Origin of the sequence: Micromonospora sp. NPDC048839 (genome assembly GCF_040649915.1) — a bacterium.
In the GTDB taxonomy this organism is placed as follows: Bacteria; Actinomycetota; Actinomycetes; order Mycobacteriales; family Micromonosporaceae; genus Micromonospora.
Genome location: NZ_JBEZGL010000026.1, coordinates 1 through 54,857, shown reverse-complemented (window position 1 = coordinate 54,857; position 54,857 = coordinate 1). Strand labels below are relative to the sequence as shown.

At 71.5% G+C, this 54,857-nt stretch carries 63 protein-coding genes and 1 riboswitch (1 of these 64 running past the window's edge); of the genes, 39 read left to right on the top strand and 24 right to left on the bottom strand.

The window, feature by feature from the left end:
- The 3 genes from AB0C25_RS32840 to AB0C25_RS32830 all read left to right on the top strand — a co-directional run.
- Positions 1–124, top strand: the final stretch of a protein-coding gene (locus tag AB0C25_RS32840; RefSeq protein ID WP_357378555.1) for a ComEC/Rec2 family competence protein. The gene continues 2,252 nt to the left of window position 1, outside the view; only the last 124 of its 2,376 coding nucleotides appear in the window; the start codon falls outside the window, past its left edge; its stop codon occupies positions 122–124.
- A gap of 237 nt (positions 125–361) precedes the next feature.
- Entirely contained in the window at positions 362–1,342 is a 981-nt protein-coding gene (gene holA / locus AB0C25_RS32835; protein WP_357378553.1) for a DNA polymerase III subunit delta, read from the top strand.
- A 5-nt stretch (positions 1,343–1,347) separates the two neighbouring features.
- Positions 1,348–1,779: a hypothetical protein gene (locus AB0C25_RS32830; RefSeq protein WP_357378479.1), complete on the top strand. Its 432-nt coding sequence runs from the start codon at positions 1,348–1,350 to the stop codon at positions 1,777–1,779.
- Positions 1,780–1,908: 129 nt separating this feature from the next.
- Here AB0C25_RS32830 and rpsT read toward each other — a convergent pair whose 3' ends face one another.
- Positions 1,909–2,175 (bottom strand): 30S ribosomal protein S20, encoded by a 267-nt coding sequence (rpsT, locus tag AB0C25_RS32825; RefSeq protein WP_357244411.1) that lies wholly within the window; start codon positions 2,173–2,175, stop codon positions 1,909–1,911.
- 182 nt (positions 2,176–2,357) lie between these two features.
- The gene (locus AB0C25_RS32820) at positions 2,358–3,344 is read right to left on the bottom strand and encodes a phosphotransferase (RefSeq protein WP_357378477.1); all 987 of its coding nucleotides are present in this window, start codon (positions 3,342–3,344) and stop codon (positions 2,358–2,360) included.
- 60 nt (positions 3,345–3,404) lie between these two features.
- On the opposite strand from AB0C25_RS32820, the gene AB0C25_RS32815 reads away from it, so the two are divergent.
- The 7 genes from AB0C25_RS32815 to AB0C25_RS32785 all read left to right on the top strand — a co-directional run bounded on the left by AB0C25_RS32815 (position 3,405) and on the right by AB0C25_RS32785 (position 10,953).
- Complete coding sequence (locus AB0C25_RS32815) at positions 3,405–3,941, top strand: DUF4240 domain-containing protein (protein WP_357378475.1); 537 nt, start codon at positions 3,405–3,407, stop codon at positions 3,939–3,941.
- 114 nt (positions 3,942–4,055) lie between these two features.
- Positions 4,056–5,933 (top strand): translation elongation factor 4, encoded by a 1,878-nt coding sequence (lepA, locus tag AB0C25_RS32810; RefSeq protein ID WP_357378473.1) that lies wholly within the window; start codon positions 4,056–4,058, stop codon positions 5,931–5,933.
- A 422-nt stretch (positions 5,934–6,355) separates the two neighbouring features.
- Positions 6,356–6,640, top strand: a complete 285-nt coding sequence (locus tag AB0C25_RS32805; protein ID WP_099857898.1) for a GlsB/YeaQ/YmgE family stress response membrane protein — start codon at positions 6,356–6,358, stop codon at positions 6,638–6,640.
- A 683-nt stretch (positions 6,641–7,323) separates the two neighbouring features.
- The gene (locus AB0C25_RS32800) at positions 7,324–7,608 is read left to right on the top strand and encodes a GlsB/YeaQ/YmgE family stress response membrane protein (RefSeq protein ID WP_091410004.1); all 285 of its coding nucleotides are present in this window, start codon (positions 7,324–7,326) and stop codon (positions 7,606–7,608) included.
- 248 nt (positions 7,609–7,856) lie between these two features.
- The gene (locus AB0C25_RS32795; RefSeq protein ID WP_357378470.1) at positions 7,857–9,143 is read left to right on the top strand and encodes a sugar ABC transporter substrate-binding protein; all 1,287 of its coding nucleotides are present in this window, start codon (positions 7,857–7,859) and stop codon (positions 9,141–9,143) included.
- Positions 9,140–10,126, top strand: coding sequence for a sugar ABC transporter permease (locus AB0C25_RS32790; protein WP_357378468.1), 987 nt, complete (start codon positions 9,140–9,142; stop codon positions 10,124–10,126). The genes AB0C25_RS32795 and AB0C25_RS32790 overlap by 4 nt, the downstream gene beginning before the upstream one ends.
- Positions 10,123–10,953 carry a carbohydrate ABC transporter permease gene (locus AB0C25_RS32785; RefSeq protein ID WP_357244429.1) on the top strand — a complete coding sequence of 277 codons (831 nt, stop codon included), beginning with the start codon at positions 10,123–10,125 and terminating at the stop codon, positions 10,951–10,953. Before AB0C25_RS32790 ends, AB0C25_RS32785 begins: the two co-directional genes overlap by 4 nt.
- Before the next feature lie 31 nt (positions 10,954–10,984).
- Here AB0C25_RS32785 and AB0C25_RS32780 read toward each other — a convergent pair whose 3' ends face one another.
- Together AB0C25_RS32780 and AB0C25_RS32775 are read right to left on the bottom strand one after the other, a co-directional pair.
- The gene (locus tag AB0C25_RS32780) at positions 10,985–11,299 is read right to left on the bottom strand and encodes a transcriptional regulator (protein ID WP_357378466.1); all 315 of its coding nucleotides are present in this window, start codon (positions 11,297–11,299) and stop codon (positions 10,985–10,987) included.
- Positions 11,296–11,775 (bottom strand): hypothetical protein, encoded by a 480-nt coding sequence (locus tag AB0C25_RS32775; RefSeq protein WP_357378464.1) that lies wholly within the window; start codon positions 11,773–11,775, stop codon positions 11,296–11,298. The genes AB0C25_RS32780 and AB0C25_RS32775 overlap by 4 nt, the downstream gene beginning before the upstream one ends.
- A 156-nt stretch (positions 11,776–11,931) precedes the next feature.
- Here AB0C25_RS32775 and AB0C25_RS32770 point away from each other — a divergent pair, with 156 nt between their 5' ends.
- Positions 11,932–12,552 carry an MOSC domain-containing protein gene (locus tag AB0C25_RS32770; protein ID WP_357378551.1) on the top strand — a complete coding sequence of 207 codons (621 nt, stop codon included), beginning with the start codon at positions 11,932–11,934 and terminating at the stop codon, positions 12,550–12,552.
- Between the two features lie 97 nt (positions 12,553–12,649).
- Here the strand turns inward: AB0C25_RS32770 and AB0C25_RS32765 are convergent, their stop codons facing one another.
- Together AB0C25_RS32765 and AB0C25_RS32760 are read right to left on the bottom strand one after the other, a co-directional pair.
- Positions 12,650–13,552 (bottom strand): phytanoyl-CoA dioxygenase family protein, encoded by a 903-nt coding sequence (locus tag AB0C25_RS32765; protein ID WP_354979729.1) that lies wholly within the window; start codon positions 13,550–13,552, stop codon positions 12,650–12,652.
- A 223-nt stretch (positions 13,553–13,775) separates the two neighbouring features.
- Positions 13,776–14,636 carry a hypothetical protein gene (locus AB0C25_RS32760; RefSeq protein WP_357378462.1) on the bottom strand — a complete coding sequence of 287 codons (861 nt, stop codon included), beginning with the start codon at positions 14,634–14,636 and terminating at the stop codon, positions 13,776–13,778.
- A 407-nt stretch (positions 14,637–15,043) separates the two neighbouring features.
- Between AB0C25_RS32760 and AB0C25_RS32755 the strand changes: the two genes are divergently transcribed.
- Entirely contained in the window at positions 15,044–15,808 is a 765-nt protein-coding gene (locus tag AB0C25_RS32755; RefSeq protein ID WP_357378460.1) for an SDR family NAD(P)-dependent oxidoreductase, read from the top strand.
- Positions 15,809–15,993: 185 nt separating this feature from the next.
- Here AB0C25_RS32755 and AB0C25_RS32750 read toward each other — a convergent pair whose 3' ends face one another.
- A complete protein-coding gene (locus tag AB0C25_RS32750) occupies positions 15,994–16,803 on the bottom strand; it encodes an enoyl-CoA hydratase-related protein (protein WP_357378549.1) in 810 nt (269 codons plus the stop codon).
- A 19-nt stretch (positions 16,804–16,822) separates the two neighbouring features.
- Here AB0C25_RS32750 and hemW point away from each other — a divergent pair, with 19 nt between their 5' ends.
- The gene (hemW, locus tag AB0C25_RS32745; protein WP_357378458.1) at positions 16,823–18,046 is read left to right on the top strand and encodes a radical SAM family heme chaperone HemW; all 1,224 of its coding nucleotides are present in this window, start codon (positions 16,823–16,825) and stop codon (positions 18,044–18,046) included.
- A gap of 66 nt (positions 18,047–18,112) precedes the next feature.
- On the opposite strand, the gene AB0C25_RS32740 is transcribed toward hemW, so the two are convergent.
- Positions 18,113–18,757 carry a DUF4870 domain-containing protein gene (locus AB0C25_RS32740; protein ID WP_357378456.1) on the bottom strand — a complete coding sequence of 215 codons (645 nt, stop codon included), beginning with the start codon at positions 18,755–18,757 and terminating at the stop codon, positions 18,113–18,115.
- Between the two features lie 166 nt (positions 18,758–18,923).
- Here AB0C25_RS32740 and hrcA point away from each other — a divergent pair, with 166 nt between their 5' ends.
- From hrcA to AB0C25_RS32725, 3 genes are all read left to right on the top strand, one after another.
- Positions 18,924–19,946, top strand: coding sequence for a heat-inducible transcriptional repressor HrcA (gene hrcA, locus AB0C25_RS32735; RefSeq protein WP_357378454.1), 1,023 nt, complete (start codon positions 18,924–18,926; stop codon positions 19,944–19,946).
- 75 nt (positions 19,947–20,021) lie between these two features.
- Positions 20,022–21,167, top strand: a complete 1,146-nt coding sequence (gene dnaJ / locus AB0C25_RS32730; RefSeq protein ID WP_357378547.1) for a molecular chaperone DnaJ — start codon at positions 20,022–20,024, stop codon at positions 21,165–21,167.
- A gap of 1 nt (position 21,168) precedes the next feature.
- Positions 21,169–21,903: a 16S rRNA (uracil(1498)-N(3))-methyltransferase gene (locus AB0C25_RS32725; protein ID WP_357378452.1), complete on the top strand. Its 735-nt coding sequence runs from the start codon at positions 21,169–21,171 to the stop codon at positions 21,901–21,903.
- 266 nt (positions 21,904–22,169) lie between these two features.
- Here the strand turns inward: AB0C25_RS32725 and ppk2 are convergent, their stop codons facing one another.
- Both ppk2 and AB0C25_RS32715 read right to left on the bottom strand, forming a co-directional pair.
- Positions 22,170–23,081 carry a polyphosphate kinase 2 gene (ppk2, locus tag AB0C25_RS32720; RefSeq protein WP_357378450.1) on the bottom strand — a complete coding sequence of 304 codons (912 nt, stop codon included), beginning with the start codon at positions 23,079–23,081 and terminating at the stop codon, positions 22,170–22,172.
- A gap of 57 nt (positions 23,082–23,138) precedes the next feature.
- On the bottom strand, positions 23,139–23,900 hold the full coding sequence (locus tag AB0C25_RS32715) for an SDR family oxidoreductase (RefSeq protein WP_357378448.1): 762 nt from the start codon (positions 23,898–23,900) through the stop codon (positions 23,139–23,141).
- Between the two features lie 80 nt (positions 23,901–23,980).
- Here AB0C25_RS32715 and AB0C25_RS32710 point away from each other — a divergent pair, with 80 nt between their 5' ends.
- From AB0C25_RS32710 to era, 7 genes are all read left to right on the top strand, one after another.
- Complete coding sequence (locus AB0C25_RS32710) at positions 23,981–24,340, top strand: histidine triad nucleotide-binding protein (RefSeq protein WP_238678505.1); 360 nt, start codon at positions 23,981–23,983, stop codon at positions 24,338–24,340.
- Complete coding sequence (locus AB0C25_RS32705; protein WP_357378446.1) at positions 24,337–25,731, top strand: serine hydrolase domain-containing protein; 1,395 nt, start codon at positions 24,337–24,339, stop codon at positions 25,729–25,731. The genes AB0C25_RS32710 and AB0C25_RS32705 overlap by 4 nt, the downstream gene beginning before the upstream one ends.
- A 131-nt stretch (positions 25,732–25,862) precedes the next feature.
- On the top strand, positions 25,863–26,921 hold the full coding sequence (locus tag AB0C25_RS32700; RefSeq protein WP_357378444.1) for a PhoH family protein: 1,059 nt from the start codon (positions 25,863–25,865) through the stop codon (positions 26,919–26,921).
- A 15-nt stretch (positions 26,922–26,936) separates the two neighbouring features.
- Positions 26,937–27,410, top strand: coding sequence for an rRNA maturation RNase YbeY (ybeY, locus tag AB0C25_RS32695; protein WP_272613012.1), 474 nt, complete (start codon positions 26,937–26,939; stop codon positions 27,408–27,410).
- On the top strand, positions 27,386–28,810 hold the full coding sequence (locus AB0C25_RS32690) for a hemolysin family protein (RefSeq protein WP_357378545.1): 1,425 nt from the start codon (positions 27,386–27,388) through the stop codon (positions 28,808–28,810). Before ybeY ends, AB0C25_RS32690 begins: the two co-directional genes overlap by 25 nt.
- Positions 28,803–29,189 (top strand): cytidine deaminase, encoded by a 387-nt coding sequence (locus tag AB0C25_RS32685; RefSeq protein WP_357378442.1) that lies wholly within the window; start codon positions 28,803–28,805, stop codon positions 29,187–29,189. Before AB0C25_RS32690 ends, AB0C25_RS32685 begins: the two co-directional genes overlap by 8 nt.
- Positions 29,186–30,091 (top strand): GTPase Era, encoded by a 906-nt coding sequence (gene era / locus AB0C25_RS32680; protein ID WP_357244499.1) that lies wholly within the window; start codon positions 29,186–29,188, stop codon positions 30,089–30,091. Before AB0C25_RS32685 ends, era begins: the two co-directional genes overlap by 4 nt.
- Positions 30,092–30,132: 41 nt before the next feature.
- Here the strand turns inward: era and AB0C25_RS32675 are convergent, their stop codons facing one another.
- Complete coding sequence (locus tag AB0C25_RS32675) at positions 30,133–30,936, bottom strand: DUF4097 family beta strand repeat-containing protein (RefSeq protein WP_357378440.1); 804 nt, start codon at positions 30,934–30,936, stop codon at positions 30,133–30,135.
- 102 nt (positions 30,937–31,038) lie between these two features.
- Here AB0C25_RS32675 and recO point away from each other — a divergent pair, with 102 nt between their 5' ends.
- From recO to AB0C25_RS32650, 5 genes are all read left to right on the top strand, one after another.
- Positions 31,039–31,905, top strand: a complete 867-nt coding sequence (gene recO, locus AB0C25_RS32670) for a DNA repair protein RecO (RefSeq protein WP_357378438.1) — start codon at positions 31,039–31,041, stop codon at positions 31,903–31,905.
- Between the two features lie 4 nt (positions 31,906–31,909).
- Entirely contained in the window at positions 31,910–32,722 is an 813-nt protein-coding gene (locus AB0C25_RS32665) for an isoprenyl transferase (protein WP_357378436.1), read from the top strand.
- Between the two features lie 71 nt (positions 32,723–32,793).
- Complete coding sequence (locus AB0C25_RS32660; protein ID WP_357378434.1) at positions 32,794–32,979, top strand: hypothetical protein; 186 nt, start codon at positions 32,794–32,796, stop codon at positions 32,977–32,979.
- Positions 32,980–33,156: 177 nt separating this feature from the next.
- The gene (locus AB0C25_RS32655) at positions 33,157–33,357 is read left to right on the top strand and encodes a thioredoxin reductase (RefSeq protein WP_357378432.1); all 201 of its coding nucleotides are present in this window, start codon (positions 33,157–33,159) and stop codon (positions 33,355–33,357) included.
- On the top strand, positions 33,354–34,115 hold the full coding sequence (locus AB0C25_RS32650) for a pirin family protein (protein ID WP_357378430.1): 762 nt from the start codon (positions 33,354–33,356) through the stop codon (positions 34,113–34,115). Before AB0C25_RS32655 ends, AB0C25_RS32650 begins: the two co-directional genes overlap by 4 nt.
- Positions 34,116–34,268: 153 nt before the next feature.
- Here the strand turns inward: AB0C25_RS32650 and gndA are convergent, their stop codons facing one another.
- Complete coding sequence (gndA, locus tag AB0C25_RS32645; protein WP_357378428.1) at positions 34,269–35,711, bottom strand: NADP-dependent phosphogluconate dehydrogenase; 1,443 nt, start codon at positions 35,709–35,711, stop codon at positions 34,269–34,271.
- Positions 35,712–35,815: 104 nt separating this feature from the next.
- Positions 35,816–36,115, bottom strand: a complete 300-nt coding sequence (locus AB0C25_RS32640) for an MTH1187 family thiamine-binding protein (protein WP_357378426.1) — start codon at positions 36,113–36,115, stop codon at positions 35,816–35,818.
- 288 nt (positions 36,116–36,403) lie between these two features.
- Here AB0C25_RS32640 and AB0C25_RS32635 point away from each other — a divergent pair, with 288 nt between their 5' ends.
- Positions 36,404–36,916 carry a hypothetical protein gene (locus tag AB0C25_RS32635; RefSeq protein ID WP_357378424.1) on the top strand — a complete coding sequence of 171 codons (513 nt, stop codon included), beginning with the start codon at positions 36,404–36,406 and terminating at the stop codon, positions 36,914–36,916.
- 209 nt (positions 36,917–37,125) lie between these two features.
- Here AB0C25_RS32635 and AB0C25_RS32630 read toward each other — a convergent pair whose 3' ends face one another.
- From AB0C25_RS32630 to AB0C25_RS32620, 3 genes are all read right to left on the bottom strand, one after another.
- Positions 37,126–37,926, bottom strand: a complete 801-nt coding sequence (locus tag AB0C25_RS32630) for an energy-coupling factor transporter transmembrane component T (protein ID WP_357378422.1) — start codon at positions 37,924–37,926, stop codon at positions 37,126–37,128.
- Entirely contained in the window at positions 37,923–39,353 is a 1,431-nt protein-coding gene (locus tag AB0C25_RS32625; protein ID WP_357378420.1) for an ABC transporter ATP-binding protein, read from the bottom strand. The genes AB0C25_RS32630 and AB0C25_RS32625 overlap by 4 nt, the downstream gene beginning before the upstream one ends.
- Positions 39,354–39,476: 123 nt before the next feature.
- Positions 39,477–40,070, bottom strand: coding sequence for an ECF transporter S component (locus AB0C25_RS32620; RefSeq protein ID WP_357378418.1), 594 nt, complete (start codon positions 40,068–40,070; stop codon positions 39,477–39,479).
- Between the two features lie 75 nt (positions 40,071–40,145).
- Positions 40,146–40,250: riboswitch (TPP riboswitch) on the bottom strand.
- Positions 40,251–40,356: 106 nt separating this feature from the next.
- Here AB0C25_RS32620 and AB0C25_RS32615 point away from each other — a divergent pair.
- The 5 genes from AB0C25_RS32615 (at position 40,357) to AB0C25_RS32595 (ending at position 45,521) form a co-directional block, all read left to right on the top strand.
- Complete coding sequence (locus AB0C25_RS32615) at positions 40,357–41,187, top strand: alpha/beta fold hydrolase (protein WP_357378416.1); 831 nt, start codon at positions 40,357–40,359, stop codon at positions 41,185–41,187.
- A gap of 29 nt (positions 41,188–41,216) precedes the next feature.
- A complete protein-coding gene (locus AB0C25_RS32610) occupies positions 41,217–42,023 on the top strand; it encodes an AAC(3) family N-acetyltransferase (RefSeq protein WP_357378414.1) in 807 nt (268 codons plus the stop codon).
- The gene (locus tag AB0C25_RS32605) at positions 42,020–42,769 is read left to right on the top strand and encodes an SIS domain-containing protein (RefSeq protein ID WP_357378412.1); all 750 of its coding nucleotides are present in this window, start codon (positions 42,020–42,022) and stop codon (positions 42,767–42,769) included. Before AB0C25_RS32610 ends, AB0C25_RS32605 begins: the two co-directional genes overlap by 4 nt.
- A 139-nt stretch (positions 42,770–42,908) precedes the next feature.
- Complete coding sequence (locus AB0C25_RS32600; RefSeq protein ID WP_357378410.1) at positions 42,909–43,412, top strand: DUF6328 family protein; 504 nt, start codon at positions 42,909–42,911, stop codon at positions 43,410–43,412.
- 102 nt (positions 43,413–43,514) lie between these two features.
- Entirely contained in the window at positions 43,515–45,521 is a 2,007-nt protein-coding gene (locus AB0C25_RS32595; protein ID WP_357378408.1) for an acyl-CoA dehydrogenase family protein, read from the top strand.
- A 111-nt stretch (positions 45,522–45,632) separates the two neighbouring features.
- Here the strand turns inward: AB0C25_RS32595 and AB0C25_RS32590 are convergent, their stop codons facing one another.
- From AB0C25_RS32590 to AB0C25_RS32555, 8 genes are all read right to left on the bottom strand, one after another.
- Positions 45,633–45,800: a hypothetical protein gene (locus AB0C25_RS32590; protein ID WP_357244553.1), complete on the bottom strand. Its 168-nt coding sequence runs from the start codon at positions 45,798–45,800 to the stop codon at positions 45,633–45,635.
- Between the two features lie 71 nt (positions 45,801–45,871).
- Positions 45,872–46,480 (bottom strand): hypothetical protein, encoded by a 609-nt coding sequence (locus tag AB0C25_RS32585; protein WP_357378406.1) that lies wholly within the window; start codon positions 46,478–46,480, stop codon positions 45,872–45,874.
- Positions 46,481–46,631: 151 nt separating this feature from the next.
- Positions 46,632–47,030, bottom strand: a complete 399-nt coding sequence (locus tag AB0C25_RS32580) for a Fur family transcriptional regulator (protein ID WP_357378404.1) — start codon at positions 47,028–47,030, stop codon at positions 46,632–46,634.
- A complete protein-coding gene (locus AB0C25_RS32575; RefSeq protein WP_355030824.1) occupies positions 47,027–47,326 on the bottom strand; it encodes a metalloregulator ArsR/SmtB family transcription factor in 300 nt (99 codons plus the stop codon). The genes AB0C25_RS32580 and AB0C25_RS32575 overlap by 4 nt, the downstream gene beginning before the upstream one ends.
- Before the next feature lie 37 nt (positions 47,327–47,363).
- A complete protein-coding gene (locus AB0C25_RS32570; RefSeq protein ID WP_357378402.1) occupies positions 47,364–48,236 on the bottom strand; it encodes a metal ABC transporter permease in 873 nt (290 codons plus the stop codon).
- Between the two features lie 3 nt (positions 48,237–48,239).
- The gene (locus AB0C25_RS32565) at positions 48,240–49,001 is read right to left on the bottom strand and encodes a metal ABC transporter ATP-binding protein (protein ID WP_357378400.1); all 762 of its coding nucleotides are present in this window, start codon (positions 48,999–49,001) and stop codon (positions 48,240–48,242) included.
- Positions 48,998–49,939, bottom strand: coding sequence for a metal ABC transporter substrate-binding protein (locus AB0C25_RS32560; protein WP_357378398.1), 942 nt, complete (start codon positions 49,937–49,939; stop codon positions 48,998–49,000). The genes AB0C25_RS32565 and AB0C25_RS32560 overlap by 4 nt, the downstream gene beginning before the upstream one ends.
- A 53-nt stretch (positions 49,940–49,992) precedes the next feature.
- Positions 49,993–50,250, bottom strand: coding sequence for a hypothetical protein (locus AB0C25_RS32555; RefSeq protein ID WP_110566727.1), 258 nt, complete (start codon positions 50,248–50,250; stop codon positions 49,993–49,995).
- Positions 50,251–50,279: 29 nt separating this feature from the next.
- Here AB0C25_RS32555 and AB0C25_RS32550 point away from each other — a divergent pair, with 29 nt between their 5' ends.
- The 5 genes from AB0C25_RS32550 to dusB all read left to right on the top strand — a co-directional run bounded on the left by AB0C25_RS32550 (position 50,280) and on the right by dusB (position 54,635).
- Positions 50,280–50,621 carry an antibiotic biosynthesis monooxygenase gene (locus AB0C25_RS32550; RefSeq protein WP_110566725.1) on the top strand — a complete coding sequence of 114 codons (342 nt, stop codon included), beginning with the start codon at positions 50,280–50,282 and terminating at the stop codon, positions 50,619–50,621.
- A 24-nt stretch (positions 50,622–50,645) separates the two neighbouring features.
- Positions 50,646–51,125, top strand: a complete 480-nt coding sequence (locus AB0C25_RS32545; RefSeq protein ID WP_357378396.1) for a hypothetical protein — start codon at positions 50,646–50,648, stop codon at positions 51,123–51,125.
- Positions 51,126–51,239: 114 nt separating this feature from the next.
- Positions 51,240–52,619, top strand: a complete 1,380-nt coding sequence (locus tag AB0C25_RS32540; RefSeq protein WP_357378394.1) for a glycine--tRNA ligase — start codon at positions 51,240–51,242, stop codon at positions 52,617–52,619.
- 164 nt (positions 52,620–52,783) lie between these two features.
- Positions 52,784–53,377: a hypothetical protein gene (locus tag AB0C25_RS32535; protein ID WP_357378392.1), complete on the top strand. Its 594-nt coding sequence runs from the start codon at positions 52,784–52,786 to the stop codon at positions 53,375–53,377.
- Between the two features lie 85 nt (positions 53,378–53,462).
- A complete protein-coding gene (dusB, locus tag AB0C25_RS32530; RefSeq protein ID WP_357378390.1) occupies positions 53,463–54,635 on the top strand; it encodes a tRNA dihydrouridine synthase DusB in 1,173 nt (390 codons plus the stop codon).
- Positions 54,636–54,857: the final 222 nt, after the last annotated feature.

Here is a 54,857-nt window from a genome sequence, read left to right as displayed (position 1 = left end):
CCGGCTGAGCAGGAGCGGCACCCGGGTGCTGCGCACCGACACGGACGGCGATGTGGCCGCGGTCCGTACGGGCGAGGGTCTGGCGGTAGCCCGGCGAGGCGTGCCCGCCGGCAGGGGGCAGTGAACCGCGCTGACCGTCCACTCGCTGATCGACTCGGGATCGCTGACCTCGGGGTATCAGCGGCGGTCCGACACCCCGGCTTCCTTGACGCCCCGTGGATCACGAACGAGTCTCCGATTAGTCGGGCGACTTGCGGCCAAAAGGGAAAATTGACTTGGATGTCTGGATTTGCGCTGAGTGCGGGCTGCGCCGACCAAGCAGCGAATGAGCAGGCATGATCCCGACGCCGGCCGTGCGAATATGGGCGGCGTGACCGCCGCCGACCTCGCCCCCATTCTGCTCGTCCTCGGTGACGAGGAGTTACTCGCCACGCGCGCGGTCACCGAAGCTGTCGCGAAGGTTCGCGGCGTCGACCCCGAGGTGGACGTGCGCGAATACCAGGCGAGCGCGCTCACCGTCGGCGAGATCGCCGAGATGCTCAGCCCTTCGCTGTTCGGCGGGCGGCGGCTGTTGGTCCTGCGCTCCGGCCAGGACGCCCGCAAGGACCTGGTCGCCGCGCTCCTGGCGTACGCGAAGAATCCCGACCCGGACGTCCAACTCCTGGTGCTGCATCTGGGCGGCGCCAAGGGCAAGGCGTTCGCCGACGGGCTGCGTGCGGCCGGCGCCACGGTGATCCCGGCGACCAAACTCAAGGGGCACCGCGACCGGGTGGCCTTCGTCCGGGACGAGATCCGCCGAGCTGGCGGGAAGTGCACCGACGACGCCGCCGAGGCGCTCATCGCCGCGATCGGCAACGACCTGCGCGAGCTGGCCGCCGCCTGCTCCCAACTGGTCGCCGACACCGACGGACGGATCAGCGCCGACGCGGTCGCCCGTTACTACCGAGGTCGGGTCGAGGTGACCGGCTTCACCGTGGCGGACGCCACCATGGTCGGTGACGTGCCGGGGGCACTGGAGGCGCTGCGCTGGGCCCTGCATGTCGGGGTCGACCCGGTACCCATCGCCGACGCCCTGGCCGACGGGGTACGCACGGTCGCCCGGGTGGCGTCGGCCGGGCGGGGTAACGCGTACCAGCTCGCCAGCAGCCTCGGAATGCCCGCCTGGAAGATCGAGCGCGCGCAGCGGCAGGGGCGGGGCTGGACACCGGAGGGCCTGGTCCGGGCCATGCAGGTCGCCGCCGAGTGCAACGCGGCAGTCAAGGGGGGCTCCGACGACCGGGCGTACGCCCTGGAACGCGCTGTCTTCTCGGTCGCGGCGGCCCGGCAGGGCAGCACCAGGTGACGGGTGTGAACCGCCCAGCGTGGGCCACCATCGGAGTGGGTGAGGAGCGGTACCGGCCGCTCTACGCCCGACTCCTCGGCCTGCGGTTCGTCAATCCCGGCGGAGTGCTGTGCTTCCTCTTCTTCGAGGGCGCCATCGCCCTGGCGGTGCTGCTCGCCCTCGCCGAACTGGTCAGCTGGTGGGCGGTGCTGGTGCTGCCCGCCGTGGTGGCGGCCATGGTCAAGCTCAACGACATGGTGGCCGCGGTCGTGGTCCGGTCGGCCGCGCTCGTGCCGGAGCAGGAACGGGACCGGTTTCGCCGGCAGATGGAACCCGCGGTCGGGCGAGCCCAGGTGGAGTGGATCTCGCACAGCGTGACCGGGGTCGTCGTGGCAATGGACGCGTCCACTCCTCCGCGCACCGATGCGCCGAAGCGCCCACCAGCTCAGACGCAGTAGATCTTGGAGCGAAACGGCCCCTCCAGGGGCACTTTCCTTCCAAGATCTCAATCCGGCCAGCTGGTATGGACACACGGAAGCCCCGGGCTGATGCCCGGGGCTTTCCGAATCAGTCTGACGGTGAAGTCGTCAGGCGGAGAGCGACACCACGCGCTTTGCGATCGCGGACTTGCGGTTCGCGGCCTGGTTGGAGTGGATCACGCCCTTGCTGACGGCCTTGTCCAGCTTGCGAGAGGCGTCCAGCATCAGCGCGGTGGCCTTCTCGACGTCACCGGCCTCGGCAGCCTCGTTGAACTTCCGGACGGCGGTCTTCAGCGACGACTTGACCGACTTGTTGCGCAGCCGGGCCTTCTCGTTCTGCCGGTTGCGCTTGATCTGGGACTTGATGTTCGCCACGCGACAGCCTCGTCTTGATAGCTCGGGTTGGTCAGCTTATGCGCGTGATGACGAACATGCGTCATCGCTGCGCGAAGAACCAGGTTACCAGGTCGCCCGGGGACGAGCCAAAACGGCCCGGTCCTCGTGCGGACGGACCTGGCCCGTCGGGAACCAGCCTACGCCCCAGCCGTCGCGACGGCTCACCGCCAGCCCTGACGGTGAGCCAGCCAGTCGAGCGACTGCTCACCGCTCCACCGCTGGTGGGCGGGCAGGTGCGGCGAGGCGGTCGGGGGTGCCGCCGCGGCGCCGGTGAGGTAGTAGCCGGCCAGTGCGGCCAGGGTGGCGTCCAGCGCGTCCGGGGGTGCGCCCGCCGCCGCCGGGTGCGCGGCGAAGAGCCGGTCCGCGTCCAGTCCGCTGGCGTACGCGGTGAGCAGCAGGCCGGCCAGGTCGAACCAGGCAGGCCCGGAGCAGACCCAGGTCCAGTCGCAGAACCAGGCTCGACCGTCCGCGCCGATCAGCACGTTGTCGACCCGCAGGTCGCCGTGGATCAGGCCGGTCGTGCCGGCGGCGTACCGGGGGAGGAGGGATTCCAACTCCACCAGCTCGGGTAGTCGGCCCCGCATCGGGGCGGGCAGTGGTGGGATCGGTTCGCGGCCGGCGGCGACCTCCTCCCACCAGAGGATGTCCGAGCGGGCCAGGTCGGCCAGGTGCGGCAGGCCGAGCGCGGTCAGCTCGGCCGGCGGGTCGGCCAGGGCGGCGGCGACCCGCGCGTACCCGGCGAGGGTGGCGTCCAACTCGGCGGGCACCCAGGGCAGGCGCGGGGTGTGCCCGTCGACGGCGTCGGTGCACAGCACGAACCAGCCGGCCGCGGAGAGGGTCCACCGGGGGCGGGGCGCCGGCAGGGCGGCCGGCAGCCGGTCGAGGATCGCGGCCTCTCGGGCGTACCAGTCGACCAGATGCGGTTGCTCGGCGGCGGGTGCCGCCTTCACGAAGGCCCGGCCACCGTCGGCGGTGTCGAGCACGGCGGCGAAGCCGCGGGTGAAGCCCGCGCCCGCGACCCGGGCGGTGACGACCGGCGCGCCGAGGCGGTCGCTGACCGCGGCCCGCAGCGCCGCCGGCAACGCCGGCCAGGACGGACGCAGCGCGCTCGCGTGGTACGGCACCGGCGGCAGCGGGGGAGGGGACACCACACCATGCTGCCCGGGGTACGAGCGCGACGCACGGCGACACTGCGAGACTGCCAAGCCATGAGGACCGAGGACTTCTGGCAGTTGATCGACGAGGCCCGGGCCGGCGGTGGGGGAGAGCCCGGGCCGGTCGCCGCGCGGGCCGTCGCGCTGCTCGCCGCGCGCGATCCGGAGGACATCGTCGGGTACGCCCGGCACCAGACGCGGGTGCTGGCCGCCTCGCACAAGGCGGACCTGTGGGGCGCGGCGTACCTGATCAACGGTGGTGCCTCGGCCGACGGCTTCGAGCATTTCCGGGGCTGGCTGATGACCCAGGGACGGGCGGTCTTCGCCCGGGCGGTCACCGAACCGGACTCCCTTGCCGAATTGCCCCAGGTGCGGGCGGCCTCGCTCAGCGGCGAGGAGTTCTCCGCCGAGCAGATGCTGTCGGTGCCGTGGGACGCGTACCGGAAGGCCACCGCGGCCGAGTTGCCGGCGGACCGCGACCCGGTGCGGACGCCGGACCTCAACGACTTCTGGGACTTCGACGACGAGGAGGAGGCGCGTCGTCGGTTGCCGCGACTCGCCGCGCTCTTCGTCGAGCCGCCGCTGGAGTGAGGGCCGCGGGCCGATCCGTCGCCCGCGCAGCGGGCGCACCCCGGCGGCGTGGGAACATAGAGGGGGTCGGCGGCGCGCCGGCCTGTTCACGTCAGCCGACCAGAACGGACCGCTGTGCCACCGAAGCTCGATCCCGGCGCGAATGCTCCTGGTTCCACCGACCCCGGTCGCATCCGGAACTTCGGCATCATCGCCCACATCGACCACGGAAAGTCGACCCTGGCCGACCGGATGCTGCAGCTCACCGGTGTGGTCGACCCCCGGCAGATGCGCGCCCAGTACCTGGACCGGATGGACATCGAGCGCGAGCGCGGCATCACCATCAAGAGCCAGGCCGTCCGCATGCCGTGGACCATCCGCGAGGGTGAGCGGGCCGGCGAGCACGCGGTGCTCAACATGATCGACACCCCGGGGCACGTCGACTTCACCTACGAGGTGTCCCGGTCGCTGGCCGCCTGCGAGGGTGCCGTGCTGCTTGTCGACGCGGCGCAGGGTATCGAGGCGCAGACCCTGGCCAACCTCTACCTGGCGCTGGAAAACGACCTGCGCATCATCCCGGTGCTCAACAAGATCGACCTGCCGGCCGCCCAGCCGGAGAAGTACGCCGAGGAACTGGCCCACCTGATCGGCGGCGACCCCGCCGACTGCATCCGGGTCTCCGGCAAGACCGGCGAGGGCGTCCCGTACCTGCTCGACGAGATCGTCCGGCAGTTCATCCCGCCGGTCGGCGACGCAGTGGCGCCCGCCCGGGCGATGATCTTCGATTCGGTGTACGACGTCTACCGCGGTGTCGTCACGTACGTCCGGGTCATCGACGGCCGGATCAGCGCCCGGGACCGGATCAAGATGATGTCCACCGGCGCGGTGCACGAGCTGCTGGAGATCGGCGTCATCTCGCCCGAGATGGTCAAGGCCGAGGCGCTCGGCGTCGGCGAGGTCGGCTACCTGATCACCGGTGTGAAGGACGTCCGGCAGTCCCGGGTCGGTGACACGGTCACCATCAACAGCCGGCCGGCGGCCGAGGCACTGGGTGGCTACAAGGACCCGAAGCCGATGGTCTACTCCGGGCTCTACCCGATCGACGGGTCCGACTACCCCAACCTGCGTGAGGCGCTGGACAAGCTCAAGCTCAACGACGCCGCCCTGGACTACGAGCCGGAGACCTCCGGTGCGCTCGGGTTCGGCTTCCGCTGCGGCTTCCTCGGCCTGCTCCACCTGGAGATCATCCGGGAGCGGCTGGAGCGCGAGTACAACCTCGACCTGATCTCCACCGCGCCCAACGTGGTGTACCGGGCGATCACCGACGACGGCGCCGAGATCGTGGTCACCAACCCCAGCGAGTACCCCAGCGGCAAGATCGCCGAGGTGTACGAGCCGGTCGTGCGGGCCACCGTGCTGACGCCCAACGACTACGTGGGTGCGGTGATGGAGCTCTGCCAGGGCCGCCGCGGCACCCTGCTGGGCATGGACTACCTGTCCGCCGACCGGGTCGAGCTGCGCTACACGCTGCCTCTCGCGGAGATCATCTACGACTTCTTCGACCAGTTGAAGAGCCGAACCAAGGGTTATGCCTCGCTCGACTACGAGCCCTCCGGCGAGCAGGCGTCCGACCTGGTGAAGGTGGACATCCTGCTGCACGGCGAGCCGGTGGACGCGTTCAGCGCCATCGTGCACAAGGACAAGGCGTACAACTACGGCGTCAGCATCGCCGCCAAGCTTCGTACGCTGATCCCGCGCCAGCAGTTCGAGGTGCCGATCCAGGCGGCCATCGGCAGCCGGGTCATCGCCCGGGAGACCATTCGGGCGATCCGCAAGGACGTGCTCGCCAAGTGCTACGGCGGTGACATCAGCCGTAAGCGCAAGCTGCTGGAGAAGCAGAAGGAAGGCAAGAAGCGGATGAAGATGGTCGGCCGCGTCGAGGTGCCGCAGGAGGCCTTCATCGCCGCCCTCTCCTCCGACTCCGGCGACGGCAAGGCCGCCGGAAAGAAGTAGGTAGCGCTTCGTACGCGCCCGGGTGCCCTGTGCGCCCGGGCGCGTTCGTGTTCGGTGGTGTCCTCCGCTGTGGGTGTGGGGCCTGTCTCGTCTCTCCTGTCTCGTCTTCCCCGCCTCGGCGGGTGTGCCGTTCCGGTTGCCTCCTCGGGGATCTGGTGGTCGCCCGTTGGTGTACCGGGTGCGGTGCGGTGACCGCCGGGACGGAAATTTTTCTGGCCGTCGTCGTGGGGTGCTCGGGTCGGCGAAACGGGCCCCCACCTGTGTGGACGCGGCTCCGCGCCAACCGACGCAACTCCCAGACATAGACGATTGGCGCTGTCTCTTGAGGTGAGTCGGTTTGGGCTTTCGACGGGTCGGGCAATTAGTGGTCACGACAGGAAGCGCACCTTGTGTGTCGAACATTCTTTTGAAGGAGGGTGGCCGTGGAGCTCACCGTGTGGGGCATCATCACTGCGATCGTTGTTGGTCTCATCGTCGGCGCGCTCGGCCGCCTGGTTGTTCCGGGCCGGCAGAACATGCCGATCTGGCTGCACCTGCTGATTGGTGTCGGTGCGGCTCTGCTGGGCACCGTGCTGGCGCGGGCCATCGGTATCGCGACCGAGACGAGCGGTATCGACTGGGCCGAGTTGCTGGTGCAGGTCGTGGTGGCCGCGATCGCGGTCGCGCTGGTGGCCGGTGTGGGTGGCCGCCGCCGCGTAACCCGGTAACACCAGCACCAACCCCCGCAATACGCAGCATCTTCGACGGGCGCCCGGCCAACAGGCTGGGCGCCCGTCGGCGTCTGCCGTTGCGGTGGTCGTTCGTCTGTATCGCGTGAGGGTGTCGCGGCGCCTGGCGGCGGCGGAGATCCACTCGGTTTCCTTGATGTCGCGGTGTCCCGGCGGGTGTGATGCCGCGGCATCAAGGAAACCGAGTGGATCATGCGGCCTCGCGACGCCAGGCGCTATGCGGCCGGCAGTTGCGGGGTCCGGACTGGCCGCCCATGTCCGGGCGGCAGGGGCCTGGCGGCCCTCCGGGCCTGGCGGCCGGCGGCCTGGCGGCGTTGCGGGCTTGTCAGCTTGGTGGCCGGTGGCGCTGCGGCCCGGCCTGCGGGGGAGCCTGGTGGCGTTGCGGGCTTGCCAGCTTGGTGGCCGGTGGCGCTGCGGCCCGGCCTGCGGGGGAGCCTGGTGGCGTTGCGGGCTTGGCGGCTTGGCGGCTTGGTGGCCGGCGGCCGCGTGGCCCCGGCGCGTGGGTGGGCTGGCGGGGTGCGCGGGTAGAACGTGTGCCTGACAACCAAGTCGTGATCGTCTGGTGGGCGAAGTCGGTTTGGAATTTCGTTGGGTCGGGCAATCAGTGGTCACGACAGGAAGCGCACCTTGTGTGTCGAACATTCTTTTGAAGGAGGGTGGCCGTGGAGCTCACCGTGTGGGGCATCATCACTGCGATCGTTGTTGGTCTCATCGTCGGCGCGCTCGGCCGCCTGGTTGTTCCGGGCCGGCAGAACATGCCGATCTGGCTGCACCTGCTGATTGGTGTCGGTGCGGCTCTGCTGGGCACCGTTCTGGCGCGGGCCATCGGTATCGCGACCGAGACGAGCGGTATCGACTGGGCCGAGTTGCTGGTGCAGGTCGTGGTGGCCGCGATCGCGGTCGCGCTGGTGGCCGGTGTGGGTCGCCGCCGCAGCGTCACCCGATAACGACCTGGCAACACCTGGCGCCACTGCGCCACCGTAGGACAGCGCGACTGAAGGAGCGCCCGGCCGAGAGCCGGGCGCTTTTTCGTGCGATGTGCCCGACTTCAGCCCGATGTCAGCGCATCGGTCGTCGGGCCGTTGCGATACCGTCGCCTCGCTTCGATCGGTTCTGCCCACTGTCGTAAAGGAATTCTTCGTACTAGGGTGCGGCGGAGAAGGTTAGTTCCAGGCGGCGTGAGGGGAGAAGTGGCGTGAACAGGTGGAAGCGGTTGGCCCCGGTCACCGCCATGGTGGCCTCGGCCGCGATGGTGCTGACCGGCTGCGGCGGTTCCGGTGAGGACGCGGCCGACGACAGCAAGCTCACGGTCTGGATGATGGGCGAGGGCGGCGACGCGCAGAACGCCTTCCTCGATTCCGTCGAGACCGAGTTCCGCCAGAAGCACCCCGACACCGACGTGGTGGTGCAGTACATTCCCTGGCTCGAAGCGCCCAAGAAGTTCCAGGCCGCGCTCGCCGGTGGCGAGGGACCGGACATCACCGAGCTGGGCAACACCGAGACTCAGGGGTGGGCTGCCCAGGAGGCGCTCGCCGACGTCAGCGGTCGGATGGGCGGCTGGGCCGACGGCAAGGACCTGCTGCCCGACCTGGTGCGCAACGCCCAACTCGACGGCAAGCAGTACGGCGTGCCCTGGTACGCGGGTGTGCGTGCGATCTACTACCGCACCGACTGGTTCGCCGAGGCCGGCGTGCAGCCCCCGAAGACCTGGGACGACCTGGTCACCGTGGCCAAGGCCGTGCAGGCGAAGAAGAAGGGCACCTACGGCATCGCCCTGCCGGGCAACTCCGAGCTGCCGTTCTACTCCTTCCTCTGGGGAGCCGGCGGCGAGATCGCCAGCAACCAGGGCGGCACCTGGAAGTCCGGCTACACCACGCCGGAGGCGCAGCGGGCGGTCAAGTTCTGGACCGACCTGGTGACCGTGCACAAGGTGGCCCCGCCGGCGGCGGCGGGCTGGAACGAGATCGACGCGCGCACGCAGTTCGCCACCGGCAAGGCCGCGATGGCGTTCGCCGGCAGCTGGCAGCAGGGCGCCATCAAGAAGGACAACCCCGAGATCGAGAAGGTCTGGGGTACGTTCCCGATCCCCGGCCCGGACGGCAAGGCGGCGCCCGGGTTCGCCGGTGGCTCGGACGTGGCGATCTGGAAGGACAGCGAGCGGCAGGACCTGGCCTGGGACTACCTGACCGTGCTGCTGAACAAGAAGAACTCGCAGAGCTTCGCGAGCAGCCTCGGCTTCTTCCCGGTCTACAAGGATCTGGTCGCCAGTGACACGTACGCCAACGACAAGGTGATGGCGGCGTTCGCCACCACCATGCAGAACACCAAGCTCACGCCGCTCACCCCGAAGTGGGTCGAGGTCAGCCGTACCAAGACGGTGACCCAGGCGATGAACAGCTCGGTCATGAAGGGTCAGAAGACGGTCGAGAAGGCTACCGCCGACGCGGCCGGTGAGATGGAAGGCATTTTGAACAGCAAGTGAGCGCACAGACAAAACCCCCGGAGACGGCCGCCGCGCGGGAGACCCCAGCGCGGCGGCGTCGCCGGGTGGACCGCCTGCCCTACCTGCTGCTCCTGCCCGCCCTGCTGATCATCGGGGTGCTGCTGCTCTGGCCGCTCGGCCAGGTCGTGGTGATGTCCTTCTACCGCCTGAACAGCGTCCGGCAGTTGCGCGGCGACCGGGAATGGCCGTGGGTGGGGCTGGGCAACTACGCCGACATCCTCTCCGATCCGTTCTTCCTGACCGTGCTGCGCAACACGGTCCTGTTCGCCGCGGCGAACGTGCTGCTCACCATGGTCCTCGGCACGCTTGTCGGGCTGCTGCTCAACCGGCTCGGCCGCAAGATGGCGACCTTTGTGGCCAGTTGCGTGATGCTCGCCTGGGCCACGCCGGCGCTGACCGGCACCATCGTGTGGAAGTGGATCTTCGACGACACGAGCGGCCTGGTCACGTGGTTGTTCAACGCGTTGCCCGACGGGCTCTCCGACAGCCTGTTCGGGCGCAGTGACTGGACCGGCTACGGCTGGTTCAACTCGCCGCTGCTGTTCTTTGCCATCCTCACCCTGGTGGTGGTCTGGCACTCGTTCCCGTTCATCGCGGTGAGTGTGCTCGCCGGTCTGAAGAGCGTGCCGAGTGAGCTGCACGAGGCGGCCCGGGTGGACGGCGCCAGCCCGTGGCGGGTCTTCTGGAAGATCACCTTCCCGCTGCTGCGGCCGGTCTTCGGGATCCTGATCGTGCTCTCCACCATCTGGGACTTCAAGGTTTTCACCCAGCAGTTCGTCCTGGCCGGCGGCACCCAGGACCGGCCGACGTTCATGCTCGCCATCTACTCGTACGCCGAAGCCTTCTCCCCGCCGCCGAAGTACGGACTCGGCGCGGCCGTCGCGGTGATCCTCACGCTGATCCTGCTCGTGGTGACCGGCTTCTACGTACGGATGGTGCTCAGGCAGGAGGACGAGTCGTGAAGAAGGTGGCCCTCAACGCCGCCGGGCTGCTGGTCGCGCTCTTCGCGGCGTTCCCGGTCTACTGGATGATCTCGACCTCGCTGAAGCCCAGCAACGAGATCTTCTCGGCCACCCCGCAGCCGGTGCCGACCCACCCGACGCTGGCGCACTACCGGGAGATCCTGACCGGCAACCTGATCCCCGGCGTGAGCTTCTTCGACTTCTTCCTCAACAGCGCGCTGGTCGCGGTCTCCACGGTGGTGCTCAGTGGCCTGGTCGCGTTGCTGGCCGCGACCGCGGTGGCGCGGTTCCGCTTCAAGCTGCGGACCAGCTTCCTGATCATGCTGCTGGTGGTGCAGATGATCCCGCTGGAGGCGCTGGTCATCCCGCTGTTCCTGATGATCCAACGGCTGGGGCTCTACAACACCCTGCCCAGCCTGATCCTCACGTACCTCGGTTTCTCGCTGCCGTTCGCGGTCTGGATGCTGCGCGGCTTCGTCGCCGCGGTGCCCAAGGAACTGGAGGAGGCGGCGGCCATCGACGGGGCGAGCCGGGCCCAGATGTTCCGGCGGATCCTCTTCCCGCTTGTCGCGCCCGGACTGGTTGCCACCAGCATCTTCTCCTTCATCACCGCGTGGAACGAGCTGATCTTCGCGTTGACGTTCATCAACGACCAGGGGAGCTACACGCTGCCGGTGGCGATGACGTTCTTCTTCGGCCGCGACGACACCAACTGGGGTCCGGTGATGGCCGCGTCCACCCTGTTCACCCTGCCGGTCATCATCTTCTTCCTGCTGGTGCAGCGTCGGATGGTCTCCGGCCTGGTGGCCGGCGCCGTCAAGGGCTGACCGGCCCGGCGGGCGACCGCCGGGCCGGTGGTCAGCCGCCAGGCAGGACGGTGAGCCCCGATCGGGCGACGATGTCCTGTAACGCCGCCACGTGCCCGTCGAACGCCGCCCGTCCGGCCCTGCTCAGGGTCACCGAGGTGCGCGGTCGCTTGCCCACGAAGCTTTTGTGGATTTCCACGTATCCGGCCTGCTCCAGCGTGCTGAGCTGCTTGGACAGCGCCGAGTCGGAGAGCTCGAGTTGCTCGCGCAGGTAGCGGAACTCCGCCCACTCGGTGGCCGCGAGCAGGCTCACCAGGGACAGCCGGGTCGGCGCGTGGATCAGCTCGTCGAACCGGGGCGCGCTCACCGGCTGCCGCCAAGCGGTCGGGTGATCATCACCCGGCGAAGGTAACGCATCAGCGGCGGCCCGGTGGCGGTCATCGCCCCGGCGGTGGTGATCGCGCCGATCGTCGACGGCCAGGCCAGGCCGGCTGCCTCGGCGGCGAAGCCGGTGCCGAGGCCGAGCGCGACCAGAATGAGCACGTACCCGACGATGGTGATCGCGCCGTGCGCACCGATGAGGCTGGTGCGGACCTGGGCCCGGTGCCGCAGCACGACTCGGCCCACGGCGGCGGCCAGGCCGATCACGTACGCCACCGATCCGACCGCGACCACCCACGGCCGGCGGGTCTCCACGGCGGCGGTGAAGGCGACGATGAGCCCACCCACCGCAGGCCAGTACCAGTGGGGAACGAGGGTGGCGGTGACCACCTGGTTGCGGCGGGCGTGGATCTCGACGAGCGCGTCGGCGGCGGATGCGGGAGTGGCGCCAGAGTCGGTCATGGCTGCTCCTTGAGAATAAGGCAAGAACTTTCCTGTTAGGCAAGTAAAGCATCCTGCTGCGCAATAGGAAAGTACTTTCCTCATCGGGAGTGCGGTGGTGCCTCCGGACATCGACGCGTCGATAAGCTGACGGTCATGACGGGCAGAGTGGCGGCGATGAACCTGGGCATCGTGACCGAGGCGCAGTGGGCCGGCGACGCGAGCGGTCGCAGCGGCATCGACAAGCGGCCGGTGGACGGCCCGGTGCTGATCCGCGCCGACGGGGTGGTCGGTGACTTCATCGGCGAGCGAGCCCATCACGGTGGTCCGGACCAGGCGGTCTACGCCTACGCGGAGGAGGACGCCGCCTGGTGGGCGGCCGAGTTGGGCCGCGACATACGGCCCGGTGGTTTCGGGGAGAACCTGTCCACCTACGCGGTCGACGTGACCGGCGCGGTGATCGGCGAGCAGTGGCAGGTCGGTTCCGCCCTGCTCCAGGTCACCAAGCCGCGGACGCCCTGCACGACGTTCGCGGGGTTCTGGGGCGTACCGGATCTGATCAAGCGGTTCACCGCGCGGGCGATGCCCGGCGCCTACCTACGGGTGCTGCGCGAGGGCGAGGTCGGCCCGGGTGACCCGGTCGAGGTGGTGGAGCGGCCCGCGCACGGTGTGACGATCGGCGAGGTGTTCCGGGCCACCAGCTTGGAGCCGGAGCTGCTGCCCCGGCTGCTCGAAGCGGAGGACCTGCCGGAACCGATCCGGGAGAAGGCCCGCCGCCGCCTAGCCTCCCGCGGCTGAGCGCGGTGCCGCGACGACCGGGCCCGGAGCGTCGGGTCCCCGCAGACACGGAACGGCCCCCTGCCGCGTGGCAGAGGGCCGTTCTACGAGCAGCGGATCAGCGGAGCCAGGGGATGTTGCGGTCGAGCAGACCGCGCTCCTTGAGCTCCTTGCGCAGCGGGATCTCGTCGTCGACGTACCCGTCCCAGTTGATGCCCCAGTAGTTGGCGGTGTGGGTGCCCTCACCGATCAGCTGGCGCTGCACGGGGGTGCGGTTGCGGTACCACTCGCCGTTCACGTCGGGGTGCAGCTCGTCCAGCGGACGGATCCACCGGTAGGTGTAGCCGACGAAGAGCATCTTGCGGGTGATGGTCGACAGGTTCGTCGAGCGCGAGTGCCACTGCCGGCGGTCGAAGATGAAGGCGTCGCCCGGGTTGGCGGTGATCTCCACCGTGCCCTCCGGGTCGGGGTTCTGGACGGTGAGGTCCGCCGGCCGGGGCAGCGAATTCTTCAGGTGGCTGCCCGGGATGACCTTGGTGGCGCCGCGGCCGGTCTCGGAGAGGTCCGACAGCACGTACGCGACCTTCAGCGAGAACATCGGCCGGGGCAGGTTCGGGTCCATCGTCTCCGGGTCGGAGTTCTGCCGGTACCCGTCCTGGTGCCAACCCCAGTACGGCTTCTCCGGCTCGGCGGCCGGCGGGGTGACGTCCAGGTGGTTGTGGTGGGTGTAGATGTTCCAGCCGGCCAGCCCCCACATGTACGGGAAGGCGACCGGGTGGGTGAGCAGCTCGCCGAAGAGCTCGTCGCGCTCCAGGAACCCCAGCAGGTGCAGGGTGCCGTCCTTCTTGGTGGTGCCCTTGGCCTGCTCCTCCGCGTAGACGCGGTCGACAGCCGCCTCCAGCGCCGCCCGGTGGTCCTCCGTCAGGACGTTGCGCAGCAGGAGGAAGCCCTGCTCGTGGAACTCCTTGCGGTCAGTGTCGCTGATCGGTTCGTAACCGGTCCGGTCGCCGTAATCGAACACCGCGTCGTACCCCTCCCCATGAGGTGAAACCTTTTCTGGCACAGGCCGCCGATCGTAACGCGGTGGCCAAGGCCTCGGGGAGGGCGTGTTGCGTGTGGGGGACCCAACCGGAACCCCTAGCAGCGGGAGGGCTGCGTACAGTGAGATCTTCGTGGTCGGGAGAGGTTCTTATAGGTTTTTGTCCGATTGTGCGGTGACTGCCGGTTAAGAGATCCGGGGCCGGTCAGCCCTCGTCGAACACCTCGGCCACCACCTGGCCGGCGGAGTTCTGCTGACCGTCCACCCGACCCCAGGTGCCGCCCCGGGCGGTCCACTCCAGGTCGCCGAAGCGGACCCGCTTCACCCCGTGGTCCTGGGCGTGCGAGACCAGCCAGTGTGCATACCGCCAGCCATCGCGCTGATCACCCGCAGTCACCGTCAGGCCGGTCGGGTCGTTCGGGTCGAGACCCTTCAACCCCCAGTCCAGCACGAGGTTGCGGGTGAGCTGGGTGGCCGCCGCCGCCCCGTGCATCACCGGGGTACGCCCCACCGTGCAGGCGACCGCGCCGGTGGCGTCGCCCATCAGTGCCCGGCTGAGCACCTCGGAGTCGTCGGCCCACTTCTGGTAGGCCTCCGGGAAGGCCGAGCGCTGCACCCGCTGGGCGGCGTCGGTGACCCGCATCTTCTCCCAGCCGCGGACCTTCTTGAGCGCCGCGTAGAACCGGTTGGCCGCGTAGCGCGGGTCGCGGATCTGCGCCGGGGTGCCCCAGCCCTGACTCGGTCGCTGCTGGAAGAGGCCGACCGAGTCGCGGTCGCCGTCAGCGAGGTTGCGCAGCCCGGACTCCTGGTACGCCGTGGCCAGCGCGACCACGACGGCCCGCTCGGGCATGCCGCGCTGGGCGCCGATCGCCGCGATGGTGGCCGCGTTGGCCATCTGGTCGGCGTCCAGGGCGACGCGGCCGTCGGCCTGCACGGTGCACTTTCGTGCCGACAGCGGCAGCTGCAGACCGCCCCCGACCTGCCGTACGACGAGCCAGATCGCGATCACGGCGACGAGGATGAGGACCACTCCACCCGCAACGGCTGCCCGAGTTCGCACCCACACCCCCAGATCGACAAGTCTGCCAAGCGTACGTCCCCGTAGCGCCGAACGGACCGTCCGAGCGGGTTCGAGGCCGGCTCGACGGCTCCGTCCCGGTTCGGGGTCGGCTCCGCCGACGCGTTCCGATCGAGCACATTCCCGCTGCGGGCGCGGTCTCACCTGCCCGGATGGCTCTCCCGCCCACCCTGGCTCAACGACAATCCAAGCGTGTGGTGTGCCGGTTGTCGCTGGCCAGGTGGCGGGTGCCCGGCGCCTCGGTCGCCGGCCTGTCGTGCGCGTCACCGCGTAGACCGAGTGGGGAAGTGGTTGACCGGTCAAGGAGTTACGACGACTGACATGTCAATTGCTGGCCCGTCCGGTGGTGGTGCGCGATGCCGACCGAGCCGGGTCACGGAGCAAGGAGGAGTTCCATGGGAACGCTCGACGGCAAGGTTGTGCTCGTCACCGGCACCGGCGGCGGTCTGGGACGCGTCGCCGCGCAGATCTTCGCGCGGGAAGGCGCGAAGGTCGTCGGGGCCGACATCCAGGTCGCCGGCAACGACGGGACGGTCGAACTCGTCCGTGCCGCTGGCGGTGAGATGACCGGCATCGCGCCGGTCGACCTCAGCGATCCGGAGCAGGTGCGAACGTTCGTCGAGGATGCCGCTGCGGCCTACGGCGGGCTGGACGTGGTCTACAACAATGCGGCAGCGCTCCGCTTCGGCCCGATGCCGGACTTCTCCGTCGAGGACTGGCGGTACACCATCACCGGCGAACTCGACATTCCGTACTTCGTGTCGAAGTTCGCCTGGCCGCACCTGGTCCAGCGGGGCGGCGGCGTCATCATCAACGCCGCCTCCATGGCCGGCATGATCGCGGGTCACGTCCCGCCGATGGTGGGTCACACCGCCGCCAACGCCGGCGTCATCGGCCTGACCCGACAGCTCGCGCTCGAAGGCGCGCCGCACGGGATCCGTGCGGTGGCGGTCAGCCCGGGGCCGATCGTCAGCCCGGCGAGTGAGCGCGACCTGGGTGACAACCAGGCGGCGCGGGACGCGATCACCGGCAAGACGCTGCTCAAGCGGTTCGCCCAACCCGAGGAGGTCGCCGAACTTGTGGTGTTCCTGGCCTCCGACCGGGCGTCGTACATCACCGGGGCGAACTACCCGGTCGACGGCGGCGCGACCGCCTGGTGACGCGACCGGGACGCCGGGACGCCGCATCCCACCGGGGGCGTCCCGGTTATCCAGGCCCTTTGCTCTGCTTCAACGGACGCAACACTCAGACGCCGTAAGTGGTGCGCCGGTTGAAGCAGAGCAAAGGGCGCGCGGACAACCAGGCCTACCCGGCGTGCTCCCAGCGCCCCCGGTCCGACCAGGTCCTACCCGGCATGATCACCGGAACCACCGTCCAGAGCGGCCACCCATCGAGCCGATCGTTTCTCCCGGAAGGCCGTGACCCCCTCGCGTCCCTCGTCGGACAGGAAGTACCCGGTCGACAGTGCGGACAGCCGGGCCAGCTCGGCACGCAGCTCGGCGGTGCTCGGCCGGCGCAGCAACTCCTTCGCGCCGGCCAACGCACCGGGCGCGCCGCGCACCAGCGAGTCGCAGTAACGCCGCACCGCGTCGTCCAGCCCGTCCGCCGGCACGCTGGCCGTGACCAGGCCGATCTCGGCGGCCCGTCGACCGTCGAAGGTGTCGCCGGTCAGGTACAGCTCGGCGGCGGCGCGCGGGTGCAGCCGGGGCAGCACGGTCGCCGAGATCACCGCCGGGATCACCCCGATCCGTACCTCGGTGAACGCGAACGTCGCCTCGTCGGCGCAGACCGCCAGGTCGGCGGCGGCGATCAGGCCCAGCCCACCGGCCCGCGCCGGCCCGCCCACCCGGGCCAGCACCGGCTTCGGGCACTCCCAGAGCGCCGCCAGCACGTCACCCAGCATCCCGGCGGGCACCGTGCCGCTGGCGTACGCCGCGGCGGTCTCCTTCAGGTCCGCGCCCGAGCAGAAGACCGGGCCGGTGTGGTCCAGCACGATCACCCGGACCGTCTCGTCGGCGACCGCGTCGCCCAGCCCGGCCAGCAGCTGGGTCATCAGGCCGGTGGAGAGCGCGTTGCGGTTGTGCGGGCTGTCCAGGGTGAGGGTGGTCACCCCACGGGCCGTGGCGACCCGCACGAGGACGTCGGGAGAGGTCATGCCGGGCACACTAGTGGCCATGCCCGGCCTCCTTCCAGATGGTGAGACCGTCCCCGTCGACGGATCGCTGCCCGCCACCGCCACCACCGCGGTCGGCGCGCGCGGCTTCGGCGTGTACGTGCACGTGCCGTTCTGTGCCAGCCGCTGCGGCTACTGCGACTTCAACACCTACACGGCGTCCGAGCTGGGCGGCGGTGCCAGCCGCGAGGGGTACGCCGACACCGTGCTGGCCGAGCTGGCGCTCGCCGCCCGGGTGCTCGGCGACAACCCGCCGCCCCGGGTCGACACCGTCTTCGTGGGCGGCGGCACGCCCACCCTGCTTCCCGCCGACGACCTGGCCCGCATCCTCGACGGCATCGACCGCACCTGGGGGCTGGCCGCCGACGTCGAGGTGACCACCGAGGCCAACCCGGAGTCGGTGACCCCGGAGTCGTTGAAGCTGCTGCGGTCCGCCGGCTACACCCGGATCTCGCTGGGCATGCAGTCCGCCTCCCCGGGGGTGCTGGCGATCCTGGACCGCAAACACAGCGCCGGCCGGGCCACCGCCGCCGCCCTGGAGGCCCGCGACGCCGGGTTCGAGCACGTCAACCTGGACCTGATCTACGGGACCCCGGGGGAGCGGCCCGAGGACTTCGCCGCCTCGCTGGAGCAGGTCGTGGCCGCCGGGGTGGACCACGTCAGCGCGTACGCCCTGATCGTCGAGGACGGCACCCGGCTCGCCGCCCGGATGCGGCGCGGCGAGCTGGCGTACCCCAGTGACGACGTGGCCGCGGACCGCTACCTGGCTGCGGAGGCCGCGCTCGACGCGGCCGGGCTCTCCTGGTACGAGGTCTCCAACTGGGCGCGCACCGACGACGCCCGGTGCCGGCACAACCTGCTCTACTGGACCGGCGCGGACTGGTGGGGGCTGGGGCCGGGGGCGCACAGCCACGTCGGCGGGGTGCGCTGGTGGAACGTCAAACACCCCACGGCGTACGCCCAGCGGCTGGCCGCGGGCGCGTCTCCCGGCCTGGCCCGGGAGGTGCTCACGGCCGACGAGGCGCACATGGAGGACGTGATGCTCCGGCTGCGGCTCGCCAGCGGCCTGCCGCTGGCGGTGCTCGACGCCACCGGGCGGGCCGGCGCCGAGCGGGCGCTGGCCGGCGGCCTGCTGGCCGCCGACGAGTACGCGGCCGGCCGGGCGGTGCTCACCCTGCGCGGGCGGCTGCTCGCCGACGCGGTCGTACGCGACCTGCTGCCCTGAGCCAGCCCCGCCGCCCCGGACCGGGGCAGCGGGGCACCGACCGGCCGGGGGAGCGGCCGGAGCGGGTCACTTGATGAAGCTGGCCGAGAGCGGGTAGCGGTAGAGCTGGCCCTCGTTGGCCTTGATGCCAGCGATGATGCCGAACACGGCGCCGAGGATGATGGCCGCCCCGACCCCGATGAAGCCGATCAGGATGCAGGACAGCACCCAGCCGATCAGGCCGACGACCGACCAGATGAGCTGGAAGTTGAGCGCCGCCGCGGCGTGCGCCCGCACCGTCGGGGACTGGTTGCCGCGGGCCAGCAGCGCCACCAGCGGGCCGATCCAGCCCAGCACCCCGCCGCTGAGGATCATCCCGGCGGCACCGCCGAAGTGCGCGACGAGCGCCCAGGTCTTGTCCTCGTTACTGGCGAAACCGCCACCGGGGCCGCCGTAGGCGCCGCCGGTCGGATATCCGCCAGCGGGGTAGCCACCGGGCGGCGGGTAGCCACCGGCCGGCGGATAGCCCCCCGCCGGAGGGTAGCCGCCCGACGGCGGTTGGTCACCGGTGGGCGGCGGATAGCCACCGGCCGGGGGATAGCCGCCCGGGCCAGGCGCCCCGGACAGTGGTGCGGTGGGTGGCTCGGCCGACGGGTACGAGCTGGGAGAGGTCGGCTCCGGCGGGTAGTTGCCGGGGTCACCCGCGCCGGGAGGGCGAGGAGGTTCAGTCATGGGTGTCACGGTAGGGGTCCGTGGCAACGCCGCACCAGTGGGCGGCCGTTGATCATCGCGCTGGCGGGTACGCCGACGTAGACTGGCACTCGTTACAGTCGAGTGCCAGGGCGGCCCGACCGGGGCCACGGTGCTGGCGGCCGACGTGCGACAGGAGGTGCGGAGGATGGGTCTCGACGACCGGAAACTCGCTGTGCTCCGCGCGATCGTCGAGGACTACGTCTCCACCCAGGAGCCCGTCGGCAGCAAGGCGCTGGTCGAGCGGCACCAGCTCGGGGTCTCCCCGGCCACAGTCCGCAACGACATGGCCGTGCTGGAGGAGGAGGGCTACATCCGGCAGCCGCACACAAGTGCCGGTCGGGTGCCCACCGACCGCGGCTACCGACTCTTCGTCGACAGGTTGTCCCGGGTCAAGCCGCTCAGCCCGGCCGAACGTCGGGCCATCGAACGCTTCCTGGTCGGCGCGGTCGACCTCGACGACGTGGTGCACCGCACAGTGCGGCTGCTCGCCCAGCTGACCCGGCAGGTGGCCGTCGTGCAGTACCCGAGCCTGGCCCGCTCCTCGGTGCGGCACCTGGAGCTGGTGCCGATCTCCACCACCCGGCTGATGCTCGTCATGATCGCCGACACCGGGCGCGTGGAGCAGCGGCTGGTGGAGCTGCCCGGGCCGGTCCCCGCCGACACCGTCACCGATCTGCGCCGGCTGGTCAACGAGAAGCTCGCCGGCGCGCGGCTGTCCGACACGCCGCCGTTGGTGCAGGCGCTCGTCGAGGAGGTGCCGTCCGAGCTGCGTCCGGCGATGACCACGCTCTCCACGGTGCTCCTGGAGACGCTCGTCGAGCGGCACGAGGAACGCATCGCGCTGGCCGGCACCGCCAACCTCACCCGGGGCGGCCTGCTCGACTTCCAGGGTTCGCTACGGCCGATCCTGGAGGCGCTGGAGGAGGAGGTCGTGCTCCTCAAGCTCATCGGTGAGACCGAGCCGAGCACGACCCGGGTGCTGATCGGCGACGAGAACGAGTTCGACAACCTGCGGGCCGCCTCGGTGGTCAGCACCGGGTACGGCCCGGGCGCCACGATCGTCGGCGGTCTGGGGGTGCTGGGTCCCACCCGGATGGACTACCCCGGCAATATCGCCACGGTGCGCGCCGTGGCACGCTACGTGGGCGAGTTGCTGGCCCAGAACTGATTGGTCAGGGCCGATGCGGCCGGCTGCGGCCGCCGACCGGCACAACGCGAGACGAACATGAGGACACGGAACGCAGTGGCCAGGGACTACTACGGCATTCTCGGTGTGAGCCGGGAAGCCTCCGATGACGAGATCAAGCGCGCCTACCGCAAGTTGGCGCGCCAGTTCCACCCGGACGTCAATCCGGACCCGGAGGCTCAGGAGAAGTTCAAGGACATCAACGCCGCGTACGAGGTCCTCTCGGACGACCGGAAGCGGCAGATCGTCGACCTGGGTGGCGACCCCCTCGCACCGGGCGGCGGTGGCGCCGGCGGCCCGGGTGGCCCCGGTGGTGCCGGTCCGTTCGTCGGTTTCCAGGACATCATGGATGCGTTCTTCGGTGGCGCGGCCGGTGGGGCGCGTGGCCCCCGTCCGCGGACCCGGCCGGGCGCCGACGCGATCCTGCGCCTCGAACTGGACCTGCACGAGACGGCGTTCGGCGTCGAGGCCCCGATCACCGTCGACACCGCCGTGCTCTGCACCACCTGCTCCGGCGCCGGCACGGCCGCCGGCACGCACCTGGCGACCTGCGAGGCGTGCGCCGGCCGGGGCGAGGTGCAGTCGGTGCAGCGCACCTTCCTCGGCCAGGTGGTCTCCGCCCGGCCGTGCACGGTGTGCCAGGGCTACGGCACCACCATCCCGCACCCCTGCCCGACCTGCGCCGGCGACGGCCGGGTGCGCACCCGCCGTTCGCTGACCGTCAAGATCCCGGCCGGTGTCGAGGACGGCATGCGGATTCGGCTGGCCCAGCAGGGCGAGGTTGGCCCGGGCGGCGGCACCGCCGGTGACCTCTACGTGGAGATCCACGAGCGGCCGCACGACGTCTACTCCCGCAAGGGCGACGACCTGCACTGCCGGGTCACCGTGCCGATGACCGCCGCGGCGCTCGGCACCCGCCTGACCATCAAGACCCTGGACAGCGAGGAGACGGTCGACGTCAAGGCCGGCACCCAACCGGCCAGCACGCTGCGACTGCGCGACCGGGGCGTGCCACACCTGCGCGGCACCGGGCGAGGCGACCTCTACGTACACCTCGACGTGCGGACCCCGACCAAGCTCGACCCCGACCAGGAGAAGATGCTGCGCGACTTCGCCAAGACCCGTGGTGAGGAGGTCGCCGAGTTATCCAAGCAGGGCGGCTTCTTCTCCCGGATGCGCGACGCGTTCAACGGGCACGCCTGAGGTGTCCGCGCCGCTGTTCCTGGTCGAGGCGCTGCCCACCGGTGACGCGTTGACCCTGGACGGCCCGGAGGGGCACCACGCCGCCACCGTGCAGCGGCTGCGGGTCGGCGAGGAGTTGCTGCTCGCCGACGGTCGGGGTGGCACGGCCGCCGCCGTGGTCACCGCCGTCGGCCGGGGCAGCCTGGAGGTCGCCATCACCTCCCGGGGGTACGCGGACGCGCCGGTCCCCCGGATCGTGGTGGTGCAGGGCATCGCCAAGGGCGACCGGGGTGAGCTGGCGGTGCAGGCGATGACCGAGGTCGGGGTGGACGAGATCGTGCCCTGGGCGGCGTCGCGCTCGGTCACCCAGTGGCGTGGCGACCGGGGCGTACGGGCGCGGGAGAAGTGGGTGGCCACCGCTCGGGAGGCCGCCAAGCAGGCCCGCCGGCCGTGGCTGCCCGTGGTGGCCGGCGCGCCCGACGAGTCCACCGCCACCGTCGCCCGCCGGATCGCCGGTGCGGCCGCCGGGTTCGTGCTGCACGAGGAGGCCGAGGAGCGGCTCAGCATCGCCGAACTGCCGCCCAGCGGTGAGATCGTCCTGGTCGTCGGCCCCGAGGGTGGCATCGCTCCGGCCGAGCTGACGGCGTTTCGGGAGGCCGGCGGCCGGCCGGTCCGGCTCGGGCCGGCGGTCCTGCGGACCTCGACCGCAGGCGTGGCGGCGCTCAGCGTGCTCGCCACCCGCCTCGGCCGCTGGTAACCATCGCCGCCCGGATCTTCACCGAGATCTTGGAAGGAAACGGCCCCTCCAGGGGCGCTTATCTTCCAAGATCTTGTCGGGCTGCGGCAGCGGACGTGGCCGCCGCTGGACACTGGGCCAGCGCCCGTACCCGTCGCTTGGAGCCGGCGCGCGCCGTTCGGCGCAGCGCCAGCGTCGCCGGAGTGCGCACGGATAAACGGCTGTACGTCCGCTCAGCCCGTGGCCGGCCCCACGCCTCGGCCGCTGGTGATCGGCCGGCGGCTCCCTCAGGGCCGGGGGAACACCGGCACCACCTCTTCCTCCGGCCCCAGGTCCAGCCCCGCCGGGCCGATGATCTGCGGGTCCGGCGTGCCGACCACCTCGGGGTCCTTGCCGGCGTAGTCGAAGCGGTGCAGCACGTGCCGCATCGCCTCCAGCCGGGCGCGCTTCTTGTCGTTGCTCTTCACCACCGTCCACGGCGCGTCGGCCGTGTCGGTCCAGAAGAACATCGCCTCCTTGGCCTCGGTGTACTCGTCCCAGCGGTCCAGTGACGCGATGTCCATCGGGGACAGCTTCCACTGGCGTACCGGGTCGACCTGGCGGATCGCGAACCGGGTGCGCTGCTCGTTCTGGGACACGGAGAACCAGAACTTGACCAACCGGATGCCCGAGCGCACCAGCATCCGCTCCAGCTCCGGGGCCTGCCGCAGGAACTCCAGGTACTCCTTGCGGGAGCAGAAGCCCATCACCCGCTCGACGCCGGCCCGGTTGTACCAGGATCGGTCGAACAACACGATCTCGCCGGCCGCCGGCAGATGTGCCAGCCACCGCTGGAAGTACCACTGGGCGGCTTCCCGCTCGTCCGGCTTGGCCAGTGCCACGACCGACGCGCCTCGCGGGTTGAGGTGCTCCATGAAGCGTTTGATGGTGCCGCCCTTGCCGGCCGCGTCCCGGCCCTCGAAGAGGATCACCAGACGCTCACCGGACTCCTTGATCCAGTCCTGGAGCTTGAGCAGCTCGATCTGGAGCAGCCGCTTGTCGCGGTCGTACTCGTCGCGGTCCAACCGCTGGTCGTACGGATAGTCCTCGCGCCAGGTCTCGACGGGGGTGCCGTCGGGGCGGAGCAGGACAGGGTCGTCGTCGTGGCCATCGGCCACCCGGTAGTCGGCGGTGAGGTCCAGCAGCGCGGTGTCGGCCATGTGGGTGGGACTTACCCGCCCACATACCGTCAGCCACCTGCCCGGGCCGGGAAATCGTCAGCTACGCAGGTAGGAGGCGCCGTTGAGGTCGACGATCGTGCCGGAGGCCCACTCGGCCTGCGGCGAGGCGAGCCAGTGCACGGCGGCGGCGATCTCCTCCGGCTGGGCCACCCGGTCGAACGGGCTCTGCGCCCGGATGGCGTCGCCCTGCTCGCCGCGCAGGTGCTCGGTGGTCATGTCGGTCGCCACGAAGCCCGGCGCGACCGTGGCGACCGTGATGCCGTACGGCGCGAGCGCCACCGCGAGGGACTGGCCCAGCGCGTTCAGCCCCGCCTTGCTGGCGCCGTACGCCGGCTGGTCCGGCTCGCCCCGGAACGCGCCCCGGGACGAGACGTTGACGATCCGACCGCCGCGCTCCCGCATGTGCTGGGCGGCGCACCAGGTGACGTTGCCCGCACCGGTCAGGTTGGTCGCGAGCACCCGCTGCCAGCGCTGCTGCCACTGCTCGTAGGAGGCGCCGAAGATCGGGTGCGGATCGTCCCGATCGCCGTACGTCCCGGCGTTGTTGACAAGAACGTCCAGCCCGCCGAGCAGCTCGGCGGCCCGGTCGACCATGGCCCGGACCGCGTCCGGGTCGGTGAGGTCGGCGCGGACCACCACGTGCCCGGCGCCCGGCAGGTGCGCGCGCAGCTCCTCGGCCGCGTCGGCGGAGTCGCGGTGGTGGATGGCCACCCGGTCGCCGCTGGCCGCGAACGCCGTCGCCACCGCCCGGCCGATTCCGCGCGAGGCCCCGGTCACGAGTACCGCTCGATCCGTCATGGCGGCCATCCTGCCTCAGCCGGAGGATCGCTGCGAACAGGCCGGCGCGCCCCCGGCCCGTTCGTCTCTACACTGCCCCGATGGGATCCGACTGCCTGTTCTGCCGCATCGTCGCCGGGGAGATCCCGGCCACCGTGGTCCGGGAGACCGAGACCACGCTCGCCTTCCGGGACATCGACCCGAAGGCGCCGGTGCACGTGCTGGTCATTCCGAAGGAGCACTACGCCGACGTCGCCACGCTCGCCCAGGGCGACCCGGCGCTGGCCGCCGACGTGCTGGCGACGTCCGCCGCGGTGGCCGAGGACGAGGGCCTGCTCGGCGACGGGTTCCGGCTGATGTTCAACACCGGCGCGTACGGCGGGCAGGAGGTGTTCCACGTGCACGCGCACCTGCTCGGTGGTGCGCCGCTCGGCCCGATGCTCGCCCGGAACCTGGCGTGAGCGCAGGACCGACGCCGGACAGCCGGCTGGACGAGCGCCTGGGTCGGCTGGTCCGCAGGGTGCAGGCCGACGCTCGGGTGCCGGCGGTGTCGGCGGCGCTGCACCGGGCCGACCGACCGCTCTGGAGCTGCACCGTCGGCGCGTCCGGCACCGACAGCCCGTTGGGGACGGGCACCCAGTTCCGGATCGGCTCGGTCACCAAGACGTTCACCGCGGTGCTGGTCCTGCAGTGCCGCGACGACGGGCTGCTGGACCTGGACGATCCGGTGGGCCGGCACCTGGACCTCCCCGCCCACGGCGAGCTGACCGTGCGCCGGTTGCTGTCGCACACCGCCGGCCTGCAACGCGAGCCGTTCGGCGATGTGTGGGACAGCCTGCGCGCGCCGGACGCCGACCAGTTGGTCGCGGAGTTGGACCGGGCCGAGCGGGTGCTGCCGACCGGCCGTCGGTTCCACTACTCCAACCTGGGCCTGGCCGTCCTCGGCCAGCTCGTCGCCCGGCTCCGGGGCGAGAGCTGGGCGCAGGCGCTCACCGAGCGGATCGTGACGCCGCTGGGGCTGGCCGACACCACGGTGACCCCACGGCCGACGGCGGCGACCGGGTTCCTGGTCGACGCGTACTCCGACGAGGCGTACCCGGAACCGCCCACCGATTTCGGCGCGGTCGGCCCGGCCGCCCAGCTCTGGAGCACCGCGACCGACATGGCCCGGTGGGCGGCGTTCCTGGCCGACCCGGCGGCGCTGGATCCGGCCGGCGCGGTCCTCGCCCCGGCCACCCTGGACGAGATGCGCTGGCCGGTGACCACCACCGACGAGACGCTCTGGGGCGTGGGCTTCGGGCTCGGGCTGATCCTGATCCCGCAGGGGGAGCGGGTGGTGCACGTGGGGCACATCGGGGCGATGCCCGGTTTCCTCGCCGCCGTGTACGGCCGCCGCGGAGGCGACGGCACGGCCGGCGCGATGGGTGCCGCGGTGCTCGGCTCGTCCGGCACGGCGACCGAGGTGTTCGACCTGCCGCACCTGCTGCTCGAGGCGGCGGTCGAGCACGACCCGGCCGAGATCGAGCCCTGGCGACCCGGCGCACCCGCGCCAGCGGCCCTGCGGGGAGCGCTCGGCCGCTGGTGGGGCGAGGGTTACGAGTACGTCTTCTCCTGGCACGACGGCACCCTGCGGGCGCGCGGGGTCGGTGACCCGGCCGGACCACCGGCGATCTTCACCCCGCTGCCGGACCAGCCGGACGTGTTCCGCACGGTCTCCGGTCGGGAGGCCGGCGAGCTGCTGCGGCTGACCCGGGACGGGGCCGGCGCGGTGGTCCGGATGCACTGGGCGACGTACCGGTTCACCCGTCACCAGGAGACCTTCGACAGGTACGACTTCCGGGCCGGGAGTTGATCGCGGCCAGCGGAAATGGGCGCGATGCGCCCCACGTTGAACAGATACGATGGGCGTAACGTCCGCACGCCGTGCCAGCAGGGCCGGCGCCGAGATCGAGAGCAGGTGCGCAGGGCCCTTCGGCCCAACCTATGACCGGCACCCCACCTCCCGGCCCGCCCCGGGTGCAGACCAAGATCACCGTGCCCAACTCGAAGATCATGGTCGATCTGCTCGGCGCAGGCGACGAGATCCTCCGACTCGTCGAACGCTCGGTCACCAGTGACGTGCACGTTCGCGGCAACGAGATCACCATCACCGGTGACCCCGCGGACAACGCCCTTGCCGAGCGGGTCTTCAGTGAGCTGCTCGAACTCATCGAGAAAGGCGAGACCCTGACCACTGACGCCGTCCGGCGTACCGTCGGCATGCTCGAGGAGGGCAGTGCCGAGCGGCCCGCCGAGGTCCTGACGCTCAACATCCTCTCCCGTCGCGGGCGCACCATCCGTCCCAAGACGCTCGGTCAGAAGCGGTACGTCGACGCGATCGACTCGAACACCATCGTCTTCGGCATCGGCCCGGCCGGCACCGGCAAGACCTACCTGGCGATGGCCAAGGCCGTCCAGGCGTTGCAGGCCAAGCAGGTCAACCGGATCATCCTGACCCGGCCGGCGGTGGAGGCGGGTGAGCGACTGGGCTTCCTGCCCGGCACGCTCAACGACAAGATCGACCCGTACCTGCGCCCGCTCTACGACGCGCTGCACGAGATGCTCGACCCGGAGACGATCCCGAAGCTGATGGCCCAGGGGACGATCGAGGTGGCCCCGCTGGCCTACATGCGGGGCAGGACGCTCTCCGACGCGTTCATCATCCTGGACGAGGCCCAGAACACGACGCCCGAGCAGATGAAGATGTTCCTCACCCGGCTCGGCTTCAACTCCAAGATCGTCGTGACGGGTGACATCACCCAGGTGGACCTTCCCGGCGGGACCAGCAGCGGCCTGCGGGTCGTCCGGGAGATCCTGGAAAACGTCGACGACGTGCACTTCTCCCAGTTGTCCAGCTCCGACGTGGTCCGCCACCGGCTGGTGGGGGAGATCGTCGACGCGTACGCCCGCTGGGACGCCGAGCGGGAGAACCAGCAGGCGCAGGGCGTCCACGCCGTGCCCGGGCGACCCGCCCAGGGCGGCCGTGCCGGCCGCCGCCGCTAAAGCAGAGGAAAGCAGTTGTCCATCGAGATCGCCAACGAGTCCGGTGTCGAGGTTGACACCGATGCCGTGCTCGCCGTCGCCCGGCACGCCCTCGACGAGATGGGGGTCAACCCCCTCGCCGAGCTGTCCGTGCTGCTTGTCGACATCGACTACATGACCGAGCTGAACCACCGCTGGATGGGTGGCGACGGTCCGACCGACGTGCTCGCCTTCCCCATGGACGAGGGCAGCGTCGACCACGGCCCGGGGGAGTCCGCGCCGGCCGGTGGCGAGCCCGCCCTGCTCGGTGACATCGTGCTCTGCCCCGAGGTCGCGGCCAAGCAGGCGGCGACCGCCGGGCACGCCCCCGCCGACGAGCTGCACCTGCTCACCGTGCACGGGGTCCTGCACCTGCTCGGCTACGACCACGCCGAGCCGGAGGAGGAGCGGGAGATGTTCGCCCTCCAGGCCCGCCTGCTGGCGAGCTGGCGGTCGACCCGCACCCAGTGATGTCCACTCCTCCGTTACTGGCGGCCGGCGCCACCGCCGGCCTTCCCGACTTCCAGCTGATCGTCTTCGCGGCCGGCCTGGTGGTGCTCGCCGGGCTGATCGCGATGACCGAGGCGGCGCTCGCCGCGGTCTCGCCGGCGCGGGCCGCCGAACTGGCCCGCGACGGCGTACGCGGCGCCCGCACCCTCCAGGTGGTCGCCGGCGACGTCGTCCGGCACCTCAACCTGCTCCTGCTGTTGCGGCTGCTCGCCGAGCTGACCGCCACCACCCTGGTGGCGCTTGTCGCGGTGGACAGCTTCGGCGCCGGCTGGCGGGCCGCGTTGGTGACCGCCGGCGCGATGACAGTGGTCAGCTTCGTGGTCGTCGGCGTCGCCCCGCGCACCATCGGGCGGCAGCACGCGTACGCCGTGGGTCGTGCGGTGGCGCCGCTGGTCCGCTGGCTGGGCCGGGCGCTCAACCCGCTCGCCTCGTTGCTGATCCTGATCGGCAACGCGGTCACACCGGGGCGCGGCTTCCGGGAGGGGCCGTTCGCCAGCCAGGTCGAGTTGCGTGAGCTGGTCGACCTGGCCGAGCAGCGCGGCGTGGTCGAGCACGGCGAACGTCAGATGATCCACTCGGTCTTCGCGCTCGGTGACACCATCGCCCGCGAGGTGATGGTGCCGCGTACCGAGATGGTGTGGATCGAGGAGGGCAAGACGCTCGCGCAGGCGTTGGTGCTGTTCCTGCGTTCGGGTTTCTCCCGCATCCCGGTGATCGGCGAGAGCGTCGACGACGTGCTCGGTGTGCTCTACCTCAAGGACCTGATCCGGCGCTCCCGCGGCGGGGACCCGGCGGCCGAGCAGCTGCCGGTGGCCGAGCTGATGCGCCCGGCGACCTTCGTGCCGGAGTCCAAGCCGGTCGACGACCTGCTGTCGGAGATGCAGGCGGCCCGCAACCACCTGGTCATCGTGGTCGACGAGTACGGCGGCACCGGCGGTCTGGTCACCATCGAGGACATCCTGGAGGAGATCGTCGGTGAGATCACCGACGAGTACGATGTCGAACGCCCGCCCGTCGAACGTCTGACGGACTCCTCGGTGCGGGTGACCGCCCGCCTGCCGGTGGAGACCCTGGGCGAGATGTTCGACACCGAACTGCCCACGGACGAGGTGGAGACGGTCGGTGGCCTGCTGGCCCAGTCGCTGGGGCGAGTGCCGATCCCCGGTGCGGAGGTCGAGGTCGCCGGGCTCCGGCTGCTCGCCGAGGGCACCACCGGCCGGCGCAACCGGATCGACACCGTCCTGGTCAACCGGGTGGAGTCGGGCCATGAGCAGGACACCTCGGGGCGCGGCGAGCACGCCGGCTCCGGGGACGACACGGACAACTACCGAGACGACGAGAGGCAATCCGCCGATGCCTGACACACCCGCCGCGCCCACCGCCCGGCCCGCCCCCACCGCGCCGGCACCCCTGAGCGCCGAGGACGCCAAACTGGTCGTCCTGGCCCGGGGCGCCCGTGGCCGGGTCGCCGCCGTGGAGGGTGCCGCGGTCCGGGATCAGGACGGCCGGACGTACGCGGCGGCGAGTGTCGCGCTGCCCTCGCTGACTCTCACCGCGTTGCAGTTGGCTGTCGCGTCGGCCGTGGCGGCCGGGGCGAGCCGGCTGGAGGCCGCGGTGGTGGTGACCGAGGCGTCGACGCTGGACGGCGCCGGGCACTCGGCCGTGCGTGACCTCGCGGCGGACGCGCCGATCCACGTGGCCGCCCCGGACGGCACGGTCCTCGGCACGGTGACCGAGTGAGCCCCGTGCGGGATCCGGAGACCCGCCCGTACCGGGCCGGGTTCGGTTGCTTCGTCGGCCGACCCAACGCGGGCAAGTCGACGCTCACCAACGCCATCGTCGGCACCAAGATCGCGATCACCTCGAACAAGCCGCAGACCACCCGGCACGTCATCCGGGCCGTGCTGCACCGTCCGGAATCGCAACTGGTCCTGGTCGACACCCCGGGGCTGCACCGCCCCCGTACGTTGCTCGGCGAGCGCCTCAACGACCTGGTCCGGTCCACCTGGACGGAGGTCGATGTGATCGGCCTGTGCATCCCGGCCGACGAGCCGGTCGGGCGCGGAGACCGGTTCATCACCGGTGAGCTGGCCGAGCTCAAGGCGACAGTGCTGGCGGTGGTCACCAAGACCGACCTGGTCGACAAGCGCCGCCTGGCCGAGCAGTTGCTCGCGGTCAGCAAGATGGGGGAGTTCGCCGAGATCGTGCCGGTGAGCGCGGTCTCCGGGCACCAGGTGGACACCCTGGTCGACGTGATGACCAAATACCTGCCGCCGTCGCCGCAGCTCTACCCGGACGACATGCTGACCGACGATCCCGAGCAGGTGCTCGTCGCGGAGCTGATCCGCGAGGCCGCCCTGGAGGGGGTCCGCGACGAGCTGCCGCACTCCATCGCCGTGGTGGTGGAGGAGATGATCCCCGAGGGCCAGGTCATGAAGATTTACGCCGACCTGTACGTGGAACGCCCCAGCCAGAAGGCGATCGTGCTCGGGCACAAGGCGAGCCGGCTCAAGGAGGTCGGCACCAACGCCCGCCGGCAGATCGAGGAGCTGCTGGGCGGCCGGGTCTATCTCGACCTGCACGTTCGGGTCGCGAAGGACTGGCAGCGCGACCCGAAGCAGTTGCGCAAGTTGGGTTTCTGAGCGTCCTCGGCGGTGGGTCGGCCCGGTGGCGACCGGTACCGTCAGCGCTGGCTGATGGTGACGTTGCCGCTGCCGGCCGAGCCGTCGAGCACCAGGGACGCGGCCGGATCGTCGGCGACGGTGACCCGGGCGTCACCGGAGCCGGTGTTGGACCGGACCCGGTAGCTTCCCGCCGGCACGAGCAGCGTGACATCGCCACTGGCGGCATGTGCGCGGGCGGCGGCGGGCTTGTCCAGTTCGACGTTGACGTTGCCGGATCCGGCCTCCGCGTCGACCGCGCCACCCAGTCGGCGTGCGGTGATGTCCCCGGAGCCGGCGCGCAGTCGGACCGCCCCGCTGGCCTCGCTCACGTCGATGTCACCGGAGCCCGTCTCGACCCCGACCGCGCCGGACGCGCCGACGATCCGTACGTCGCCGGAGCCCAGCCGCAGATCCACCGTGCCGACCCGGCTCAGCTCGACGTCGCCGGAGCCGGACTCGCCCTGGAGAGCCACGCCCTCCGGCAGGGCCACCTCGTAGGAGATGCTGCACCGGTCGCCGCAGTCGGTGTCCAGCACCAACTCGCTGCCCTTGATCTCGTACCGGGCGGTGGGCTCGCCACCCTGATAGCGCACCACCCGTTTGATCCGCGCCTCGCCCTCCGTGCCGTTACCCCGGACGATCACGTCGCCCGCACCGGGCAGCACCCGGATGGTGGTGATCTTCGCCGCCTCGGTGTCGTCGTAGTCGAGCCGACGCATGGCGAGGTTGTCGCACCCGGCGACAAGGATGAGGGCGGTCGTCAGGCCCAGAGCGACGGGCGCGGTGGCGCGACGGACGGCGCTGGTGGTGGGGTGCATTGCCATGACCAGCACGCTACGGGCGGTGACGAGCCTGGCGCATCGGGGTTCGTCCGCGCATCCACCCCGAACCAACCCTGATTTCACACCCCGAGGGAGAATGGCCCGATGGCCGGGTATCGCCGACAGCTCTACCGCGACGACGCGGTGGTGCTGCGTGTGCAGAAGCTCGGCGAGTCCGATCGGATCATCACCCTGCTCACCCGTCGGCACGGCCGGCTGCGCGCGGTGGCCCGGGGGATCCGCCGTACCACCAGTAAGTTCGGTGCCCGGCTGGAGCCGTTCGGCCACGTCGACCTCCAGCTCGCCGGTGACCCGAAGGGCAACCTCGGCAGCTCGCTGCACACCGTCAGCCAGGTCGAGGGCATCGATCTGTACGGCAAGCGGTTCCTCGGGGACTATCCCCGTTACACGGCGGCCAGCGCGATCGCCGAGACCGCCGAGCGACTGACCCCGGTCGAGCGGGAGCCGTCGCTGCGGCTCTTCCAGCTCACCGTGGGTGCGCTGAAGGCGCTGTCCCGGGGCGAGCACGCCACCACCCTGGTGCTCGACGCGTACCTGCTGCGGGGGATGGCCCTCGCCGGCTGGGCGCCGGCGCTGATCGCCTGCGCGGTCTGCGGCACCCCCGGGCGGCACCGGGCCTTCTCCGTGCCGGCCGGGGGTGCGGTCTGCCCGGATTGTCGGCCACCCGGCGCGGCCCACCCCGCGCCGGCCACCATCGATCTGATGTCCGCCCTGACCACTGGCGACTGGGTGCTCGCCGACGCCACCGACTCCGGCGTACGGCGGGAGTGCAGTGGGCTGGTCGCGGCTCACCTGCAATGGCACCTGGAGCGCGCGCTACGCTCGCTGCCGCTGGTCGACCGGGGTCCCTCGGCGACCGGCACGGCCTCGCCGCCGGACGGCACCGGGGTCGTGGTGCTCCGGCCACGTGGCGACGTCGAGGCCGGGGCGGACGGCACGAACAGGGAGTGACCGAGTGATCCGATCGAAGAAGGCCGGCCGGCGCGAGCCGACGCCGCCGACACCGCACCCGTCCGGCGCCCGACCGCCGGCGCTGCCCACCGAGGCGGTGCCGAAGCACGTGGCGGTGGTCATGGACGGCAACGGTCGCTGGGCCAAGGATCGGGGGTTGGCCCGCACCAAGGGCCACGAGGCCGGGGAGCACAGCCTCTTCGACACCATCGAGGGCGCGATCGAGATGGGCATCCCGTACCTGACGGCGTACGCGTTCTCCACCGAGAACTGGCGGCGCTCGCCCGACGAGGTCCGGTTCCTGATGGGGTTCAACCGGGACGTGATCCGTCGTCGCCGTGACCAGTTGGTCGACCTCGGCGTCCGGGTGGTCTGGTCGGGCCGGGCCGGCCGGTTGTGGAAGAGCGTCATCTCCGAGTTGCAGACGGCCGAGGAGATGTCCCGGGACAACTCGACGTTGACCCTCCAGTTCTGCGTCAACTACGGCGGGCAGGCCGAGATCGGCGATGCCGCTGCCGCGATCGCCCGCGATGTGGCGGCCGGGCGACTGGATCCGGCCAAGGTCAACGAGAAGACCGTGGCGAAGTACCTCTACCACCCGGAGATCCCGGAGGTGGATCTGTTCCTGCGCCCCTCGGGGGAGGAGCGGATCTCCAACTTCATGCTCTGGCAGTCCGCGTACGCGGAGTTGGTCTTCCTGGACACGCTCTGGCCCGACTTCGACCGCCGCCACCTCTGGTACGCGTGCGAGTTGTACGCGCAGCGGGACCGCCGCTTCGGCGGGGCGCTGCCCAACCCGGTCGCCCCGGTGATCTGAGCCGACGCGCTTACTCTCCCGTCACTCTGGGTATCACAGTTGTCAGAAGCCACTGACGGAGGTGAACCCACATGATCCAGAAGCGCATTGCCCAGTGGGCGGTGATGGCGGTAGCGGTGCCCCTGGCAGCTGCCGGTGCCCGCCGGCTCAGCCACACCCTGGAGGCCCGGCGTGGTCCCTCCGGGATGACCCGGTTGCTCACCAGGGGCGCGGACCTCGCGCGTCCCCAGAAGGCCAGGCGGCGTCGCTTCTTCTGACCAACCCCTGCCCGTCCCCGACGCCGCCCGCACTCCGGTGCGGGCGGCGTCGCCCCGTCCCACCTCCATCGGGTCGGTCGTTTCGGGGTGCCGCGGAATGGGGCCCGGGTAGGGTCCCAAGGTGGCGGGTCGACGGCGGTGGGGGTGGCTGTGCGGGATCTCCGATACAAAATGATCATGGCGTTGAACGCCGCGGATCTGGGTGAGCCGATGTGTGCGCAGGTGGCTGACATCTGTGCCGAGATCGCCGAGCAGCACTGCGCCGAGTTCGGTCACACACCGCACCTGCTGACCGGTGAGATCGCCGAACTGGCCACCGGCGAGCCGGCCCTGACCTGGGCGCACACGACCCCCGACACCGCGCGGCGTGCCTGGTGACCGCTCCCGCGCCGTCGGTCGAGGTGCGTCGCGCCGACGACCGCTTCGCCACCCGGATCTCCTGGCTGGACTCCAAGCACTCGTTCTCGTTCTCCCGGCACTACGACCCGGCCAACACCCACCACGGTCTGCTGCTCGTCAACAACGACGACGTGGTGCGCCCGGGGGCCGGCTTCGAGACCCACCCGCACGAGGACATGGAGATCATTACCTGGGTGCTGCGCGGCTCCCTGGTGCACCAGGACTCCACCGGTCACTCCGGGGTGATCTACCCGGGCCTGGCCCAGCGGATGAGCGCCGGCACCGGCATCCTGCACTCGGAGAAGAACGACGCCTGGCGACTCGACAACCAGACACCGCACAGCGACCCGGTCCACTTCGTGCAGATGTGGGTGCTCCCCGACGAAGCGGGCGTCGACCCCGGCTACGAGCAGCTGGAGATCGAGGACGAACTCCTGCGCGGCGGCCTGGTGCCCATCGCCTCCGGAATGGACCGCTACGACGGTGCGTCCGCGATCCGGATCCGTAACCGGTACGCGACCCTGCACGCGGCCCGTCTCACCCCCGGCGACGAGGTCACCATCCCGGACGCGCCCTACGTGCACCTGTACGTGCCCGACGGCACGGTGACCCTGGAGGGCAGCGGACCGCTCGGCACCGGCGACGCGGCCCGGCTCACCAGGACCGGCGGCCGGCGGGTCACCGCCGACGAACCGGCCGAGATCCTCGTCTGGGAGATGCACGCCACCATCAGCTGACCGTCGCCGGGCGGGAGGCGCGCGCCGCCTCGCCCCCGTGATCGCGCGCCGCCTCGCCCCCGTGATCTCGCCCGAACATGGGCGTAGTGGCCTCCCGATGTCGGAAGGCCACTACGCCCTAGTGCGATCTTGCGGGGTGCGGAGCGATCCCGACTACGCCGGGGACTCGGTGCGGTCGCCCGCCCACGTGGTGTGGAACGAGCCCTCGCGGTCCACCCGCTGGTAGGTGTGCGCGCCGAAATTGTCCCGCAGACCCTGGATCAACGCGGCGGGCAGGCGCTCGGCGCGCAGCGCGTCGAAGTACGCCAACGACGAGGAGAACGCGGGCGTCGGCACACCGGCCCGGGCCGCGTCGGCCACCACCCGCCGCCAACTCGGCACGCCAGCGGCGACCGCCTCGGCGAAGTACGGCGCGACCAGCAGCGTCGGCAGCTCCGGCTTCTCGTCGTACGCCTCGCGGATCCGGTCCAGGAAGCGGGCCCGGATGATGCAGCCGCCTCGCCAGATCGTGGCCGTGCCGCCCAGGTCGATGTCCCAGTTGAACTCCTGGCTGCCGGCGCGGATGTGGTCGAAGCCCTGCGCGTACGCGACGATCTTGGAGGCGAGCAGCGCCCGCCGGACGTCCTCGACGAACGCGTCCCGGTCGGTGACCTGCCACTGCTCACCCGCGTCCGGGAACGCCCGCCGTGCCGCCTCCCGCTGGTCGACGTGCCCGGAGAGCGAACGGGCGAAGGTCGCCTCGGCGATCCCGGTGATCGGAATGCCCAGGTCCAGGGCGCTCTGCACGGTCCACCGGCCGGTGCCCTTCTGCTCGGCCCGGTCCTGCACGATGTCGACGAACGGGCGGCCCGTCGCCGCGTCGGTGTGCGCGAGCACATCGGCGGTGATCTCGATGAGGAACGACTCCAACTCGCCGCCGTTCCAGTCGCGGAAGATCTCCGCGATCTCCGCCGGCTTCGCGCCCAGACCGGCCCGAAGCAGGTCGTACGCCTCGGCGATGAGCTGCATGTCGGCGTACTCGATGCCGTTGTGCACCATCTTGACGAAGTGCCCGGCGCCGTCCGGCCCGACATGGGTGCAGCACGACACGCCGTCCACCTGGGCGGCGATCTTCTCGAACATCGGCCCGAGCTTGGCGTACGACTCCGCGGAGCCGCCGGGCATGATGCTCGGCCCGAGCAACGCGCCCTCCTCACCACCGGAGACGCCGGTGCCACTGAAGTGCAGCCCCTGTGCGCGCAGCGCCTCCTCCCGGCGGCGGGTGTCGGCGAAGTGGGCGTTGCCACAGTCGACGATGATGTCGCCCTCCTCCAGCAGCGGCACCAACTCGTCGATCACCGCGTCGGTGGGCGCACCCGCCTTGACCATCACGATCACCGCGCGGGGCCGCTCCAGCGACGCCACGAAATCGGCCATCGTCTCGCCGGGCACGAACGTGCCCTCGTCACCGTGCTCGGCAACCAGGCTGCGGGTGCGTTCCGGCGACCGGTTGTGCACCGCCACCGTGAAGCCGTTGCGGGCCAGGTTGCGGGCCACGTTGCGGCCCATCACCGCCAACCCGGTCACACCGATCTGCGCCGTCGCCTGCTCAGCCATTCGTGCCGCCACCTCTCGCCGTCGGACTTGCGTGCTAGGACCGTATCGCGGTGCGGCGAAACGCGGGCGAGTCGTCTCGACAGCCGGTTATCGGCAAATGATGCTCAGCTTTCCCGGGCCAGGCGATCCTCCACATGCGCGACCTTCGCGGTGAGCGCGTCCGTCACCCCCGGGCGGACGTCGGCCTTGAGCACCACGCTCACCCGAGGCGCCTGTGCGGCCACCACGTCGACGGCCCGCTTGACGACCGCCATCACCTCGTCCCACTCACCCTCGATCGTGGTGAACATGGCGTCGGTGCGATTGGGCAGGCCCGAGTCGCGGACCACCCGTACCGCCTCGGCGACCAGGTCACCGACAGACTCACCGACTCCGAGCGGGGTTACCGAGAACGCGACAAGCATGCCGTCGATGGTGCCAGGAAAATCGGCTGCGCCGACGGACGACCGGCCGATAGTGTGCCGGCATGCGCTACTGACGCCCCTTCTCCGAGCCGGCCCGCCGCCCCGCGTCGCGGTCCGTGCGCTCCCGGGCGTCCCGCATCCCACCCGCACTTCGGCGGCGCTGGCCCTGCCCGACCCCGGTGAGCAGTCTCTCCCGTTCGATCGTCGCGCCGCGGCGGTCACCAGCCGATCCGACCGACCGCCGGAACGCGGGACCGGCCGAGCCGGTCGGCACCGAAGGAGGCCCGGATGCCTGCCAGGCGCAATCCGAAGAAGTCCCGTACCCCCGGCGCGACGCCGCTCGGCATCGACCCGGCGGCCGAACACGGCCCGCTCCCACCCACCCGCCGCGACCTCGCCGTCGAACCGACCGAACCGGCGCTGCCGGCGGTGCTGGTCGGGCCGGCTCTGCCGGCGGTGCTGGTCGGGCCGGCTCTGCCGGCGGTGCTGGTCGGGCCGGCTCTGCCGGCGGTGCTGGTCGGGCCGGCTCTGCCGGAGGTGCTGGTCGGGCCGGCGCTGCCGGCGGCGGCCGGCTCGGACGCGTTGACGCTGCCGGTCGACGTGCCGGCGCCGGTCGACGTGCCGGCAACGTTCGACGTGCCAGCGGCGGTCGACGCTCCGGCGGTGGACGACCTGCCACCGGCGGCCGGGAGACCGGCGGCACCGACGGCCGGTCCGCCGCAGGGTGGCGGCAGCCGCTCGGGCGGCGGACGCAGCCAACAGGCCGGCCAGACCCGCCGCTACGCCTTCCGCCGTAGCTGACCGATCCGCCCCCGCCGGGTGCTGACAGCAACATCAGGGATGTAGTGGCCTCCTTCGCCAACGAGGCCACTACATCCCTGATGTTGTGCAGATCTTGGCCGCGGGCGGGGCGGGCCGGGCCGCGGGCGGGGCAGATCTTGGCCGCGGGCGGGGCGGGCCGCGGGCGGGGCGGGCCCGCGGGCGCGGCGGGCGGGCGACCTGGGTCGGGTTCAGCTGATCAGGGGGCGGAAGGTGCCGACCAGGACGCTTGTCGTGAGGGCGGCGCCGGCCAGCACGGCGGCCCCGGCGATGAGGAGTGCGTCGGCGCGGGTGAAGCGTTGGTCGCGGGCCGCGGTCCGGGGAGTGCCGGCGTCGAAGCCCCGGGCGTCCATCGCGACGGCGAGGCGGGTGCCCCGGCGGATCGCCCCGACCAGCAGCGCGAACCCGGTGGAGGCGAACAGTCGTAGCTTCGCGAGCGGGTTGCGTCCTGCGTCGACGCCGCGCGCGCGTCGGGCCATGCTGATCATCTGCCATTCCTGACCGAGTAGCGGAACCAGGCGAAACGCGGCAAGTGCCCCGATGGCGAACCGGGCCGGCGCCTTCGCGTTCTGGATCAACGCGTCGGCCAGGTCGGTGGGGTCGGTGGTCGCGAAGACGATCACACCGGGAAGGGCCACCGCGAAGACGCGCAGCACCAGCCCGAGCGCGGTGAGCAGCACGCCGGTGCTCACCAGCACCGGTCCCGCGTCCAGCAGGACGCGGCCGGACCGGTCGGCGGCGAAGAGCACAAGAGTGACCAGGATGCCGGCGGCGCTGAGGAGCAGCGGCCAGGCCCGCCGGGCCAGCACCCGGTAGCCGATGCCGAACAGCGGCAGCACGGCGAGTTCGAGCGCGATGGCGATCGCCGGGGCCAGTGGGTCCAGGGTGGCCAGCAGGGTGAACGAGAAGACCAGCGCGGCGGCGACCTTCGCCACCGGGTTGCGGCGGGCCAGGGGTGCACCGGGCGTGGCGACCGACTCGATGCTGATCATCGGTCGTCGTCCGAGGAGCGTCGCAGGGTGATGGTCCGGTCGGCGAGCGCGGCCACGAAGTCCGCGTCGTGGGTGACCGCGACCACGCCGTGCCCGGCGTCGCGCAGGTCGGCGAAGAGGTCGACCAGTTCCCGCCAGGTCCGCCGGTCCTGACCGAATGTGGGTTCGTCGCAGATCAGCAGGCGGGGCGCGGTGGCCAGGGCGGTCGCCACGCTCAGCCGCCGCGCCTCACCACCCGAGAGGGTGTACGGGTTGGCGGCGGCGAGCCGGACCAGTCGCAGCCGTTCCAGCAGCCCGCTCACGGTCTCGTTGACGGCCGCCTCGGGCTGACCGGTCCGGCGTGGACCGAGCGCCAGCTCGTCGAAGACGGTGCTGGTGACGAACTGGTGCTCCGGATCCTGGAAGACCGACCCGATCCGGCGGGCCAGTGCGGGAGCCCGCCACCGGTGTGGGGGAGTGCGGTGGTCCGCGCCGGCCAACTCGACGGATGCGGTGACCCGTCCGACGCTCGGCCGGAGCAACCCGCCGAGCAGTAGGGCCAGGGTGGACTTGCCGGCGCCGTTGGGTCCGCGTACGGCGAGTGCCTCGCCGGCGCGTACCGCGAGGTCGGTGGAGCCCAGCCGGGGCGGCAGGCCGAGCCGGTCGGCGGTGAGCAACAGGTCCCCCGGCGCGGCGGTGGCCGGCCGGGGCGCGATGGGGTGACCGGGCACCCAGACCCCCTCGGCGGCCAGGGCGGCACCGTGGGCGGCGAAGACGGCCTCGGGGGTGCCGTCCGCGCGGACCCCGCCGCCCGGTTCCAGGACGACCACCCGGTCGACGAGCGGCAGTGCCTCGGCGACCCGGTGCTCGACCAGGATCAGGGTGGTGTCGGCGTGCAGCGCGCCGGCCACCGCCTGGCGGACCAGGTCGGCCCCGGCCGGATCGAGGTTGGCGGTCGGCTCGTCGAGCAGCAGCAGCTCGGGACGCAGCGCCAGCGCGCCGGCCAGGGCGAGGCGTTGCTGCTCGCCGCCGGAGAGCGCCGCGGTGGGGCGGTCCCGGGGGTACGGGAAGCCGACGCGGTGCAGCGCCTCGTCCACCCGGGGCCAGATCTCGTCGGTCGGTACGCCGCGGTTCTCCAGCCCGAACGCGACGTCGTCGCCGCAGCGCGCCATCACCAGTTGGGTTTCCGGATCCTGGAAGACGATGCCGACGCGTTCCCGACCCTTGCGCGGGTCGAGCCCGTCGATCTCGACGGTGCCCTCCTGCTCGCCGGAGTCCTCCGGCAGCAGCCCCGCCAACGCGCTGAGCAGGGTGCTCTTACCGGCCCCGGAGGGCCCGAGCAGCAGAACCCGCTCCCCGGCCTCGACCCGCAGATCAACTCCGCGCAGAGCCCAGGCGCGCCGTCCAGCGTGCCGCCACCCAAACCCCCGCAGCAGTACCCCGCCCACCAAGCCACCCCCCTCCGGGCCGCGCGCCCCCGGCCCCACCCTGCACGGTCGATCATGAGGTTGACGGTCATTCTGACGATCCATCCGCCCGTCAACCTCATGATCAACGCGGGTGGGGCGGGGTCAGACCAGGGCTCGGTTCCGACCCGCCGGGAAGCGGTCCAGGACGCCGGTGTTGGCCAGGGCCTTCGTCAGCAGCCAGCCACCGGCGCCGGCGATCACGGTGGCGCTGACGATGGTGAGCAGCGCGTACGGGATGCGGTAGTTGGTCAGCTCGTAGTCGACGTTCCAGACGAAGAAGTCGAACAGCGCGGCGCTGAGACCGGTCAGCGCGCCGGCCAGCATCGCGGTCGGCAGCCGGAACGACCGGTACCGGAAGGCGGCGAACGCCAACTCGGCACCGATGCCCTGCACGATGCCCTGCGGGATCACCGTGCCGGCCCACTGGCTGCCCAGCAGCGCGGACAGGACCGCGGCCACCGTCTCGCAGTAGAGCGCGGCGCCGGGCTTGCGGATGACCAGGCCGCCGATCACGGCCGGCATCAGCCACACGCCGTAGAGCAGCGTCTGCGCCGGCGGGAAGAACGCGAACGCACCCTCGGTGGCGCTCCAGACCAGGCCCCAGGCCCAGAAGATGACGCCGAAGGCGACCGCGATCACCGAGGCGACCACGATGTCGATGGTCCGCCAACGGGCGGTGTCGGTGGTGGATGTCATGTTGTACTCCCAGTTCTGCGTGCGAACCAGGAGAAGACGCACGCCGCGCGTCCGGTGGCACCGGACGGCGGCGCGGCTGGAGGTCGACCGAACTCCCTGCGCTGGCATTACCCAGATCAGGTTCGAGGGTCTGCGGGCATGCCCGCACTCTCAGCGCTGTGCGCTCCCCTGTCGGATGTGAAGTTGTCTCGTCGACGCTAACACTGACCAGGGGTGCCGGCCCAGCAGGGCATCCGCCCATCTCGGCGTTCAGCTGGCCGTACCGCGGCTGGGTAGGCTGACGATCATGCGGGTCGACGCGCGAGGTCTCACGTTCGAGGTAACCGCCGGCGGTCCGTCGGACGGCGAACCCGTCCTGCTGCTGCACGGCTTCCCCCAGCACAGCGGCGAGTGGGACGACGTGGTGCCCGCGCTGCACGCGGCCGGGCTACGCACGTACGCGCTGGACCAGCGCGGTTACTCGCCCGGTGCGCGGCCGACGGCGGTGGCCGACTACCGGATCCCCGAACTCGTCGCCGACGTGGTGGCGGTGCTCGACGCCCTGGGATTGGACGCCGTGCACGTGGTCGGCCACGACTGGGGCGCGATAGTGGCCTGGGCGGTCGCCGCCGGGCACCCCGACCGGGTCCGCACACTGACCGCGGTGTCCGTGCCGCATCCGGCCGCCATGGCGTACGCCCTGAGCAACGACGGCCAGCAGAAGGCCCGCTCGTCGTACATCACCTTGTTCCGTAAGCCGGGTACGGCGGAGAAGGTGCTGCTGGCGTGGCACGCGACCGCGCTGCGCAAGATGCTCGGCGGAGTGGGCGACGCGCCCCGGGTGGACCGCTACGTTGCCCCGATGCGCGAGCCGGGGGCGCTGACCGCCGCGCTGAACTGGTACCGGGCGATGTCCCGCGCCGACCTGGCCGGTGTCGGCCCGGTCGCGGTGCCCACCACCTACGTCTGGAGTGACCGGGACGTCGCCATCGGCCACACCGCCGCCGACGCGTGCGCCGCGAACGTCACCGGGACGTACCGCTTCGTGCGGTTGCCAGATGTGAGTCACTGGATTCCGGACACGGCGCCGGGTCCGCTCGCCGAGGCGATCCTGGCTCGGGCCGGCGGAACGGCCTGAGCCCGGTGGGCCAGCCAGGGAGGGACGCCGTGACCACGAACACCAGCGGGCCGGGCACCCGACGCTCGATCGCCGCGCAACTGCGCCTGCTGGGCGTACGCCCCGGGGCGACGCTGCTGGTGCACGCCGCGTTACGTCCGCTGGGGTTCGTCAGCGGCGGGCCGCACGCGGTGGTGCTCGCCCTGCGCGACGCGCTCGGCCCGGACGGCACGATCGTGGTGCCCACCCACACGCCGGACAACAGTGACCCCGCGGGGTGGCGCAACCCACCGGTGCCGGCGGACTGGTGGCCGCTGATCCGCGCCGAGATGCCGGGCTTCGACCCGGCGGTCACGCCGAGCCGGTTCATGGGCGTGCTCGCCGAGACGGTTCGCGGCTGGCCCGGTGCCCTGCGCAGCTCGCATCCGCACGTGTCGTTCGCCGCGCTCGGGCCGGCCGCCGAGCAGGTGGTGGCCGGGCACGGCCTGGCCGACATGCTCGGCGAGGGTTCTCCCCTCGCCCGGCTCTACGACCTGGACGCCGACGTCCTGCTGCTCGGCGTGGACCACTCCGTGAGCACCTCGCTGCACCTGGCCGAGTACCGCCGCCCCGGTTCGCCCCGCGAGCGGGTCGGCGCCGCGGTGCGGACCGGCGACGGCGGTCGGGAGTGGATGTGGTGGCAGGACGTACGGCTCGACGCGGACGACTTCGACGCGCTGGGCACGGACCTGGAGGCCACCGGGGCGGTACGCACCGGACCGGTCGGCACCGGGACCGGCAGGTTGATGAGCCAGCGGGCGGCTGTCGACTTCGCGGTGCGCTGGCTGGACCGACACCGGACGACGGAGGAAACATGACGGTGAGTGCCGAGGCCTACCTGGCCGTGGTGACCGAGACGATCGGCCGGGTGGCCGCCAGCCAGCGGGTGGCGGTGGGGCGGGCCGCCGACCTGATCGCCGACGCCGTCCGCGCCGACGGGGTGGTGCACGCGTTCGGCACCGGGCACTCCGAGGCCCTCGCCATGGAGATCGCCGGCCGGGCGGGCGGTCTGGTGCCGACCAACCGGATCGCGCTGCGCGACCTGGTGCTGCTCGGCGGCGAACCGGCGGAGCGGCTCGGCCCGCTGCTGGAACGGGACCCGGCGGTCGCGCACCGGCTCTACGAGTTGGCCCCGGTGCGGCCCACCGACATCTTCGTGCTCGCCTCGAACTCCGGGGTCAACGGCGCGATGGTGGAGTTCGCCACGCTCGTCAAGGAACGCGGCCACGGCCTGGTGGCGATCACCTCCGCGCAGCACTCGGGCCGGATGACCTCCCGTCACCCGTCCGGGCGCAAGCTGGCCGACCTCGCCGACGTCGTGCTCGACAACGGCGCTCCGTACGGTGACGCGACGCTGCCGCTGCCCGGCGGCGGCGCGGTCGGCGCGGTCTCCTCGATCACCGCGGCGCTGCTCGCCCAGCAGGTGACCGTGGAGGTGGTGGCCCGGCTGCTGGCGGCGGGGGAGCGGCCGCCGGTCTACCTGTCGGCGAACATCCCGGACGGCGACGCGCACAACACCGAGCTGGAGGCCCGGTACGCCGGTCGGATCCGACGCGGGTCCTGAGGCCGTACTGATAGCCGACGTGCGTCCAGAAGGTGAACAGCGAATGTCGTGAACCTGTTTCGCGCTCACCCGGGTGGGGCATTGGCGTTGCTGCCGGCGGCCGGGACCGCCGGCAGTAGCGTCGCACCGGAGGTAGCGCGTGTCCAAGGAGACCGAGAAGCAGCGTTGGCAGCGGAATTTCGCCGACCTGTTGCAGGAGTTGCGAGTCGCACAGACGGGCGTGCAGATCCTCTTCGCCTTCCTGCTCACCCTGCCGTTCAGCGCGGGGTTCACCGAGACCACGGAGTTCCAGCGGGACGTCTACATCGTCGCGCTGCTCGCCGCGGCCGCCGCGACCGCGATGATCATCTCGCCGGTGGCGTTCCACCGGGCGCTGTTCCGGCAGGGGCGCAAGCCGGAGTTGGTGCGCTTCGCGCACCGGATGGCCACCGGCGGCCTCGCCTTCATGCTGATCGCGATGGTCAGCGCGGTGCTGCTGATCACCGACTTCGTGCTCGACCGGCCGATCGCCTTCGTGCTCAGCGCGCTGACCGGGGTCTGGTTCCTGACGTTCTGGGTCGCCCTGCCGTTCGCCCGCCGCAACTGGGGTGAGGACGACGTCGACGACGAGGACGACGACCCGGACGAGGTCGCCGGCCGCTGATCGAGCAGTTCTCCACCGAGCGCTACCCCTGGGTAACACCCGGGGGTAGCGTGACGGTAGTCACACACGTCGAGCAGCCGCACGAGGTTCGAGGGGGCAGCCGTGACCACGACACAGGACGGTCGACCAGCACCGGACGGCCCGGATTCCGACACCACCGCGCAGACCGCCGGAGCCGCCGCGCCGCTGCCCGCCGAGGCCGGGCAGGTGTCGGAGAAGGAGGCCCGGCGGGTCGCCGAGGCCGCTCGCGAGTCCTCCTGGGATCGGCCCAGCTTCGGCAAGGAGTTGTTCCTCGGCCGCTTCCGGCTCGACCTGATCGACCCATGGCCCCAGTCCGAGCCGGACGACGTGGCCCGCGCCGAAGAGTTCCTCGGTCGGTTCCGCGCCTTCCTGACCACCGAGGTGGACGGGGCGGCCATCGAACGTGACGCGTCCATTCCGGACTCGGTCTTCCACGGCCTGGCCGACCTCGGCGCGTTCGGCATGAAGATCGACCGGAGGTACGGCGGGCTCGGGCTGAGCAACCTGCACTACTGCCGGGCGCTGATGCTGGCCGGCTCGGTCAGCCCGGCCATCGGCGCGCTGCTCTCCGCGCACCAGTCGATCGGGGTGCCGCAGCCGGTGAAGATGTTCGGCACCGCCGAGCAGAAGCAGCGCTTCCTGCCCCGGCTCGCCGCCGGCGAGGTGTCCGCGTTCCTGCTCACCGAACCGGACGTCGGCTCCGACCCGGCCCGGCTGGCCACCATCGCCGAGCCGACCGAGGACGGCACCGGCTACCGGCTCAACGGGGTGAAGCTCTGGGCCACCAACGGCATCGTGGCCACCCTGCTGGTGGTGATGGCCCGGGTGCCGGCCACCGAGGGGCGGCGGGGTGGGATCACCGCCTTCGTGGTGGACGGGGACAGCGCCGGCATCACCGTCGAGCGGCGTAACGAGTTCATCGGCCTGCGCGGCCTGGAAAACAGCCTCACCCGGTTCCACGACGTGTTCGTGCCCGCCGAGAACGTCATCGGCGGCGAGGGCAAGGGGCTGAAGATCGCCCTGACCACGCTGAACACCGGCCGCCTGTCGCTCCCGGCGATGTGCGTGGGCGCCGGCAAGTGGGCGCTTAACGTGGCCCGGGGCTGGGCCGCCGACCGGGTCCAGTGGGGCCGTCCGGTGGGCGAGCACGAGGCGGTCGCGCAGAAGCTCTCCTTCATCGCCGCCACCACGTACGGCATGGAGACCATGCTCGACCTGTGCTGCCTGCTCGCCGACGACGACCGCAACGACATCCGGATCGAGGCCGCGCTGGTCAAGCTGTACGCCAGCGAGATGGCCTGGAAGATCGCCGACGAACTGGTCCAGATCCGGGGCGGGCGCGGCTACGAGACGGCCGACTCGCTGGCCGCCCGCGGCGAACGCCCGGCCAACGTCGAGCAGGTGCTCCGCGACCTGCGCATCAACCGGATCTTCGAGGGCTCCACCGAGATCATGCACCTGCTGATCGCGCGGGAGGCGGTCGACGCCCACCTGTCGGTGGCCGGCGACATCATCGACCCGGACGCGGGCCTGGGCCGCAAGGCGCGCGCCGGCGCCCGAGCCGGTGCCTTCTACGCGAAGTGGCTGCCCACGCTCGCCGTGGGCCGGGGGCAGAGCCCGTCGGCGTACGCCGAGTTCGGGCCGCTCGCCGCGCACCTACGGCAGGTCGAGCGGTCGTCGCGCAAGCTGGCCCGGTCGACGTTCTACGCGATGTCCCGCTGGCAGGGAAAGATGGAACGTAAGCAGGCGTTCCTCGGCCGCGTGGTGGACATCGGCGCCGAGTTGTTCGCGATGTCCGCGGTCTGTGTCCGGGCCCAGTCCGAGCGGGCCAGCCGCCCGGAAAATGTCGAGCTGGCCGACCTGTTCTGCCGGCAGGCGCGGGTGCGGGTGGACGCCCTGTTCTCGGCCCTCTGGGACAACACCGACTCGGTCGACACCGCCGCCGCGAAGCGGATTCTCGCCGGCCGCTACGCGGGCCTGGAGGAGGGCGTGCTCACCCCGTCCGACGAACTGCCCTGGGTGGCCGGTTGGTCGCCCGGCCCGTCCACCGCCGAGGACGTCCGCCGCCGCATCCCGCCGAAGCCGTGACCGTGCCGCCCGGCGTCCTGCCGGGCGGTGGCCGCGCCGTCCGGCGTCCTGCCGGGCGGTGGCCGCGCCGTCCGGCGTCCTGCCGGGTCGGTGCGGTGGTGGCGGTGCGGGTCAGCTGGCGATCGCCCAGGCCAGCACCGCCGCCAGGATCAGTCCGTTGAGCGCCGCCAGACCCAGGTACGCCGCGGACGGGATCTTCTTGCCCCGGCGGACGAAGGAGACCAGGACTGCGGCGTAGCCGAGCAGCAGGACGGCGATGACGACCAGGAAGTAGAACACCCGAAGACCTTAGCGGTCCCAGGCCAGGCAGCCCGCGACGGCGCGGTGGTCGCCGGCACCCGGGATCGGCGTCAGCGGCTCCGGCCGCGCAGGCCGAGGTGGCGCAGCTCCAGCGCGGCCAGCGCATCGACCGTCGCGTCGTCGCCGCGCCGCCACGCCTCGGCCACGTCGGGGCCGACCCGGGTCAGCCGGCCCAGTGGCTGGGTGGCCAGGGCACGCAGGGCCAGCAGGTCCCGGCCGGCCGGCCCGGCGGCCAGCTTCGCGGCCGACCCAGCCCGACGCATCCAGCGCAGCCGCAGCGGCAGCCAACCGAACAGCACCAGGCCGAGCGGGAAGATCAGCACCGCGATGGTGAGGGCGAGGGCGAGCTGGTCGACCAGGTGCTGCTGGTCGCGGCCGGCGTCGGCGAGCCCCCGGGCGGCGTCGGCGGCCCGCTGGAAGGGCGCGGTCAGCTCGTCACCGACCAGCGGCACCCGGCGGACCTTGCCGCCGGCGTCGGCGAGGTTGTCGGCGAGGCCACTCCCGGCACCCTCCAGTTTCTGCCCCGGTACGGCGAGCTTCTGCACCAGGTCGTGCAGCCACAGCGCGCCGCGGACCGCCGCGTACACCCAGGCGACGACGAGCAGGTCGGTGAGCAACTGACGGGCGGCGGTCGGGAACCGATCGGCATAGATTTTCACGCCGGACAGCGTGACACGAATGGGCCGGGACCGGCACCCGCCGGATCAGCCGGCGGGAGAGCGGTTGGACCTGGGCCGGCGAGCTTCGCGCCGCCCGGATCCGGATGTCGAGCGAGGTCTTGCTGCCTTGCCGGCGATGATGAATGACAGTTCAGCGGACGCAGGTGGGGCAGGTGCCGAAGATCTCCAGGGTGTGGCTGACGTCGGCGTAGCCGTGCTGCGCGGCGACCCGGTCGGCCCAGCTCTCCACCGCGGGGCCGGCGACCTCCACGGTGTTGCCGCAGACCCGGCAGACCAGGTGGTGGTGGTGCCCCTCGCTGCACCGGCGGTAGAGGTGCTCGCCGCCGGGCGGCCGCATCACGTCGATCTCGCCGGCGTCGGCCAGCCCCTGCAGGGTGCGGTAGACGGTGGTCAGGCCGACCCGCTCGCCGCGCTGCCGCAGCATCGCGTGCAGGTCCTGGGCGCTGTGGAAGCCCTCCATCTCGGCCAGCAGCGCGCTCACCGCCGAGCGCTGCCGGGTGTTGCGCACCGCGGCGCCCTGCTCGCTCATGATCCCTCCCCGGCGTGGCTGACCGCGTCCGCCACGATGTGCGCGACGTGCTCGTCGACCAGGCTGTAGGCGATCTCCCGACCTCGGCGGGAACCCCGCACCACGCCCGCGCCGCGAAGCACCCGCAGATGCTGGGAGACCAGTGGTTGCGCGGCACCGAGTTTGTCCACCAGCTCGTGCACGCACCGCTCACCGCTGGCCAGCTCGCTGACGATGGCCAACCGGATCGGCGCCGACAGGGCGCGGAGCAACTCGCTGGCCCCGTCGAAGCCCTCGTAGCCCGTCGCGCTGGTCATCCCGCAACGGTAACCAATACCACCGACGACGCCCCGCTCAGGATCGGCCCAGTACGACCTCGTGGGGTTCCGCTGTTGGCGCGGGGGCCGGCGTCGACCGTCGCCGCAGCGTCCGCCAGACCCCACCGGCGACGGCGACCACCAGGAAGGAGGCGATCGCCACCAGCACCACCGAGGCGCCCGGCGCGGTGTCCGCCGTGGCCGCCACCCAGACACCGGAGCCGGCGGCGAAGAGCCCGAGTGCCATCGCGGCCGTCATGGTGCTGCGGAAACCCCGAGTGACCTGCTGGGCGGTAGCGACCGGCACCACCATCAGCGCGCTGATCAGCAGCACCCCGACGGCCCGCATCGCAATGGTCACCGTGACCGCGGTGGCGACCGCGATCAGCAGGTTCAGCGTGCGCACCGGCAGGCCGGAGACCCGGGCGTACTCCTCGTCGTGGCTGACCGCGAAGAGCGCCGGGCGCAGCGCGATCATCGTGACCAGGATCGCCGCGCCGAGCACCGCGATGGTGATCACGTCGGCGAGGGAGGTGGTGATCAGTGACCCGAACAGGTAGGCGTTGAGGTTCGCGCTCGTCGCGTCGGAGAGGCCAACCAGCAGTACACCGCCGGCGATGCCGCCGTAGAAGAGCAGGGCCAGGGCCAGGTCGCCGGAGGTACGCCCACGGGCCCGGACCACCTCGATGGCGATCGCGCCCGCGGTGGCGACGAGCACGGCGACCAGCACCGGTGAGCGGTTGAGCAGCAGTCCGGCCCCGACTCCGGTCAGCGCGACGTGCCCGACACCGTCGCCGATCAACGCCAGTCGGCGCTGCACCAAGTAGATGCCGAGCGCCGGCGCGGCCAGGCCGATCACCAGCGCGCCGATCAGGGCATGCTGCATGTAGGAGTACTGGAAGAGTCCCATGGGTCAGTTGCTCCACAGCCCGGCGGGCTCGTCGTAGCAGTGCGGGTGCACGTGGTCGTGGTCGGGCTCCGCGTGGTGGCCGGCCGGGTCCGGCACCGCGCCGTCGTGGGCGATGCGACCCTCGTGGACGACCACAGCCCGGCTGATCACCGGTCGCAGTGGGCCCAACTCGTGGGCGACGAGCAGCACCGTCCCGCCGTCGGAGACGAAGTCGCGCAGCGCGCTGGCGAACGCCTCCTGGCTGGCCGCGTCCACCCCCGCGGTGGGCTCGTCGAGGACCAGCAGCTCCGGCTTGCCGGCCAGCGCGCGGGCGATCAGGGTGCGCTGCTGCTGGCCGCCGGAGAGCGTGGCCACCGGGTCGCCGGCCCGGTCGGCGAGCCCGACCGCGAGCAGCGCGGCGTCGACGGCGGCGCGGTCGGCTCGACCCGGCGGGCGGAGCACCCCCCGGCGGGCCAGCCGCCCGGAGGCCACCACCTCACGGACGGTGGCCGGTACCCCGCCGCCGGCGCCCAGCCGCTGCGGGACGTACCCGATCCGCTCCCACTGCCGGAACCGGCGCAACGGCCTCTCGAAGAGGGTGACCGAGCCGGCGCTGACCGGCACCAGCCCGAGCACGGCGCGGATCAGGGTGGACTTGCCGGAGCCGTTGGCCCCGAGCACGGCGACCACCTCACCGGCGGTGACGGTGAGGGAGATGTCCCGGAGCACGGGGCGGCCGTCGTAGCCGACCACCCCGTGCTCGACGGTGATGACAGGTGTGGTCACGAGCAGCCCAAGGCCGTCTGCAGGGTCCGCAGGTTGGTGCGCATCACCGAAAGGTAGTCCCCGTCGCTGCCCGCGGCGAGCCCTTCGATCGGGTCCAGCACGGCGGTCTTCGCGCCGACCTGACCGGCGATGGTCTCGGCGACCTTCGGGCTGACCAGGGTCTCGAAGAAGATCGTGGTGGCCTGGTGCTCCTTCGCCTCCTCGATCACGTGCGCCAGCCGCTGCGGCGAGGGCTCGACGTCGGGGCTCAGCCCGGTAATGCCGACCTGGTCGAGCTGGTAGCGGTCGGCGAGGTAGCCGAACGCGGCGTGGCTGGTCACGATCTCCCGCCGTTGGCAGGTGGCCAGGCCGTGCCGGAACTCGCCGTCCAGGGCCGTCAGGTCGGCGCGCAGCGCCGCGGCGCGGGCGGTGTAGTCGGCGGCGTGGTCCGCGTCGGCCTTGCCGAGCCGCTGGGCGAGCTGGTCACCGATGCCGGCCAACCGGGTCGGGTCGAGCCAGACGTGCGGGTCCTTGCCGCCGCTGTCCTCGGTGTGCCCCTCCTCGCCCTCGTGGTCGTGCCCGCCGGCGGTCGCGTCCAGCAGCGGCTGCACGCTTGTCACGTCGAACGCCCGGTCGCCACCGTTCTGCGCGACGGCATCGTCCACCGCCGGCTGGAAGCCCTTCAGGTAGACGATCAGCTCGGCCTCGCTGACCTGGCCGACCTGGCTGGGGTTGAGTTCCAGGTCGTGCGGCTCGGCGCCCGGCTTGGCCAGGTTGGTCACCCGGACCGCGTCGCCACCGACGCGCTCCGCGACGAACTGGAGGGGGTAGAACGCGGCCACCACGTCGACCCGTTGGGGGTCGGCGTCAGCGCCTCCGGTGGAGCAGCCGGCCCCGGCGCCCAGGGCGAGGAGGGCGGTCGCGGCGGCCAGGACACGGGACGTGGTGCGGTTGCTCATGTCGTCAACTGTCCGTGGCAACGATAATGATTGTCAAAAACGCATGGTTCATGTCAGAGCAGCTTCGCCAGGCCCACCGTCACCAGCAGGGTGAGCATCACCAGCCGAAGCAGCCGGGTCTGCGGCGCCTGAACCGCCCAGGTCGTCGCCAACAGGGCGATCAGGACAGCGGCGAGCGCGAGCGTCAGCAGCCCGCCGATCACCCCGGGCGTGAAGAACGCCACCAGCACCACCACCAGGGTGAGCAGGAACACCGACGTCGGGTTGGCCCCGGCCAACCGGGCCAACAGGGGGCGCTGCGTACGCTGCATCCCACAGACTCTACGAGGAGGGACACCCGTTGCTGGTGACCAACCGGTTCGTGGTCGACGTCGATGTCGCCGACGACTTCACCGAACGGGCGCACGCCGCCCTCACCGCACTGGCCGCCCGCCCCGGCTACCTGCGCGGTCAACTGGTCCGGGCGCTCGACGACCCCCGGTACTGGTCGCTGGTCACCGAATGGGAGTCGGTCGGCACCTACCGCCGGGCACTGGGCGCCTTCGAGGTCAAGGTCAGCGCCGTGCCGCTGCTCGCCGAGTCGGTCGACGAACCCTCCGCGTACGAGGCGCTGGCCACCGCCGCCCCCGGCGGGGCAGTCGTCGTCGCCGAGAGTGATCGGGCTGCGGGTCCTTACCGCTGAGCCGCCGGACACTACGCTGCTCCTATGACCGCACCCGCCCCGCCACCCGGTCCCGGCGTGGCTCCGCCGTTCGCCGCGCCACCCACCGAGGGCCGTCGGACTCGGCTCTGGATCGGCCTCGGCGTCGGCGCGCTCGCCGTGTTGCTCTGCTGTGGCGGGGGCGGCAGCGCCGTCATCGGCCTGGCCGTCACCGGCGTGCAGGCGATCGGGGAACAGGCCCGCACCGTGACCGGCGCCTACTACCAGGCGCTTGTCGAGCGGGACTACGGGCGGGCGTACGAGCAGCTCTGCGACGACGCGCAGCGGCGCGAGTCCCGGCCCGAGTTCGAACGGCGAGCCGCCGCCGAACCCCAGGTCACCGCCTTCCGGCTCGGTGAGGTCGACACCATCAACCTGACCGTGCCGGTGGATGTGAGCCTCTCCGGCGGCGACCGGGAACAGCAGCAGGTCAGCCTCGGCCGGGACGGGCAGACCGGCGGCGTGGAGGTCTGCGGGGTCAGCTGACCCGTCACCGGTATTCTGCTGGGCTCAGGGCGACGGTGGTCGTACCGTTGTCCCGAACCGACCGATCCATCCACATCTCGCCCCCGCCGACCGCCAGCCGGCGTAGGAGGAAACATGCCAGCCGACCGTATCGACGCCGTCGTCAGCCTCGCCAAGCGCCGAGGCTTCGTCTTCCCCTCCAGTGAGATCTACGGAGGCACCCGATCGGCGTGGGACTACGGCCCGCTCGGCGTGGAGCTCAAGGAGAACGTCCGCCGGCAGTGGTGGAAGACCATGGTCCAGCAGCGGGACGACGTGGTCGGCCTCGACTCCGCCGTGATCCTGGCCCGCAAGGTGTGGGAGGCGTCCGGCCACATCGCCGAGTTCGTCGACCCGCTCACCGAGTGCCAGTTCTGCCACAAGCGGTTCCGGGCGGACCACCTGGAGGAGGCGTACGCGGAGAAGCACGGCAAGCCGCTGACCTCACTCGCCGAGCTGAACTGCCCCAACTGCGGCAACAAGGGCACCTTCACCGAGCCGAAGATGTTCAACGGCCTGATGAAGACCTACCTGGGTCCGGTGGAGAGCGACGAGGGGCTGCACTACCTGCGTCCGGAGACCGCGCAGGGCATCTTCGTCAACTACAAGAACGTGGAGACGGTCGCCCGCAAGAAGCCGCCGTTCGGCATCGCCCAGACCGGCAAGTCGTTCCGCAACGAGATCACCCCGGGCAACTTCATCTTCCGGACCCGCGAGTTCGAGCAGATGGAGATGGAGTTCTTCGTCGAGCCGGGCACCGACGAGCAGTGGCACGAGTACTGGCTCCAGGAGCGCTGGAACTGGTACATCGACCTCGGCCTGTCGGCAGACAATCTGCGTCTCTTCGAGCACCCCGCCGAGAAGCTCTCGCACTACTCGAAGCGGACCGTGGACATCGAGTACCGCTTCCAGTTCGGCGGCACCGAGTTCGCCGAGCTGGAGGGTGTCGCCAACCGCACCGACTTCGACCTCTCCACGCACAGCAAGCACTCCGGCGTCGACCTGTCGTACTTCGACCAGACCAAGAGTGAGCGCTGGATGCCGTACGTCATCGAGCCGGCCGCGGGTCTGACCCGCGCGGTGCTCGCCTTCCTGCTGGAGGCGTACGACGAGGACGAGGCTCCCAACACCAAGGGCGGCGTGGACAAGCGCACGGTGATGCGGTTCGACCCACGGCTGGCGCCGGTCAAGGTGGCGGTGCTGCCGCTGTCGCGCAACGAGGCGCTGTCGCCCAAGGCGAAGGATCTCGCCGCGCTGCTGCGCAAGCGCTGGGTGGTCGAGTTCGACGACTCGCAGGCGATCGGCCGCCGCTACCGCCGGCAGGACGAGATCGGCACCCCGTTCTGCGTGACCGTCGACTTCGACACGCTTGACGACAACGCCGTGACGGTGCGCAACCGCGACACCATGGCCCAGGAGCGGGTCTCGCTGGACCAGGTCGAGCGCTACCTGATCGAGCGCCTCCCCGGCTGCTGACGTCCTCCGAAAAGCCCCTCCCCGACCGCGGCCGGGGAGGGGCTTTCTGGTGTCTGACCAGGGGCGGGACGCGAAACGAACCGTCGGCGACTCGCGGGCCGATGAAATTAGTTCAATGCCATCTTTCGATATCTTGGGTCTCGATCGGGAGAAGGTGGGATGACATGGCGAACCGACTGTCCGTCCTCCGCGTGACCGCTGCGGCGTCGATCGTCGTGGGACTGCCGGCGCTCTCGGGCTCGACGGCCCACCACGGTGCCGCCCAGGCCCCGCCGCCGCACCTGTCCTCGGCGTCGCGCGGGTCGGCTGGTGCGGACCTCACGGCCACCGTGTCGCCCGTCCCCGAGATGATCGAGGCCGCCCAGTGGAGGATCGAGCCGCCGGCCCCGTCCCGCGGCGGTCCCGCGCGCCGTGCCTCCCCGCGCGCCCCCGTGACACGTCTCGCCCCCGTCACGGCGATCCACTCGCAGGCCAAGATCGACAGCGGGGCGCTGGTGACGTGGACGACCTCCCCGACGTGCCTCCTGGCGGGGCACGACACCATGGGTTGGGCGTGGCTCGACGACCTCCCGGCCGGGAGGGTGGTGCGGGTCGACTCGGGGCCGTGCGCGGGCAGCTACCAGGTGGTCGGGCACCGGTGGCAGCCGCGTAAGGGCGGCACGATGCCGGACTGGGTGAGCAGATACGACCTCGTGCTCCAGACCTGCACGGGGCGGAGCGGGACGGGGTTCAGCACCGCTCGACGGCTGCCCCGGTAGGCCGGGTCGGCCGGCCCGGCGGCGTCGACCCGAGCGCCGCCCTGCGGCAGGCAAAGGGGGAGGAACCCCTCCGTATACTTGCGGGGTGAGTGATGTCGCGGTGGCGCCCGGACGCCCGTTAACCCTCGGTGGCTACCAGGTGTGGCCGCCGGTGGTGCTCGCGCCGATGGCCGGGATCACCAACGTCGGCTTCCGCCGGCTCTGCCGGGAGCAGGGCGGCGGCATCTACGTCTGCGAGATGATCACCACCCGGGCGCTTGTCGAGCGGAACCCGAAGACCCTGCACATGATCGCGTTCGGCGACGACGAGAAGCCCCGCAGCCTCCAGCTCTACGGCACCGATCCGGAGATCACCGCCGCCGCGGTCCGGATCATCGTGGAACGCGACCTGGCCGACCACATCGACCTCAACTTCGGCTGCCCCGTCCCCAAGGTCACCCGGCGTGGTGGCGGCGCGGCGCTGCCGTGGCGACGCCGGCTCTTCGCCCGGCTGGTACGGGCCGCGGTGGACGCCGCGGCACCGGCCGGGGTGCCGGTCACGGTCAAGATGCGCAAGGGCATCGACGACGACCACCTGACGTACGTCGAAGCCGGGCTCGCCGCCCAGGAGGCCGGCGTGGCCGCGGTGGCCCTGCACGGGCGGACGGCCGCGCAGCGCTACTCGGGCACCGCCGACTGGGACGCGATCGCCACGTTGAAACAGGCTCTCGACGTGCCGGTGCTCGGCAACGGCGACATCTGGGAGGCCGACGACGCGCTGCGGATGGTCGCCCACACCGGGGTCGACGGCGTGGTCGTCGGGCGTGGCTGCCTGGGGCGCCCGTGGCTGTTCGCCGACCTGGAGGCCGCCTTCGACGGCCGGTCCGAGCGGCGACTGCCCACCCTCGGGGAGGTGTCGGTGACCATGCGTCGGCACGCCGAGCTGCTGGTCGACCAGTTCGTGGCCGCCGCCCGCAACCCGACCCGGGGTGAACGGGACGGCTGCGCCGATTTCCGCAAGCACGTCGCCTGGTACCTCAAGGGGTTCCCGGTCGGCGGCGAACTCCGCCGCTCACTGGCGATGATCGAAAGCCTGGCTCAGCTCGATGACCTGCTGGGCAAACTCGACCCGACGGAGCCGTTCCCGGTGACCGCCCTGGGCCAGCCGCGTGGACGCACCAACTCGCCGGGCAAGGTCTTCCTGCCGGATGGTTGGCTGGCCAGCCGGGACGACGACGCCGTCCCCGAGGGCGCCGAGATGGACGACTCCGGCGGCTGAGCCCCTGTCCCGTCCGAGGCCCCTCGGATGATCCCCGACTCCGTTCGAGCCGGACGTGGGTGCGTGCACGATGACCCGGACAGGCCGAAGGGCCGGACCCCGGTGGTGGGGTCCGGCCCTTCGGCCTTGCGGTGTGGTGTGGTGGTGTGGGGGTCAGCTGGTGGCGTAGCCGCGGGTGGCGATCCAGTCGGCGAGGTGCTCGACGCTGATCTGGTAGGCGGC

Coding starts and splice junctions, on each gene's coding strand:
- holA (WP_357378553.1), top strand. CDS start 362: ATGGGCGGCGTGACCGCCGCCGACCTCGCCCCCATTCTGCTCGTCCTC.
- AB0C25_RS32815 (WP_357378475.1), top strand. CDS start 3,405: ATGAGGACCGAGGACTTCTGGCAGTTGATCGACGAGGCCCGGGCCGGC.
- AB0C25_RS32775 (WP_357378464.1), bottom strand. CDS start 11,775: ATGACCGACTCTGGCGCCACTCCCGCATCCGCCGCCGACGCGCTCGTC.
- AB0C25_RS32770 (WP_357378551.1), top strand. CDS start 11,932: ATGAACCTGGGCATCGTGACCGAGGCGCAGTGGGCCGGCGACGCGAGC.
- AB0C25_RS32755 (WP_357378460.1), top strand. CDS start 15,044: ATGGGAACGCTCGACGGCAAGGTTGTGCTCGTCACCGGCACCGGCGGC.
- AB0C25_RS32750 (WP_357378549.1), bottom strand. CDS start 16,803: ATGACCTCTCCCGACGTCCTCGTGCGGGTCGCCACGGCCCGTGGGGTG.
- hemW (WP_357378458.1), top strand. CDS start 16,823: ATGCCCGGCCTCCTTCCAGATGGTGAGACCGTCCCCGTCGACGGATCG.
- AB0C25_RS32740 (WP_357378456.1), bottom strand. CDS start 18,757: ATGACTGAACCTCCTCGCCCTCCCGGCGCGGGTGACCCCGGCAACTAC.
- hrcA (WP_357378454.1), top strand. CDS start 18,924: ATGGGTCTCGACGACCGGAAACTCGCTGTGCTCCGCGCGATCGTCGAG.
- ppk2 (WP_357378450.1), bottom strand. CDS start 23,081: ATGGCCGACACCGCGCTGCTGGACCTCACCGCCGACTACCGGGTGGCC.
- AB0C25_RS32715 (WP_357378448.1), bottom strand. CDS start 23,900: ATGACGGATCGAGCGGTACTCGTGACCGGGGCCTCGCGCGGAATCGGC.
- AB0C25_RS32710 (WP_238678505.1), top strand. CDS start 23,981: ATGGGATCCGACTGCCTGTTCTGCCGCATCGTCGCCGGGGAGATCCCG.
- AB0C25_RS32700 (WP_357378444.1), top strand. CDS start 25,863: ATGACCGGCACCCCACCTCCCGGCCCGCCCCGGGTGCAGACCAAGATC.
- AB0C25_RS32685 (WP_357378442.1), top strand. CDS start 28,803: ATGCCTGACACACCCGCCGCGCCCACCGCCCGGCCCGCCCCCACCGCG.
- AB0C25_RS32675 (WP_357378440.1), bottom strand. CDS start 30,936: ATGGCAATGCACCCCACCACCAGCGCCGTCCGTCGCGCCACCGCGCCC.
- recO (WP_357378438.1), top strand. CDS start 31,039: ATGGCCGGGTATCGCCGACAGCTCTACCGCGACGACGCGGTGGTGCTG.
- AB0C25_RS32660 (WP_357378434.1), top strand. CDS start 32,794: ATGATCCAGAAGCGCATTGCCCAGTGGGCGGTGATGGCGGTAGCGGTG.
- AB0C25_RS32655 (WP_357378432.1), top strand. CDS start 33,157: ATGGCGTTGAACGCCGCGGATCTGGGTGAGCCGATGTGTGCGCAGGTG.
- gndA (WP_357378428.1), bottom strand. CDS start 35,711: ATGGCTGAGCAGGCGACGGCGCAGATCGGTGTGACCGGGTTGGCGGTG.
- AB0C25_RS32640 (WP_357378426.1), bottom strand. CDS start 36,115: ATGCTTGTCGCGTTCTCGGTAACCCCGCTCGGAGTCGGTGAGTCTGTC.
- AB0C25_RS32635 (WP_357378424.1), top strand. CDS start 36,404: ATGCCTGCCAGGCGCAATCCGAAGAAGTCCCGTACCCCCGGCGCGACG.
- AB0C25_RS32630 (WP_357378422.1), bottom strand. CDS start 37,926: ATGATCAGCATCGAGTCGGTCGCCACGCCCGGTGCACCCCTGGCCCGC.
- AB0C25_RS32620 (WP_357378418.1), bottom strand. CDS start 40,070: ATGACATCCACCACCGACACCGCCCGTTGGCGGACCATCGACATCGTG.
- AB0C25_RS32615 (WP_357378416.1), top strand. CDS start 40,357: ATGCGGGTCGACGCGCGAGGTCTCACGTTCGAGGTAACCGCCGGCGGT.
- AB0C25_RS32605 (WP_357378412.1), top strand. CDS start 42,020: ATGACGGTGAGTGCCGAGGCCTACCTGGCCGTGGTGACCGAGACGATC.
- AB0C25_RS32580 (WP_357378404.1), bottom strand. CDS start 47,030: ATGAGCGAGCAGGGCGCCGCGGTGCGCAACACCCGGCAGCGCTCGGCG.
- AB0C25_RS32575 (WP_355030824.1), bottom strand. CDS start 47,326: ATGACCAGCGCGACGGGCTACGAGGGCTTCGACGGGGCCAGCGAGTTG.
- AB0C25_RS32570 (WP_357378402.1), bottom strand. CDS start 48,236: ATGGGACTCTTCCAGTACTCCTACATGCAGCATGCCCTGATCGGCGCG.
- AB0C25_RS32560 (WP_357378398.1), bottom strand. CDS start 49,939: ATGAGCAACCGCACCACGTCCCGTGTCCTGGCCGCCGCGACCGCCCTC.
- AB0C25_RS32555 (WP_110566727.1), bottom strand. CDS start 50,250: ATGCAGCGTACGCAGCGCCCCCTGTTGGCCCGGTTGGCCGGGGCCAAC.
- AB0C25_RS32545 (WP_357378396.1), top strand. CDS start 50,646: ATGACCGCACCCGCCCCGCCACCCGGTCCCGGCGTGGCTCCGCCGTTC.
- AB0C25_RS32540 (WP_357378394.1), top strand. CDS start 51,240: ATGCCAGCCGACCGTATCGACGCCGTCGTCAGCCTCGCCAAGCGCCGA.
- AB0C25_RS32535 (WP_357378392.1), top strand. CDS start 52,784: ATGGCGAACCGACTGTCCGTCCTCCGCGTGACCGCTGCGGCGTCGATC.